Here is a 57671-nt window from a genome sequence, read left to right on the forward strand (position 1 = left end):
GCACGGACGTTGCCAAAGAGGCCTCTCACATGGTGCTTATAAACGACGATTTTTCGACAATAGTCAAGGCCATCAGAGAAGGCCGCCGCATATTCGACAACATAAGAAAGTTCATCAAATACACGATGACCAGCAACTCGGGCGAGATATGGAGCATATTCCTTGCCCCGTTTCTCGGGCTTCCAATCCCGCTTCTTCCAATCCACATACTATGGATAAACCTCGTAACAGACGGACTTCCGGGCCTGGCGCTATCGGCAGAGCCAGAAGAGCGCGAGATAATGAAGAGGCCCCCGCGCCACCCTAAAGAAAGCATATTCGCGCACGGCCTTGGCGCGCATGCAATATGGGTGGGGCTTCTGATGGGCTTTACAACGCTTTTCACTCAGGCATGGGCCATAAAGACCGGGCACGGACACTGGCAGACAATGACATTCACGGTGCTTTGCCTTAGCCAGATGGGACATGTGCTGGCAATAAGAACTGAGACCGAATCGCTTTTCACGCGCGGGCTATTCTCCAACAAGCCTCTTCTTGGCGCATTCGCGCTTACCTTCGCGCTCCAGATGGCCGTAATATACGTCCCGGCCCTCCAGCCCATATTCAAGACAGAGGCGCTGACCATGTCGGAACTGGCCTTCACGCTCGCAATGTCGTCGGTCGTCTTCATAGCAGTAGAAGCGGAAAAGCTTGTCAGGAGACGCTTTATACCAACCTTATAAAGCCGTAACCGCCGGCAACTTAACGATTATTTCGTTTAAACTTGACTCTTGGCAAATCCCCTGCTATACTTTTCCCGCATAAAGGGGAGTAGCCCAGACAGCGGCAGCCGTCAGCACGGCCTAAAGCCCGGCACCGCTGGTTAGTGAGGACTTCGAACTAACGGCGAGACCTTTATCGCACCAGACTTGCGTCTGGCGCGGTAAAGGTCTTTTTTATTTCTGGCAAATAACGGCAAACAACAAAAGGAGGCTGAAAATGAACGGACTAAAGACAATGGTGCTTCTGGTGGCCCTGACACTCATGTTAGTAGCCGCCGGAGCGGTAATAGGAGGCAAATCGGGCATGACGATAGCGCTTGTGCTCGCATTCGCCATGAACTTCATAACCTACTGGTTTAGCGACAAGATAGTGCTCCAGATGTACGGCGCGAAACAGGTGACCGAGGCCGAGGCCCCCGGGCTTTATTCCTCGGTTGCGCGACTTTCACAGGCAGTCGGCATGCCTATGCCAAAAGTATACATCATCGACGAAGCGCAGCCAAACGCCTTTGCCACCGGCAGAAACCCGGAAAACGGAGCCGTTGCCGTAACGACCGGCATAATGAACATCCTTAGCAAAGAAGAGCTCGAAGGCGTAATAGGCCACGAACTGGCGCATATACAAAACCGTGATATACTTATCGGTACCGTGGCGGCCACGATAGCCGGCGCTATAAGCTATCTCGCGCAGATGGCCCAGTGGGCGGCTATATTCGGCAATAGAAACGAGGACGAAGAAGGCTCCAGCCCGTTTGCCGCCATCGTTATGATGATAGTCGGCCCAATAGCCGCGCTGCTAATCCAAATGGCCATATCGCGGTCAAGAGAATACCTCGCCGACCGGCGCGGGGCGCGCATAGCAGGGAATCCGCTATACCTGTCGAACGCGCTCAGAAAGCTGCATGCCGCGTCGCAGCACGTGCCCATGGCGGCCAACCCCGCGACATCGCACATGTTCATAGTAAACCCTCTCGCTGGCGGCACGCTTATGAGGCTTTTCAGCACGCACCCGCCGATGGAGGAAAGAGTAAGAAGGCTCGAAACAATGACGCCTTAACGCCAGACGCCTGACTCACACATACCGACAAAAGGAGGACTCAAAAGCCATGCAGGAAAAACCGGACCGCAAAGAAGACGAGTACTTCGCACGACAGGAGTATGAAAAGAGAAAAAAATTAGAAGCGGAAAAGCAGCGCAACCTCGCAGCCGATGAAAAGAAACGCTTAAAGGAACTCCATCACATGAAATGTCCAAAGTGCGGCATGAACCTTGTCGAGATCGACTTCAAGGGCATACGTATCGACAAATGCACCGAATGCGAGGGGATCTGGCTCGATGCAGGCGAAATAGACATGGTCGCAAAGCTAGGCAAGGCCGGGTTCACCGGGCTGTTTAGCATTTTCAGGAATTAACGGAAGATTTCGTTGCCGGCGGCCCTGTGCAGTCACGCACAAGGCCGCCGGCGGCAAATAACGCCAATAAAAAAACAGACGGGAACAAAAATATGCCGGAAAACCTTACGCCCTGGATACTGTTTACACTCTTCATAATAGCGATGCTGGCCGTAGACCTTGGTCTCTTCCACCGAAAAACGCATGCCGTAAGCGTCAAAGAAGCTCTTGTCTGGAGCGCCGTGTGGATAGGGCTCGCATTGGCCTTTAACGTCATAATATACTACTGGAAGGGAGAAGAAGCCGCCTTTCAATTTTTCACAGGCTACCTCATAGAGAAATCACTTAGCGTCGACAATATATTCGTGTTCCTGCAGGTATTTGCGTACTTCGGCCTGCCGGCAATGTACCAGCACAGGGTGCTTTTTTACGGCGTGCTCGGCGCTATAGTCATGCGCCTGATATTCATAATCGCCGGGGTGGCGCTAATAGCCAAATTCCACTGGATAATATACGTTTTCGGGGCCTTTCTGGTGCTCACCGGCGCCAAGATGGCCGTTGGCGGCAACAAGCCCGTGCACCCGGAGAAAAATCTGCTGCTGAAACTTCTTTCCCGCTTCATACCGGTATCAAAGGACTTCGCGGACGGCAAATTCCTGACAAAAAGAAACGGCGTTCTTATGGCAACGCCGCTTCTGGCTATCCTGCTCGTAATAGAGACAACTGACGTAATCTTCGCGGTGGATTCCGTTCCGGCAATCCTTGCCATCACCACGGATCCGTTCATCGTCTACAGCTCCAATATATTCGCGATAATGGGGCTAAGGTCCCTCTACTTCGCCTTCTCCGGCATAGTAGGCCACTTCCGCTTCATACACTACGGTCTTGCCGCAATCCTCACATTCGTCGGCATAAAAATACTGATATCCGACATCTACAAAGTGCCGACAGTAGCGGCTCTCGCTGCCATAGCGGCATTCCTCACGCTTTCAATGCTTGCATCCGCGCGCTGGCCGAAGAAGACAGCGGACAAGGACGCGCTTTAGGGCATAAAAAAACGCGCGGCGTCAAAGAGACGCCGCGCGCATACATGAGGCAGGATAGCCGCTTACGATATCTTTAGAATTTCCCTCGCGGTAAAGATAAGCTTATGCGTGTTTATGGGCTTCGTAAGGTAGGTGGCCGCGCCGAGGTTTTTACCCTTCTCTATTTCCTCCTTTGCGCCCTCGGAGGTAAGCATCACGACCGGTATATCTTTCGTGGCAGCATCGGACTTGATGGAACTCAAAAACGCAAACCCGTCCATCATCGGCATATTAACATCGCTAAAGACCAGGCTGATGGGCGTCTCTCGAAGCTTCTTTAGTCCGGCAACGCCGTCGCTCACCTCTATGACCTCTACATCCTTGATACGCTTTAACGTGAAGCTTATGAACTGCCGCATGGTTGGAGAATCGTCTACTATCAGTATGGTATGTTTTACAGCCATCCTTCTTCCTCGCGAAACCTTATTATTCGCCTTGCCTCAGCATCGCTGCCGCAGGTTCGGGCTTTCCTATCAAATATCCTTGCGCGTAGTTTACGCCATAGTAACGCACAAAATCAAGAACTTCCTCGCTCTCAACGAACTCGGCAACCGTCTTTATGCCAAGCCCTCTTGCAACGTCGGTCATGGCTTTCACAAAGAAGTGGTCGGTGTGGTTCTTACCGAGGTTCTTTATGAACAGACCGTCTATCTTTATGTAATCGACGTTTAGCTCTTTGAGATGAATGAACGACGTAAACCCCACGCCGAAGTCGTCGAGCATGAAGCGGAAGCCGAAGACGTTTAGCGAATCTATGAATTTTACCGCCATGTCGAGATCATAGACCGCGGCCGTCTCGGTTATCTCGAACATTATCTTAGATGGGTCTACACCCATTTCTCTCGCCTTCTGCATTATAAAAACGAGAAGGTCGTTATCTCCGATGTTCTTGCCGGAAAGATTTACCGAGTACACATACGACCTGCCTGCCTTCGCCTCGCTGGTCTGCAGTTCGAATGCCTTTTCTATCATTATCATGTCGAACTGCCGTATAAGCCCGAACTTTTCGGCATCGTGGACGAACAAGTCGGGCGTAAGTATGGCTCCGTTTGCGTCCCGCATCCTTGCGAGCACCTCGTAGTGGTCAACGATATTCTTTTCCAGGTTCATTATGGGCTGCAAATAAATCTCGAAGCGGTCTTCCTTCATGGCGTCAAGCAGCGTTTCGCGCGATCTCAGGCGCGAGGCTATCTTCTCTATGCCCTTATCGGCATACGAATACACGTGGTAATTGTTCTCGCCGCGTTCCTTCGCGAGATAAAGAGCGGCGTTGGCGCATTTTAAAAGCTCCCTTACGCTAAAGCCGTTGTCGCTCTCAAGGGCGATACCAACGCTCGCGCCGTACTGCGAGGAACGGCCCTCTATGGCAAGCCTCCCGATATGCGTCCTTATCCTGCTTGCGGCCCCAACGCCTACGTCCACGCCCCCGGAAGGTATGAACACGGCGAACTCGTCTCCGCCAAGCCTGCCTATTACGGCGCCATCGTCCTTGAGCGCGGCCTCTATGGCCCTGGCAACGCGCTTTAGGAACTCATCTCCCATGGAATTGCCGTATATGTCGTTTATTTCCCTGAAGTCGTCCAGGTCGGCCAGCAAAAGCGCTCCGGAGCCGTCGCCTGAGAGACGCGATTCTATTATCGAGATAAAGCCCTTTCTGTTGAGTAACCCGGTAAGCTCGTCCTTCGAATCAAGGGCCAGGTCCAACGCCGAATCCTTCCTTGATGCCGCGTCCTCCATGACCCAGAGACACCTTGCAGCGCCGTCCTGAGCCCTATCGGCTGCGTAAACCGAGGTCATGCAGGCAAACCCCTTCTCCGCCTTCCTCTTAAGGGAAATACGCCTCGAGGCAGAACCTTCCGGCACGACCCATCCTTCTTCCCATGCAATGCCGTCAATGACAAACTCGTCTATCCTTTTGCCGCAGACCTCTCCCTCGACAAACCCGGTCACCGCCTCAAACGCCTTGTTGGCGTACCTGATATGGCCCGTTTCGTCGGTAACGACCATTATATTGCAGTTTTTCTCTATGACCTTGAAAAGATTCTCCATATTCCTATCTTCTGCCATCTTATCCATGTGAAACCAGCCTCCGCAAAATTCCAGTTGATAGACAGAATATCCCCTTTGTGTATGTAAATGCCGCCTATACTGCGGCCTCCTTATCGAGAAGTGCGGCAAACTTCAAAAGCTCATCGGTCACGTTGCCAAGCGCCACTATCTTTTCCGCGCCCCCGAGCTTTATGGCTTCCTTTGGCATTCCGAACACAACGCAGCTTTCCTCGTCCTGCGCCATGGTCCTTGCCCCCGCCTGCCTCATCTTAAGAAGCCCTGCCGCGCCGTCCGCTCCCATGCCGGTCAAAACCGCGCCCACGGCATTTCTGCCGGCGTACTTTGCGACCGAATCGAAGAGCACGTCGACCGAAGGCCTCTGATGAAACACCCTCTCTCCCTGATCGAGCTTCACGTAGTATCTTGCCCCGTCCCTTCTAAGCTGCATGTGATAGTTACCAGGGGCTATCAGGGCCGTGCCCTGTATGACCGCATCCCCGTCCTTTGCCTCTTTCACGTTTACGGCGCAGAGCCCGTCTAGCCTCTCGGCAAAGGCCTTTGTGAACTTCTCGGGCATGTGCTGCACTATGAGTATGCCCGGGGCCGTCGGCGGCATACGCTCCAGAACGAACCTTACGGCCTCGGTGCCGCCGGTCGAGGCGCCGATTGCGATTATCTTATGCGTGCTCTGCGTAAGAGCCGTTCTCTCGCGTATCCTCTCTATAACACGCGGCTTTTCGCTCTTTTCCTCTTCTACCCTCTTCCTTACCTTTGCGGCTGCGGCCCCTTTTACCTTCTCTATTATATCCCTGGATATTACCTCTATCCCTTTTGTTATGTCAAGGCTGGGTTTTGCTATAACCTCGACCGCGCCCTCCTCCATTGCCTCGAGTGTGGTAAGCGCGCCCTTTTGCGTAAGAGAGCTCAGTATTATCACGGGTATGGGATAATACCGCATGAGCTTCTTTAAAAACGTGATGCCGTCCATGCGCGGCATTTCGACGTCCAGCGTTATGACGTCCGGGTTGTACTTGATTATCTTGTCCCTGGCAACGAACGGGTCAGGGGCGCTGCCAACGACCTCTATGGAAGGGTCTTTGGCAAAAACCTCCTTAAGGAGGTTCCTTACCAGCGCGGAATCATCTATTATCAGGACCTTCGTCGGCATTTTCCATTTCCATGGCAATGGCGTTCTTTAGCATCTTGACCTTCACGCCGCCGGTTTCAGTTGACAGTATGAGCTTTCTGCCGTAATTGCCGCCGGTATCGGAAGCAACTATCGGCACTCCAAGCTCCATGACCATATCGAAGGCCACCTTGACGTTCCTTGGCCCGACGTTCACAGGCCCCGTAACGCGCGAGTGTATGGAAGCACCTCCAAACACCTTGGCCTGAATAAGCCTCTTTTCGGCGCCTATGGCAATGACCTTCTCATAAAGCTTCTGTATTGCCACGTTGCCAAACTTCGGCGTAGGAAGCCCCTCGCCGTTCCAGAGCGGCATTATAAAATGGTTTATCCCGCAAACGCGGTGCACAGGGTCTATAAACACGACTGCAACACAGGAGCCGAGTATCGTTGAAACCTGATACGGCTCGCTGTGGGCGAATATCATGCCCGGATACAGATAATGCGTCTTGTCTGCGACAAGTCCGCCATGATCAATCATCTAAATAACCCCTTTATCCCAAAAAAACTTTCTCCGGCAAATCCGGAGTACCTGTTAAAAGAAAAACTCCGTACCGTCCACCGAAACGTTATCAACGCTTTCGGAAAGCATCGCCGGAATGCTCAAGGCAAAGGTGCTTCCCTTGCCGGGCGAGCTCTTTACTATTATATCGCCGCCAAGCATATCGACGGCGGCCTTCGTAACGCTAAGGCCAAGCCCAAGGCCGCGATACTTTTTCGTAAGTCCTACATCGAGCTGCTGGAACCTGTCGAATATCTTCTTCTGGTCCTTTTCGTTTATGCCGATGCCGCTGTCGGTGACGGCAACGACAAGCTTCTCGCCCTCCACGACTGCGGAAACCGCGAGCGTGCCGCCCTCGGAATTGAACACCAGCGCGTTGCTTATGAGGTTCATCACCGCCACGCCAAGAAGTTCCGAATCCAGGTTGGTAAAAAGCGGCTTATCTTCTTCCCTTTCCACCTTTATCTTCTTGTCCTTTACCATGAAGGCAAATCTCTCGAGCTTCTCGCTTATCACGGCGTTCACGTCCACCCTCGACACGTTAAGCTCCACCTCTCCGGCCTCGAGTTCCGCGGCCATGAGGATGTTGTTCATATGAAAATCGAGTATCACGGCCTCCTTGAAAAGTATCCTCGCCATGTTCTTATACATTTCGAGATCCGCGGCATCATTATGGAGCATGCTCTCGGTAAGGGCGATGATGGCGGCCATGGGGTTGTTTATCTCGTTTCTTAATTCGGAGAGGAAGTTGGACCTTGTCTTCTCGCTCTCGATAAGCTTTTTATTGGTCTCCTCCAAATTCCTGAAGGCCCGCTCAAGGTCGTGGTGCGCCTTGTTCTTTTCGTCGAACCTGGCCTTGATGGCGTCCATCAATTCCTGGTTTGACTTGTCCGCGGCGCCGATTTTGGCCCTCACCGCGTCGAGCAGTTCGTTATCGCTTATCTTGTTCATGACCATCTCCTTTTTGTAAAAGTCTGCTATGCCTTCGAATACACGGCCGGGGCAACGTACTTGAAGCCTTTATGCCCTCCGGCAAGCCCCTCTGAATGCCCGAGGAAAAGAAGCCCGTCGGGAGCAAGACACTTATGATACTTATCTAGCACGGCCTGCTGCGTTGCCTTGTCGAAATATATGAGCACGTTCCTGCAAAATATGAAATCAAAGGAATTTCTCGGCGGCATCTCGCCTTCCATCAGGTTCAAGTACTGCACATCCACCATATCCCTTAGATGCTTCTTCACCAGAGCGAACCCCTCCCACCTGCCGGTACCCCTCTTGAATGCCGCCTTGACTATCGATGCGTCGAGCTTTTCGACATGTTCAAGCTTATATATGCCGCGCTCGGCGATTTCCAGAACGCGCCTCGAGACGTCGGTTGCGAGTATCTTTATGTCCCAGCCATGATTGGCGCCTAAGAACTCGCTTATCGTTATCGCTATGGTGTAAGGCTCCTGCCCTGTCGAGCACCCTGCTGACCAGCACCTGATTTTCTTATTCCCGGCCTTTGCCCTTACAGCGGTAAGCGCCGGCAGAAACTGCGTCTTTAAGAACTTGAAGTGGTCTGCCTCGCGGAAAAACGACGTTACGTTCGTCGTTATCGCGCTCGACATGTTCGCTATCTCGCTGCCGTCCAAGTCCTGTTCCTGGAGGTACTTGTAATACTCTCCAAACGATTTCAGCCCGAGCGCGCTGACCCTTTTCCTGAGGCGGTTTTTCAAAAGCTCCCGCTTATGCGAGCCGAGGTTCACGCCGACCGTGTCCTTTATCATGCGGCTTAGACGGTCGAACTGTTCTTCTGTGATTTCTATCTGTTCCATCATTTTTTATAATTTACGCAGGGCCGCCACTGAGGCGGCCCTGCCAAATACGATTAAAGACCTATTGATATGTTAATGCCGCCGTAAACTACCTGCCTGTCGCCGTCGAAGCTAAGCGCCCTTATGGCCCTTCCTGCGTCCTCGCCAAGCGGGAAGCTGTAAGCAACCTTCGGGGTTATGGTTACCTTGTCGTTAACCTTATATGGAAGATTTGCAGAGACCTCGCCATTATAGAGGCCGCTAAAGTCATCGACCTCTCCGTCACCGTCGTAATCGGTCTCCATCAAAGCATTGCCGAAGTTAAAGCCCGCAAGAGCGCCGAGCCCGAAGGAAAGCTTGGAAGTAAGCTCGAATGACTGGCTAATCGCAAGAGAGGCGTACCCGCCCTCGCCAAGGTCTATGTCGTGGTAATATGACAACGTCGGTGCAAGCGGAAGCTTAGAGGCCGAAAGCGTTACGTAAACCTCCTGGGAATCGTAATCAACATCGCCGTCGTCTATGCCGTAGTGTATGAAGCCAAGCGTAAGGCCGATGGGGCCGAGCTCTCTTACATAGCTCGCGGTATAATCGGTCTCTGTCATCTCGCCTCTTTCATTGTCATAATTCGACCAGAGATTGAACGAGTAATGACCGTCATATACTATAGTCGCAGAAGGCTGAATTACGCCTTCGTTGCCTCCGAGGTTCATCCCTCTCCATACGTACGTAGTGAGCCAATCAACAGAGCCAGAGGCCGTTGCCTCTGCCGCAGTCGCAACGCTACTACTTCCAAACATCATCACCACAGCTGCCGTAATCGTTACCAGTGTTCTCTTTAGCATGTTACCAGTATCCTTTCGTATGTGTTTTTAACTGCATTACAAGGCCCGTAAACTTAACGGGCCAAGCCTGTATTCTACGCCTGCTTCTCGCTTACAGATTCCCCTGCAGAGCCCACCATTACAACAAGCTTCTCGACCATGTCCTTAAGGGCATTGGCCTGAGAGGCAAGCTCCTCTGAGCTCGATGCCGTTTCCTCGGAATTGGCGGATATGGCCTGGGTAATCTTATCCAATTCGCCGATTGCCTTTGTCACCTGCCCAAGGCCCTCGCTCTGTTCCTTACTGGCCGTGGATATCTCGCTTACAAGGGCCTGCACCTTCCTGTTGCTCTCTACTATCAGGCGCAGCACATCGCCTGCTCCCTGCGCAAGCCTTGCGCCGTCCTTTGCCTTGTTAACCGAGTTTTCTATAAGAACGCCTGTTTCCTTGGCAGCCTCGCCGGACCTTCTTGCGAGGTTCCTTACCTCTTCTGCAACAACGGCAAAGCCCTTACCGTGCTCGCCTGCCCTGGCGGCCTCTACCGCGGCGTTTAGCGCCAGGAGGTTCGTCTGGAAGGCGATTTCGTTAATGACCTTTATTATATTGGAGACCTCAAAGCTGCTCTGGTTTATTACCTCCATTGCGTTCATCATGTGAGAAACGCTTTCCTCGCCTTTTCTCGCGGTATCAAAGGCAGCGGTCGCGAGCTTACTCGCCTCCTCGGCATTCCCTGCGTTCTGTCTGACCATCGACGATATTTCCTCGACCGATGCGCTTGTCTCCTCAAGAGAACTTGCCTGCTCGCTTGCGCCATTTGAGAGTTCCTGGCTCGCGGAGGTAAGGTGAGTAGCAACATCCGAAACACTCGATGCGCCGCTTCCGAGCTCTCCTACCATTGTTACGAGAAGCTTAATGACCGGATTGACGAAAAACACCCAGCCGAGCACGATTACGGCGACAACGGCCAACAACGAAGCAATAGTTATATAAAAAAATATATTCATGTGCGCCGCTGACTGCGTTTCATATATCACAACGGCCTTGTTCATCTCGTTGGTTATGGCCTGGCTCTGCTCAAGTATCTTCTTATACATCGTGAGATATTCCTGCGAATTGACCTTCTTGGTCACTATCTCGGATAAAAGGTCTTTATATCCGTTCCACATGCTCTCGACCTTTTTTAGCTGCGCCGTGAACTCGGGAACGTCGGATGGCGGCATCGCGTCGAACTTCGTCATGGACAGGTCTGTCGGCGCCTTGCCTCCCTCGATAAGGGCCTTGAGCGTTGCCTCGAAGACCTCGGCCGTCCTATTAAACGAAGCCGCATCGTTTCCGCCCGTCCTTGCAAAAAGCTCCTTGCCGAGCACAACGTCGTCGCTTATCGGGATGCTCACGACAAGTATACCCATCATATCGCCTATCTTGAAATCGCGCTTCGAGCTTTCCCTGTGGCCGTTATGGCAGCTCACGCACCCTTGAACGCTTGCGATATCCGCGGTCGCGTACCTCAAAACAAACTTGCCGTTATATTCCATAAACTCATAATATGGGGTTCCCGGGCTTTTCAGCAACGCCTCGAATGCCGTATTCTCGAACCTGTCTCTAAGGCCCTTATCCTTATTCAAATTCCATTTACTAAGAAGGTCTACCCAATATTCGCCTTTGGCATTAACAACGTCAGAGACCTCTTTTACGAATGTCGCCGGAAGCGGCACCGCGCCCTTTACATGCGCGTACTCCGACCTTGCGGAGAAACCTCCAAGCTCCTTCTCGAGCTTTCCAACGACCGCCTGCGCGTACTTTTTCCTGTCCTCGGCTATCTGAAGCGTTACTATGGAAGCCGCCTTAGTGGCCCCGAACTCCATCTGCCCTGCTATAAGCTCGCTTAAATACTCTTTTGTGAACTTCTGCACGAGCATTCGTTGCCTGCCAGCATAATTCACCAGCTTTGTATCCACCCTCTGATCTGCCGTGGATTTTATGATAATCAACGCGCTGACCACGCTGACTACCATCAAAAGCGCGAACAACACCAGAAACTTCTTCTTAAGCGTCCACTTCATTGTTGTCTTTCTTACCCTCCTAGTTGTTTTTCACTCTTGATGCACAACGCTTTCAATATGCTATGCCGGCCTGCGCCGGCACATAGCGCGGCGTCAATCGGCGAAAAACACGGATTCAGGAGTGTTATATCCCATTTCGCCCCGCGCTCTCTCTGTCTTTTTTACGGACAAAGAGAGCATTCGGGCGCGAAACGTCATTTTACATTACCCTCAAGGAGCCCTTAGAACTCCTTGAACTCGTCCTCGTCGTTCATGGGTATCTTCTTATCCATCATGGCCTTTGTCTTCTCAAGGCCATGCGTCTCTAAAGCGCCCTTGCCATTGCCTTTCTTCTGGGCTGCAACAGTCTTGTCTTCCTTTGCTCCGCCCTTCTTTATCACGTTATGGAGTGCCGATACGGCCGTCTTCCTGGCCCTTGTGGTAAAGCCCGTGCTTGAGGAAGCGTCGCCGCCCCTGTTACCCGAGCCGCCGGAACCGCCGACTATCTCGATAAGCGTTACAACCATGTTCTTTAATCCGTCGGACTGCGCCGAGAGCTCCTCTGCTGCGGATGCGCTTTCCTCGCTTGTCGCGGATATGGACTGCGTTACCTCGTCCATCTGGCTTATGGCCTTTGTCACCTGGTCAAGGCCGTCGCTCTGCTCTTTGCTTGCAGCGCTTATCTCGCTTACAAGGTCCTCGACCTTCTTCGAGTTCGTGACGATATCCTTTAGAACAGTGCCTGCCTCGCTTGCCCTTTCCGAGCCGTCCTTTGCCTTTGTGACCGACTGCTCGATAAGCCCTGCGGTCTCCTTTGCCGCCTCGGCAGACCTTCTTGCAAGGTTCCTCACCTCTTCTGCAACGACTGCGAAGCCCTTGCCGTGCTCGCCTGCTCTTGCCGCTTCTACTGCGGCGTTAAGCGCCAGGAGGTTCGTCTGGAAGGCGATCTCGTTTATGACCTTTATTATCTTCGAGACCTCTTCGCTTCCCCTGTTTATGTCCACCATGCTCTGGATCATGCTCTCAACCGTCTTTGCGCCCTTTTCCGCCGTCTCTCTTGCGGATATGGCGAGTTGGTTTGCCTGGTTCGAGTTATCGGCGTTCTGCTTGACCATGGAGAATATCTCTTCGAGCGATGCGCTCGTTTCTTCGATAGAGGAGGCCTGCTCGCTAGAGCCCTGAGAGAGCTGCTGGCTCGATGCTGAAAGCTGCTGCGATGCCTCTGCGACCTGCGAAGAGCCCTCGCCGAGCTGGTCTATTATCTTGTTTAGCGGCTTTGCAATCGAGCGCGCAACAAAGAACCCAAGTGCCGCGACTATAGCCGTTATCACGAGTATTACGATTATGGTTATGTATTGAAGCGTCTTAAGGGAGGCAAATGCCTCTGCCTCATCGACCTCGGCTATTATGCCCCACTTGAGCTCTTTTATGGTAATCGGCGCATAGGCGCTAAGCACAAGAGCGCCCCTATAATCCGGGATAATATGCACGCCGTCCCTGCCGTTTAAGGCCTCCTCCGCGCTCTTTGTATCTATCTTTAAGTTTAAGATACCGGTATCTTCCATATCTATCTGGGTTATCACGTCCTGGCTAATGTTACTGTCCTTTAGTGCCGCAAGGAACCCGGACTTATTTTCGAGAAAGAACCTCGATTCGCTCCTTAGAGTCTTATCAGTGCCTACGAGGTAGACCTCGCCCGAATCCCCGAGCCCGACTCCCTTCCAATTCTTCCCAAAGGCCATCTTCTCGCTTATGGTGCCAATTGGGAGCTGGAATATGAGCACCGCTATCATCTTATCGCCCTCGAACACAGGCGAGCCGGTAAAGGCCGCGGCAACCGTGTAGCTTGGAATATAGGCACCAAACGGAGATATCTCGAAATCCCCTTTCGCGTTCGCGGCTATGGCTTCCTTAAAGACCTCGGCAATGCCGGAGTCCGTGTACGGGCCGTTCTTCAGGTTCGTGCCGAAGTCGATTTCCTTTGCCGTCGAATAGAACACATTGCCTGTCTCCGGGTCTGCCATGAACACGTCGTAGTACCCATAAGACTCCATGAATGTCCTGATTGCCGGATGATATATGGCATGCGCGCGGCTGTAGTAGCTGCCATCCTCGGCCTTCATGAGGTTGCCTTTCTTTCCAAGGCCGTTATTGTTATTGGATATGTAATTATACTGCGCCACTACGGCGTTCTTATCCGCAGGGATAAGGCCGTCTATGTTTATCTTATCGGTGGTTCTTTTCTTTAGCTCGGAGGCAAAGTCGCTCGTATAATACCCCTTGACCGCATCGCGGTATCTCCTTAGCGTTTCCTCCGTTGCCCGAACGTCCGTGGCATACTGGTTAAAACCCTTCTTAAGCTCCCTTGCCGCCTCGACAAAGGTCGGGTTCTGGGCAGTTGCCGTTATATCGCCCTCACGCTCGGCAAAGTACCCGATGACCTCGCTCTTCTTGGCTTCCCTAAGAGAGATGAGCTGGTTCTGGGCAAGGTCGGTAAGAGACTTACTCGAATTAAAGTAGCTTATCAGCACCGCTATTACCATGGGCACGAGTCCCACGAGCAAAAACAGCGTAATCAGTTTTACGTTCAATGACATTTTCTGCAACATGTATTATATCCTCCGTATTCGCGTTATTAAGAGCGCATTATCAAGATGAACTTCCGTCCGTATATTATAAAGAAAGCCCTTTTGCTTTCGCCTTGTTGGGGACTTGCCCCGTTTAGTTGCCAGCGCTTCCGGAAAGCTCCTCGACCATATGGAGTTCCTCGGCAGAGAGCACCCTCTCTATATCGAGAAGGATTTTCGCCTTTTTGCCGGTCTTGCACATGCCGTAGATATAATCGGTCCTGACCTTCACGCCAAAGCTCGGCGCCGGGTCTATGTCGTCGCTCTTGATGTCGAGCACTTCGAGCACGGTGTCGATGATAACGCCCATCAGCACGTTCTTCACATCCACGACTATGATGCACGTTTCTTCTGTGTAGCTCGTCTCCTTAAGGCCAAACCGTAGCCTTAAGTCTATTACCGGTATTACCTTGCCCCTTAGATTGATGACCCCCTTTACGAAATCCGGGGTCTGAGGCACGGGCGTGATGTCGATGATGCCGATTATCTCGCGCACCCTCAAGACCTCGACCGCGTACTCTTCGCCGAAAAGCTGGAAGCTTAGGAACTTGCCTCCGCTTATCTGCTCCGAGCGTCCTCCCTCCGTCTGTTTCATCTCCGCGTTCATGTTTTACCCTCCTTCGTTTGTAGTACGGTTAATCCCTTAGCCTATGGTAATGTCCATAAGCCCGCTTATATCCAGAATAAGCCCTACCCTGCCGTCCCCGAGGATAGTGCACCCGGAAACGCCCTTTACTCCCTTTAGCATGTCGCCAAGGCTCTTTATGACGACGTGCTGGTTGCCGATGATATCGTCAACCATGATGCAGCACCTTCTGCCCTCGCTCTCGACCAGTATGAGGATCGCCTCGTCAGGCCTTTTCCTCGCGCCCGGTATCGCGTAGAGCTCATGGAGCTTAACAAGCGTGTGGAAGGCGTCTCGCACCTTAACAACCTCGCCCCTCGAGTCCACGTTCGTTATCTCGTTTAGCGCGGGCCTGAAAGACGTTTCTATGGAAAGTGTCGGGATTATGTACCTCTCCTCGCCGACTCTGACGAGCATGCCCTCGATGATTGCGAGCGTTAAAGGAAGCTTTATCGTAAAAGTAGAACCCTTGCCAAACTCTGTCGAGACCTCGACCTTGCCCCTTAGGTTCTCGACCCCGCGCTTTACGGCATCTAACCCAACGCCCCTGCCGGATATGGAGGTTATCTCCTCTGCGGTAGAGAACCCCGGCTCGAATATAAGCGAGATGACCTGCTGGTCGCTAAGCCCGGCATCGGTCGTTATGAGCCCCTTTTCGATTGCCTTCTTGGCAACGCGCTCTCTCGATATGCCCTTGCCGTCGTCCTTTACCTCTATGACGACGTTACCGCCCCTGTGAAAGGCATTCAGTTCGACCTTGCCCTTGGCATCTTTCCACGCAGCCGCCCTGTCAGCGGGCTTTTCTATGCCGTGGTCAACGCAGTTCCTTATAAGGTGCATTAGCGGGTCGCCTATTTCGTCTATTATGGTCTTATCGACCTCTGTCTCTTCTCCGAATATCGTAAAGTCGATTTCCTTGCCAAGCTCCTTCGATACATCCCTTGCAACGCGCGAGAGCTTCTTGAAGGTCTGCTCGAGCGGAAGCATCCTCATGCCCATGACCATGTCCTGGATGCCGCTTGTTATGCGAGTAAGCTGGGCGATGTTTCTGTCGAGCCTCGTATCGGAAACACCCATTATGGCAAGGTCCTGTGTTACCTGCGACTGCGCAATGACGAGCTCTCCGACCATATCGACGAGGTTATCGAGCCTTACCGGGTCTATTCTAAGCGCCGCGGCCCCGCCCCTGGCGTCCTGACGCCTTTCCATGACGCGCACGCCGCCGCTTGACGCGGTAGACGCCGTGGCGCTAACGGTCTGCTCGAGAATTTCCCTTGTGACGACTCCTACGTCAAGAAGCGCCTCTGCAAGGGCGAAGCTCCTTACGTCTGCGCCCTTACGCCTTGAATCTATAAAATCGGTTATGGCCTTGTCTACGTGGGAGGTGAGCACACTCTTTATTTCGTCGAGCGCGGCATCGAGCCTGCCGACATCTTCCACCTTAAGAGCCGCGCCCTCGACATACACGTTCTCCATTATCATGCAAAGCGGCGAAGATATGGACTCCAAATCCCGAAGCCCGAGCACCGAGGAGGTGTCGCAGATGTTGTGGAAGAAGCGGTAAACCTTTTCAAGAGATTCTCTATCCGACGGCTCGTTTGCAAAGAATATAAGATTATCCCTGACCGCCTGTATGCCTTTCTCTATTTCCGTGCGGAAGGCATTGATGGTCTTTTTCTTTACCTCGTCCTCAACGCTTGCCGCTCCGCTCTCCTCTGTCCAGAACGGGTCCGCCTCTATTCCAAAATGCTCTGTCAGCTCCGCAGGAGTAAGCTGATGGAACGAGACCTCGCCCATGCCCGCGGCAACGTCGAAGAGGGCGCTTACCTCCCTGACCCCGAGTTTCGAGGCATACAGCGCGCATACCTTGCCAAAATACAAGTGCGCGGGGTCGAGGTCGGCAAGCTTTGGCACCTCGTCCCAGATAACATTCGCGGCAAGAAGCTCTCCGTCGGAGCCAAGCCCCTTAAAGAACCTTAGCGGGTCAACGCCGCTCTTCATGCACTCTTTATCGAAATCTATGCAAATCTGGTAGAGCCGTAGTCCTATCTCGACAGATGCCTTGACCTTGTCCTTTGCAATTGCGGCCTTGTTGGCCATGAAGTCCGCGTCTACGCCGCAGTCCTTGATGGCAACGCCGCCGGACTCTGCCTCTGCCCCTGCCTCCGCAGCCGGCAAAAACCCCTTTATCTTGGATTCGAGAACCGCGAAGTCGTAGGAATCCACCTGCTCCCCGGCCTCTACCCGCTCATAGGATAATTTGGTGTAATCGAGGCACTCGAGAAGAAGGTCTATAATCTCTGTTGTTACCGTAAGCTCGCCGCTTCTTAAATAATCGAGGAGGTCTTCCTGCGCGTGCGTGAAATGCTCGAGCGCCTTGTGCCCGTAAAGCCCCCACGAGCCCTTAAGCGTGTGGACGCGCCTGAAGATGGTATTGAGTATCTCCAGATCCGACGGGCTCTTCTCAAGGTCCAAAAGAAGAGAGTCCAAGGCCTCGAATATCTCGTTAGCCTCTTTAGCTATAGCGTCTTTAAGCCTGTCAATCTCTGTAGCCATATACCCTGGTTTTAAAAATAGTATTTTTCGAAATTGCGCGGCCCGCAGCACTTATATCAAATCAAGATACCCCGGGGGCGCAAACCGGCTGCACAACCTTACGGACAAACCTTTTTTACGGTAGCTATGAGCTGATCGGGCTTAAACGGCTTCACGACCCACCCGGTTGCCCCGGCCTTCTTGCCTTCTTCCTTTTTCTCCGCCTGAACTTCGGTCGTAAGGACGATTATCGGCGTATAGGTGTATTTCGCGTTCTTTCTCACCTCGCCTATGAACGTAAGACCGTCCATGTTGGGCATGTGCACGTCGGTAATGATGAGATGCACTTTTTCGAGCCCCTTCAACTTTTCGAGCGCATCCATGCCGTCTACCGCGGTGACGACCGTGTACCCGAACCTCTCGAGTGTGGTGGATATTGTCCACCGCATGACCTCGGAGTCGTCGATTGCCAGAATAGTCCTTGCCATTTTTCCTCCTCCTACTGTTTGATACGAAACGCCGCTTATCTCTCCACCCGATGTCAACATGAGCACACCTCCACTGGTCACAGTAACGAGAACGAGAACAACCCACCGTCGCCACAACAACAAAAAATCAAAACGGCGCGAAAGGAAAACCGCGCCGTCAAAAAACTAGATACTAAGGCACATTAACTTGAATTCTTCCTGGACAGTAGGCCGTAAGCCGCTTCCGGAAAAAACCAACGTGTCGAATGTGGCCTTTGCGCTGATAACTACCTGTATAGCGGGGGTTGAAAGGGACTCGACCGATGACAGGTCGAGGTTGACACTTGTGACACCTTTACCTTGAAGCTCGAGAAGTGCGTTTCTCAAGTCAAGCGCGTCGTAAATGTCTATCTCCGAGCCTTCGAAGATAACAGTATTTTCTTCTACCTTAATGCCCATAACATCCCACAGTCGCCGCAGTAAATTTGCCAAAGCAAAATAGAACAGTCGCGTTGTATTATAATAATTGCACGATTTACGCTTTGTCGTAAACGCGCAATGCAGTCATGGTCACGAAAGTAAAACAGCAAAATAAAAAACTACTCAAAAAGGCAAGGGATAATTATACAACCTTATCTACATTTGTCAAGTCTCAAAAAAGGCTGTACTTGAATTGATTCTAAAACCACGATAAAATGCTTTACAGGCATTGCACATACGAAGATTTTGAAAAAAACTTTTTTATTTTTGCCGCATATAACGACCCGGGATCTGCCGCATAGCATGCGAAATACGGCCATAAAAAAACAAAAAACCGGTTTTACGCCGCATCCGGAACTAAAACGCCGCTTGGACGGGCTCTACAAGACCTACGGCAGCGAGTATCTCGCCTCCGACCCGCTCTATTTTCCGCGGCTCTTTAAGGCCGACAAAGACCGCGAAATAGCAGGACTTATCGCAGCCTCGCTCGCATACGGACGGGTTGCGCAAATCAAGAAAAGCATCTCGAGCGTGCTTGACATAATGGACAACGAGCCTTATGCTTTTACCATGGCTTTTGACCCGAAACGAGGTCAAAAGCTCTTCTCCGGCTTTAAGCACCGCTTCAACGATTCGCGCGACATCTCGTGCCTCATATATTATGCCAAACAGATGATAAAAAACTCTGGCTCCATAGGCGGCTTTTTCAAGGAGGGAGTTCTATCGAAAAACGAGGACATGAAGGCGTCTCTATCCTCCTTTGTAAAATATACGCTTACACTCGACTCCGAGCCCATATACGGCAGAAAAAAACTTCCTGAAAAGGCCGGTGTGCGTTTCTTTTTTCCGTCCCCGGAGGACGGCAGCCCGTGCAAGAGGCTAAACCTCTATCTTAGGTGGATGATACGAAAGGACGACGGCCTGGACTTCGGTATATGGAAGTTCATCGAGCCCTCGAAGCTCATTATGCCGCTCGATACCCACGTTGCGCGCATCTCGCGGCTCCTCGGGCTAAGCAAAGCCCCGGCAGCCTCCTGGCGCATGGCAGAGGAGGTAACTGCCGCGCTAAGAACGCTCGACCCCAGGGACCCTGTGAAATACGACTTCTCGATTTGCAGGCTCGGGATACTTAGCGAGTGCCCGAGCAAAAGAGACGTTAAAAAATGCGGCCTCTGCGGCATCAAAGACGTCTGCATCGTAAAGTAGGCGCCAACTTACGCATTGACAGCTGCGCTTATTGTAAGGTAACATCCTGATAAGACAATAAAACCATGCGCATACAAGAAGCATACGACCTTATAAAGGGCGACTTTGCCATTGCCGAAGAGGGCCTTGCAAAGAACCTCACCAGCGGCATGCACCTGGCCGACAAGGTGGCGACCTACGTCTTGAAGAACGGCGGCAAGCGCATAAGGCCGCTAATACTGCTTCTCTCGAGCCGCATGGCAGGCTACGACGGAAGTAAGCACACGGACATGGCCGTGGTCGTCGAGTACATACACACCGCCACCCTTCTCCACGACGACGTGGTCGATAGCGCCGAGAAACGGCGCGGCAAGCCGTCTGCGAACGTCGTTTGGGACAACTCAACGAGCGTGCTTGTCGGCGACTACCTTCTCTCTCGCGCATTTTCAGTTGCAGTAACGGCCGAGAGCCTCGAGATACTCAAAGTCCTTGCCGAGACAACGGCCCTGATGGCCGAGGGCGAGGTGCTGCAGCTCGTAAAGATGGCCGACCCCGGCATAACCGAGGACGACTACTTAAGAATAATCACATCGAAGACTGCTGCGTTATTCTCGGCCTCGTGCCGAATACCTGCCATACTTGCGGCAGCGGACAGGGAAAGGAAAAACGCCCTTGCCTCCTACGGCATGAACCTCGGGGTAGCGTACCAGCTCGTTGACGACTCCCTTGATTACGTCTCTACAGACGAGAACATGGGCAAACCCACGGGCAACGACCTTAAAGAGGGCAAGCTCACGCTCCCTCTAATAAAGGCCTACAGGGACGCATCGGAGAGGGAAAAAGCAGTCATAAGAAACGTGCTCGAGACAAACGGGGTTCCTGTTAAGCGCGACGTGGAAACGGTCTTCGAGATAATAAAGGAATACCGCGGCACAGAGAGAACGCTCGAACTTGCAGAGGCCAGGATAAAAGCGGCAAAGGCCGCATTGGACATCTTTGCCCCGACCCCGGAGAAGGCAGCGCTCGAGGCTGTTGCCGACTTCGTACTTCAAAGAAACCACTAAGACGCGGGCAATGGAATGCCGGCGAAAACTTCCTCCAAAGACACATCCGAAAAAGCGCAAAAAATACTTGCCGCGCTGAAAAAAGAAATCGCTGGCGCAAAAATCGCCCTTGCCTTCAAGACCCCTCTCGAACTGCTTATCGCGACAATCCTCTCGGCCCAGTGCACGGACGAGCGCGTAAACAAAACAACTCCGGAGCTCTTTAAAAAATATAAAACCGCCAAGGACTACGCGGCAGCGGACATAAAGGAACTGGAAAAGCTGATTTCGTCAATCAACTTCTTCAGGAACAAGGCAAAGTCCATAAAGGCCTGCGCGCTAAAACTTGTCAGCGATTTTGGCGGCAGCGTGCCAAAATCAGTCGAGGAACTGACAACACTCCCGGGGGTAGGAAGAAAGACCGCGAACGTGGTGCTCGGCTCTGCCTACGGCATACCGGCGCTTGCAGTGGACACGCATGTAAAGAAGGTAACGCAGCGGCTCGGGCTTACAGCAAACGACGACCCGGACAAGATAGAGGAAGACCTCTGCGCCCTGATACCGGAAAAGCTATGGACAGACGCAACCACCCTCTTCATACTGCACGGCAGAAAAACATGCAAGGCAAAGAACCCTCTTTGCGAAGAATGCGCCGTAACCGCGCTTTGCGATTATTATAAAAAGGCCTGAGCAACCAGACAAAAGAGACGCGGCCTAAAAACCGTATTCCTTTTCAACGCGGCAGACGCGCACTTTGAAAGATTTGTACCACTTCGGCGCCATCTCCTGCACGGCCTTATGCTCGGCATTGGCCTTCCACGCGGCTATGGATTCCAATGACTCCCAGTACGATACCGATATGCCGACATCCTGCCTTGCCGTCTCGAAGCCCAGAAAGCCGGGCTGAGTTTTCGCAAGCTCAAGCATTAGCGAAGCTGCACTGGCGTAACCGTTGTCGCCGTCTTTTCTTACGGAGGTGAAGATAACGGCGTAGTAAGGAACGCGCTTAGGAGGACTCACTGAAACCTTCCTTAATTCTTGGCAAACGCCAAAGAACTAGTAACGCCCATACATTGAATAATAAGCATAACCCTATCCATGCATACTGACTACGTCTTCTTTTCTTTGCCATAAAAAAACCGATTACCGCCGAAGGCACCGCAAAAAGCAACAGCCCCACCATATTCACAACCTTAAACTTCCACTCATCCATTAACCTGATTTTTTCGATAAGTTCCGCAACATATCGTGCCCCACCGAAATAAAACCCCCATAAACCCATCCCCAAAAACAGCGCTACAAAAAGACCTGCAATCCAAATTCCTCTATTTTTGGGCATGAATTTTACGTTATTCATCACACACCACTATCGTTTACCATCTCGAACCGTCAAGTTTTGTGCCAAGCAAGCCACCTAACATTATTCAAAGCGGCAAGTTGGCCGTCAGGCGAGGCGCGCAAAATTTTTGACCGCAGGCGTATTTTGTAATACGTCGAGGATCAAAAATTTTTGCGCAACGAAGCATCACGGCCAAATCGCCGCTTTGCTACAAGAGAAACTTTCCGGCATCTATAATGACAATCTCGCGGCCGTCCTTTGTAACGACCAGCGTCGGAGAAAAATAGACAAAATCCTGATGAAACGGCACCCGTACCGTGCCGCCGAAGGTGGAGTTGTCGCCAAATGCTATATGTATGGTGCCAAGTATCTTCTCGCTCTCGAGCACGTTTGCCGGGTTCACGGCCTTTTCATTCGTGCCAACACCCAGCTCCGCTATATTGCCGAATAACGGGTTCTTTGCAAACGCAGAGCGAAGCTCCTCTACATACGGCTCGTCACCCTCGACCTTAACGGCCCTGCCTTCTTTCACAGTCACCTTTATCGGAGACGCGAGCTTCCTTGTCGGCGCCCATTCGATAACGAGCGTACCCTCTGCCGTGCCCTCTACCGGCGCTGCAAAGGCCTCACCGGCAGGAAGGTTACTGAAAGACCCTGGAGCGGTGATAATCCCGGTATCAGGCTTTACAGGGCGGCCTTTTATGGAAAACGTAATGTCAGTTCCGTTTTTGCTCTTTACGTTTACCTTATCCGCGCCTATCATAGTATCCGCAAGCTTTACTGTACGTTCGTTTATCTTTGCCCAGTCCGCTGTCATCACGCCCGAGAGCATGGACTCTTCAAATAGCGGCATGCTCGCGTACCTGATGCCTGCGAAGCGGTTACATAGGTCGCGAAACTTCGTATGGCTTGTGGAATAATTGGGGAGCGCGACGATGCAATTCACTGCCTCTGCCTTATGCTCTGCTATCACGTCCTCGGCCTGTTTAATTGCCTCGGGGGTTGCGGTCTTTTTTAGAAGCGGCCCGAGTATACCGGCCATCTCGAGCTTCTTTGCGGCGTTTACGCCAAATGCCGCCTTCCAGATGCGGGCCGGGGGCTCTGTGCCGTGGCTCCCTGTTGAAGGGAACTCAATATACTCGACTGCCGCGAACTTTTTCCCTGCCTCTGCTATAAGAGCGGCAACGCGGCGCGAGCCCTCGCGCCTCTCCCGTTCATCGGTGCCGATATTTTCTTCGTCCCGGACAATATCCGAGAACACGAGCACGCGCTCGGTTTTCTTGACGCCGAGGTTCACGGTAAATATGTTGTCTATTGCTATAGCCGCGTTCTTATCCATACCAAAAACTATATCCGCGCCGCTTGTTTTTGTCAACACAATCGCGCCGTAAAGAAAAATCGATAAAAAACCTTTTGACATCCGTGCTGCATCTGGTAAGATTTTTTCTCTACAAAAAGAAAGGCAGCAGCATCGGCAAACATGGAACTCCTGAAAACCCCCTTATACGAAGAACACAAAAGGCTAAAGGCCCGCATGGTGCCCTTTGCCGGGTTCGAGATGCCGGTACAGTACACGGGCGTAATAGAGGAGCACACGGCAGTAAGGGAAAAGGCCGGGCTCTTCGACGTAAGCCACATGGGCGAGATAGAGATATCCGGGGAAAGGGCACTCGAGGCGGTGGAGCTACTTACCACCAACAACGCCACCTCCATAAAAAATAACCAGTGCCAGTACAGCATCCTCTGCAACCCCGAGGGCGGCGCTGTGGACGACATAATAATATACCGCTTTAACGAGCATAAGTTCATGTTCTGCGTAAACGGCTCGAACGCGGCAAAGGCCCTTCTATGGATACAGAAGATGGCAGCGAAGTTCACGACCGTTAAGGACCTAAGCTCCTCGTACGGACAGATAGCAATACAGGGCCCGCTTTCGGAAAAGATACTTTCAAAGGCGCTTGGCATGGACCTCTCGGGCCTTAAATACTTCCGCTTCATGACAACTGCGGCAAAGCCCTTTACCTCTGAGGCCATAATATCGAGAACCGGCTACACCGGCGAGGACGGCTTCGAGATATATCTCTCAACTGCCGACACTCCTATGCTCTGGAGGCTTCTCCTTGAAACAGGCTCACCCATGGGGCTTATGCCATGCGGCCTTGGGGCAAGGGATACACTAAGGCTCGAGGCAGCGCTCCCTCTCTACGGCAACGAACTCGACGAAGTGACCACTCCCGTGGAGGCCGGGCTTACGCGCTTTATAGATATCAATAAGCACGGCTTTGTCGGCAGGGACAAGCTCTCAAAGCAAATAGCAGAAGGCCCGGGTAAAAAACTCGTTGCCATCGAGATGATAGAGGACGGCATCCCGAGGACAGGCTACAGGGTGCTTACAAAGGACGGTTCTCCTTGCGGTAAAATTACAAGCGGGACATTTTCGCCGACACTTAAGAAGGCCATAGCCCTTGCGTACGTAAGCGCCGACGAAGCGGCAATAGGCACAAAGCTTGCCATAGAAATCCGCGGCAAGGCAAAAGCGGCTACAGTATGCAAACTGCCCTTCTACAAAAGGGCAAAGGCCGTGTAAAGGGATTTTTTCGGACGAGTGATTTTTTATTTGATTTCCGTTTTGGTTTGGACTAAGCTAAAAAGCACACGAAGAAGCGAGTAAACTGCAGCAAAAAGCAAGGAGGAGTTGCACAATGGATTTTCCGAAAGATTTGAAGTACACCAAGGAACACGAATGGGTCCGCGAGGAGGGCGATGTCGTGGTAATCGGCATAACCGATTACGCGCAGGACTCGCTCGGTGACGTCGTATTCGTCGAGCTTCCGGAAGAGGGCGCAAGCCTCACGGCCAGCGAGCCGTTTGGAGTGGTAGAATCGGTCAAGGCGGTTTCCGACCTCTACAGCCCGATAAACGGCACGGTCCTCGAGGTAAACGACGCGATAGTCGACAGCCCCGAGACCATAAACGACGACCCGTACGGCGAGGCATGGATGCTCAAGGTTGAGCCGGCCGACAAGAGCGAACTAAAGGATCTTCTCTCGGCAGACGAGTACAAGGCCTACGTCGAAGAAGAAAAATAACTTGGCAAGCAAGACAGTAACCCCCTACATCCCGCACACCGAGGGCGACATCCGCCGCATGTGCGAGGCCGCAAATGTCGGCTCGATAGACGAGCTCGTAAAGAGCGTTCTTCCCGAGAAGCTTCGCTTAAAAAGCGGCCTTAAGCTCCCCAAGGGACTAAGCGAGCAGGAACTAAAGGCGCATGTCGAAGGCGTTTCGTCGAAGAACAAGGGCGCAAACGCAATCAAATCATTTCTTGGCGCAGGCGCGTACAACCACTATTCTCCGGCAGCGGTAAACCACATATTACTCAGGTCCGAGTTTTTTACCTCGTACACGCCCTACCAGCCCGAGGCAAGCCAGGGCACGCTGCAGGCGATATTCGAGTACCAAACACTTATCTGTCAATTGACGGGGATGGACATCTCAAACGCCTCCTTATATGATGGCGCCAGCGCTACTGCCGAGGCAGCCCTCATGGCACGCCGCGTCACAGGCAGAAACAAGGTCGTTATAGCAGGCTCGGTGCATCCGGAGTACCGCGAGACCACACGCACATACCTCTACGGCAGCGATGAAACGCCTCTCGAAGCCCCCTTTGACACAAAAACAGGATTACTTGACATAAAGGCTGCAGAGGCGGCACTTGACGACGCCGCATGCCTCATCATACAGAGCCCGAACTTTTTCGGGACAATAGAAAATGTAAAAGAGCTTGCCGAACTCGCGCACTCGAAAGGCGCGCTGCTCGTAGTGGTCATATCAGAGGCCCTTTCCATGGCGTTTCTAACGCCAGCAGGAGAGCTTGGCGCTGACATAGTGGTCGGCGACGGCCAGTCGTTTGGCAACGCCCTTTCCTACGGCGGGCCTTACCTCGGGTTCATGGGCCTAAGCGGCAAGTTTACGCGCCAGATGCCAGGGCGCGTTGTCGGCGAAACGGTAGACAAGACCGGCAAGCGAAGCTTCTGCCTGACTTTCGCAACAAGAGAGCAGCACATCAGAAGGGAAAAGGCCACGTCCAACATCTGCACAAACCAGGGGCTTGCGGCCCTTGCGTGCTCGGTGTACCTGGCGCTTCTCGGGAAAACAGGGCTCATGGAGCTTGCCTCGCTAAACATCGACAAGGCCGAGTTCCTGAAGAAAAAACTTAGCGCCATCAAAGGCGTTGAAATAGCATTTTCCTCCGACACCTTTAACGAATTCGTCATAAGAACAAAAAAGAACCCGGAAGTAATACTTGCCGCGCTAAAAAAGAAAAACATCGTCGGCGGCCTGGCGCTAAAGAGGTTTTACCCTGAAATGAAGAGCCACATCCTCGTTACCGCTACGGAGATGAACACCGCAGCAGATATCGAGGAATTCGCGCGCGAACTGAAAAGGGTTTCGTAAGCATATGGGCAAACTGCTTTTTGAAAAAACATCCAAAGACCGCAGGGGCGTCGAGCCTGTAGCACCGGACGTGCCGCGCTCAAAAGCGTCGTCGCGCCTTAAGGGGCTCATGCGCGAAGACATCGCCGGGTTCCCGGAGCTTGGCGAGGTGGATGTTGTACGCCACTATACGCTTCTCTCGAGAAGGAACTTCGGCGTTGACTCGAACTTCTACCCGCTTGGCAGCTGCACCATGAAGCACAACCCGAAGATAAACGAGGACCTCTGCCGCCTTCCGGGCTTTGCCGCGCTGCATCCGTATTCTCCGGAAGATTTGTCGCAGGGCGCGCTCGAACTGATGAGCAGGCTCGAAGGTTACCTTTGTGAGGTAACGGGCATGGACGCCGTAACGCTGCAGCCTGCCGCAGGCGCGCACGGCGAGTTCGCCGGAATGCTGCTTATAAAGAAGTACTTCGAGGATAAAAAGGAAAAAAGGACAAAGGTCCTTATCCCGGACACTGCGCACGGCACAAACCCGGCAAGCGCAAACCTTGCGGGGTTCAAGGTCGTAAAGATATCGTCGGAGGGAAGCCCTGTCATAACCACAGAGAGCATCAAAAAGGCCATGGACAAAGAGACCGCGGCCCTGATGCTTACGAACCCCAACACGCTTGGGCTTTTTGAAGAACATATAATGGAGATCGCCGAGGTCGTGCACTCCATGGGAGGGTTTGTTTACTGCGACGGCGCTAATCTTAACGCCCTCATGGGGCTTGCGAAGCTCGGGGCAATGGGCGTGGACCTCGTGCAGCTCAATTTGCATAAGACCTTCTCGACCCCGCACGGAGGAGGAGGCCCGGGCTCAGGCCCCCTTGCCGTAAAGAAAAAGCTCGAGCCGTACCTGCCGGTGCCGAGGATAATTGAAACAAAGGGCAAATACTCGCTGAAATTCGATTCGAAGAAAACAATTGGCCGCATGAAGGCCTTCTACGGCAACTTCGCCATGATGGTGCGCGCGTATTCATACATAAGGCGCATGGGCCCGGAAGGGCTAAAACGCGCAAGCGAAACGGCCATACTCTCGGCCAATTACATAAAGGAAAAGCTCAAGGGAGACTTCCACCTCCCCTTCGACAGGCCATGCATGCACGAATGCGTGTTCACGCATAAGAGACAGGCTGAAAAGGGTGTGGTGACGCTCGACGTCGCAAAGGCCCTCATAGATAAGGGCATACACCCGCCGACAGTCTACTTCCCGCTCGTAGTCGATGGCGCGATAATGATAGAGCCAACAGAGACCGAGAATATAGAGACCATAGACTGCTTCATACGTGCCATGCAGGATATCGCAAAAAGAGCGGAAACAGACCCTGAGTCCCTTAAAAACGCCCCGAAGACAACCGGCACGGAGAGAGTCGACGAGACAAAGGCCGCAAGAGAGCCTGTGCTTCGCTGGAGTAAGAAGGCCTAACGCCCGGGCACTGGCGCTACGAGCCTGTACTCGAAGTTCCCGTTTATCTGTATATCCTCGACATCGAAATCCTTTGGAAAGGGATTAAAAGGCGCCGCGAGCTTTATCGCCGTAACCGCAGCGTCATCGAGCCCCGGATAATTGGACGACCTTACGACCTTAACATCCTTTACCGCGCCGTCCTTGCCTATCACGAATACTACGGAAAGAGCCCCCTGCTCCCCTCTCTGTATCGATGCCCCGGGATACTCCCAGTAAAGCTCTATCCTGCGTTTTAGGTTCAGCATATAACGCTGGTACTTGCTTTCCCCGGTATTTAGACTAAGCGTCTTACCGGTCTCTCCCTTATGCTCCGAGGCCTCGTACTTTCTCGATAGCTCGGCAAGGCGCGTATCGGTCGGGAACAGCACGGGCGCGTTCTTTTTCTTTTCCCTGGAAGCGGTCTCTTTGGATGGCATGTCGCCGGGCTTTACGGGCTTTGCCTCAGCAGAGCCTTCGGCAGGCCTTGCCTCTGAAAGAGCGCGGGATGGGGGAGGTGTTGGCGAGGCCTTGGACTTGTGCGGCACGGTCTCCTTTGTAACGGTATTGTCCCTGTCGGCAACATACTTAACCTTATCGGGCCTGATGTTTTTACCTGCGGCCTGCGGCGGTATATCCACGACCTCTACGACTACAGGAGGTTCAGGCGGCCTGGGCGCTGCAGGAAAAAGCCAGGCCGCAGGCAACAGCCCTTTTGGGGTAAAAAAGGCAAGGTAGGCGATGAGCGCGTGCGCCACAAGGGAGGCGGCAAAGTACGCGCCGAATCTATCGAACGTTTTGGTTGACATCCGGCGCCCTTCCGTCTATATTGACACTATACGCACGCCTGTTTTTAAAAAGCACGGCTGCTCAAAAAATACGGAGCCAATATAATGCCCAATATCGGCATTTGGGAACTGATCCTCATAGTAGTAATAATACTTCTTCTCTTCGGGGCAAACAAGCTTCCTGCCATAGGCACGGCACTTGGCAAGGCCATCAAGGACTTTAAAAAGGCCGCCTCCGGCGAAGAAGAGCGCGGCAACGCAAAGCCCGCCGACAAATCCGAAGAAAAGAAAAATTAGGCGCCGCCCTTATCGGGGGAATTTAGCAGCGCCTTCAAAAGATCTACGGCCGACATCCTTACCTGCGGGTGCAGCGTCTTATCCCCGGATATCATCCTCAAATCCTGTTCCATCATGAAATCAAGAAGCGAAATCGAAATGCGCGGCGGCGTGTACGGGTTCTGCACAAGGGACTTCTGCACGTTATAGCGCTTGGACCATTTCCTGTGCACGGCCAGGAGCTTTAGTATCCTGGGCGAGTTCGGACGCTTCGATGAAATTTTTAGCACCTCTTTTTCCGTTATCCTCGGGTTGTCGAGAAGATACCCTATGACCATCGGGTCCGGGTCGGATAAAAGCCTGTCAAGATTGTCCTTTATGTTGGTCTTGGCAAGCGATCTTCTCTCTCCAAGCGAGATGAACTCCATCTTGGCCTCTTCCTCTTCGGCATACCCTCCAAACCCCTTTTTATGCGCGGGCAAATCGGTGAACAGGCGCCCCGCCCTATAGAAGCCGAGTTCGAGAGAGGCCATATAGGCGCGGCGAAACTTCTCTATTCCGAGCATGTCTGCAAGGGCCGCCGGATCCACGAGCACGTTCTTTACGGCGCGCACCGCGGCGTTATCCCTGTCTTTTCGATACAAAGACTCAAGCACGTGCGCAACGCCCTCAGGCTCGAGCTCCTTCAAGCGCACGCACAGCATCTCTCTGCGCATCTTGTCCTCGGGCAAGGACTCGACGTCGCGAAGTATCAGGGCAAGTATTTCCTCGGGGCTTTCCATAAGACAAAAAGAACGTACGTTACGCAATGCCGTGGCGGGAGGGGCAAAAGCGCAGGTGCCGCGTCAATACACTATTTCGACGGTTGCGCTTGCGGCATCCTCGCCTATGCCGGCAAACACTACCGTAAAATGCATGGTCCCTTTGGCCGGAACCTTGCTCGTAAGCCTCCTACCGGAGAGCTCCTTGTTTATCTCGGCCAGAGGCAGCGTCCTTAGCGTCTCTTCCGTTATAAGGCCGGTTGGGCTCGCGGACTGCTTTTTAATGACATTCTTATCGATGCCTTTAATAACGACCCTTATGGCGCCGACCTCGACATCTTCCTCTACCATGCTCTGCACCTCGCCGTCGAGCACAAGCAACCTGCCGACATCCGGGTTGACATTATCCACGTACGAATATTTAAGGCTCTTGAAAGCTATCGGCGGCCCTTCGTCCTTGACGCCGCCGGTGAGGGCTGTTATGCGCTTCACTACGGGGTCGAGGAAACCCTGCGTATATAAGAACGCTGCGCCGCCTATCACGGCAAGGATAAGAACTATGGGAATAATCTTCTTCAATTTATCTCCTCCTATCGGAAATGAAAACTTCTTTGCTGGTTTGGGGGAGACCGTTTCTTCGGCAGCCGCGCCTGCCGCTTCTTCGCCAAAAAGATCTTTCTCTCCCGTAGCGGTTTCCGTATCGAGGTGCGTATCGGCCTTCTCATCGGCCCCGAAGCCGCCGGCAAAAAGCGTTTTCTCGGACTCGCCTGGCGCAGCCGTTGCCTTTGCCGCGCCGGATTCGCCAACGGTAAACATAACCGTAGATTCGGAAGAAGGCCCGGCGCTATCGGCAGCCTCGAACCCAAACGATGGGCCCTTCGATGCAGCGGAAGGCGTCTCGCCAAACGACGGGGGTTCTCCAAAAGACGGGGTTTCGCCAAAAGACGGCGTATCGCCAAACGAAGGAGTTTCTCCAAAAGATGGGGTTTCGCCAAAAGACGGCGTCTCGCCAAACGAAGAGCCCTGGCCCGAATCCGTAGCGCCGCCTGCGCCCATGTCAAACGACGGGGCCTCTGCCTGGCCGGAGCCAAAACTCACCTCGCCAAACGAAGAGCCCTGGCCCGAATCCGCAGCGCCGCCTGCGCCCATATCAAAGGACGGGGCCTCTGCCTGGCCGGAGCCAAAACTTAGGTCCCCATAAGATGACCCCTGATCAGACTCAGTGGCAGCGCCGCCTGCGCCCATATCAAACGACGGGGCCTCTGCCTGCCCGGAGCCAAAACTTATGTCCCCATAAGATGACCCCTGATCAGACTCAGTGGCAGCGCCGCCTGCACCCATATCAAACGATGGGGCCTCTGCCTGCCCAGAGCCGAAACTTATGTCTCCGTAAGACGAACCTGCTCCCGCTTCTTCGCCGCCTGCACCTGCGCCCGCATCAAAAGAAGGCGCAGAAGGCTGCTCCTGCTGAGATTGCTCCTGCGGCGGCTGCTCCTGTTCTTCCTCAAACTCTATGCCACCGAATGCCGGGGCCTCGGGTGTAGCATCTTTTCTGACAATAAAGTAGTTCTGACATTTAGAGCATTTTACCTTAACGCCCTTATCGCCGACCTTGTCGTCGCTTATTCTAAACTTGGCTTGACATTTATCGCACTGTATAATCAAAAACGCACCCCTTAAAGGCCTTGGCCACTCGCTCTAACTTATCAATTTATTTTAACATATTTTATAAATTTAACATATCTCAAAACCGGACTCAAGTAAAGGAATTTTTCCTGCTTTGTACCCGTTTTTTTACGGCTTGACAGCATCGCGCCTTATAGCTATGCTTAAAGCTGACAAATCGGCATCATCATCCTATGACAAACCATGACAAAACGGCACTTAACACACAAACCTCAAAAGCCGCACGGCCTTAAGCCGTTCATAAATGCTAGCGGCATAAAAAAAATAGTCCGCTCGCTTGGCCGGCGCATAAAGAAGGATTACTCCGGCAGGCGCCCGGTATTCGTAGGCGTTCTAAGGGGCTCCTTCATGTTCACTGCGGACATGGCCAGAGAGGTCGGCGGGTTCGCGGAAATCGCGTTCATAAGCATCTCATGCTACGGCAAGAACAATAAGCCGCTAAAAAAGGCCCGCGTAAAGAGCGCCGTGGGGCTCGACATCCGCGGACGCGACGTCATTGTAGTCGAGGACATACTGGATAGAGGCGTTACTATAAAAGCGCTTCTCGCCTTCATAAAGAGCAAGAACCCGGCCTCGATATCCGTCTGCGCGCTCTTTGTGCGAAGCGGCAGACCCGCCTACAAACCGCGCTACATCGGAAAAACCATCGGGAAAGGCTTTGTCGTGGGTTACGGCATGGACTATAAAGACGACTTTCGCTGCCTACCGGAGATATACGTTCTAAAAGGCGCTTCCCCGTACGAATAAATATCGGACACTGCCATGCCGCTTCCAAAAATGATAGAGAAACTGCTGCCCCCAAACACCGTGAGCAATGAGTTTGAGAACGCCAAACTCAAGCAGACGCACATCTCCTACGTCATTATCACAACCGACCACGCATACAAGATAAAAAAGCCCGTTGACTTCGGCTTTCTCGACTTTACCACCATCGAAAAGCGCCTTTTCTACTGCAAGGAAGAAGTACGGCTAAACAGCCGCCTTGCCGAAGGCGTGTACCTGGGTATAGTGCCCGTTACCTGCGACGGCTCAAACTACGAGATTGGCGGCAGCGGCGAAATAGTAGACTACGCAGTAAAAATGCGGCGCCTGGACGAAAACCACATACTAAGGAACATGCTCTCTGCCGAAACAGCCACAAGTGTCGACATGGAGCGCCTCGGCGTAAAGATAGCCTCCTTCCACAAGCGCGCTGCAACAAGCGGCACCATAGAGGCCTTCGGAAGCCCCGACACCGTAGGAAGGAACTGCACCGAGAACTTCCAACAAACGCTTCCATACATAGGCCGCACTATCAGCGCAGAGACGCACAAGGCGGTTAAGACGTACTCCGATAACCTCATAGCCAGAAACGCCGAACTCATGGCCCTAAGGGCCGACAAGGGACTTGTTGCCGATTGTCACGGCGACCTGCACACAGACCACATCTCGTTTGACGACGGCATACACGCCTTCGACTGCATCGAGTTCAACGAAAGGTTCAGGTTCTCGGACGTAATTTCCGACATCGCCTTTCTGCTGATGGATCTCGAATTCTACTCGCGAGGCGACCTTGCAAGAACGCTCGAAGCGTCCTATTTCAATGCTACCGGAGACGAAGAAGGAAAAAAGCTCCTCGACTTCTACAAATGCTACCGCGCCTTCGTAAGAGGCAAGGTCGAAGGCCTAAAGCTCTACGAAGCCGAAGAACCCGAAGATGAAAAACTAAAGGCCGAGGCGGACGCGAGAAGGTACTTTCATCTTTCAAGGATGTACGCAGAGGGAGGCTACAGACCAACCCTTATACTTGTGCGCGGGCTCTCGTGCTCCGGAAAATCATCGCTTGCAAGAGAACTATCGGCAATGACCGGCATGAAGGTACTATCCTCGGACGCGATACGCAAGGAACTGCACGGCATTACGCCAGATAAACGCGTAATAGAGCCTTACGGCAAGGGCATATACTCGGATGAGGCAACGGTAAAGACCTACTCTACCATGGCAGAGAGAGCAAAGAAGCACCTCTCCTCAGGACGATCTGTCATAATGGATGCGACATTTTCGCTCTCCGACCAGATTGACGCTGCAAAGACCGCGGCGCACATGGCAGGCTCTGCCTTTTACGCCCTTGAATGCACGGTGGACGACGAGACCGCGGCCAAAAGGTTTGCCTTAAGGGATTCAAATAGCGAGCGCATAAGCGATGCGACAATGGAAATATACTTAAAGCAAAAAGAAGCGTTCGAGCAAATAGACCCTCCCGCGGCAATACTTTCTCCGGCGGCCTCGCCCGGAGAGCAGGCAAGGGCAGCCATAAAAAAGCTCTTCATGAAATAACGCCCACAAAACCGTTGTGAATAGGCGCCTTCGGTATTATAATCGATAGGATGAAAAAAGAACTTTCAATTGTTCTGGTAAGCGGCGGCATGGACAGCTGCGTTAGCGCCGCCATGGCAGAAAAACGCGGCCCACTAGCCTTCATGCACTCGAACTACGGCCAGAGGACAGAGGCGCGCGAACTTAAAAGCTTCAAGGCCCTTGCCAGGCACTACAGAGTAAAAAAAACGCTTGTCGCCGACATGCGCTATTTAAAGGACATCGGTGCCTCCGCGCTTACCAACAAGGCGATAAAAATGCCCAAAGGCAGGCTTAAGCGCAGCGATGTCCCGTCTACCTATGTGCCATTTCGTAATGCGCAGCTTCTCTCCGCTGCCATTTCATGGGCAGAGGCCATCGGCGCGAAGAACGTCTACATCGGCGCGGTGGAAGAGGATTTTTCAGGATATCCAGACTGCAGGCAGGCGTTTTTCAAGGCATTCGAAAAGGCAGCGCGCACCGGAACAAGGCCCGGAACGAAGATAAGAATAATCACGCCGCTAATAGGCATAACAAAAGAAGAAATAGTAAAGACCGGCATAAAGCTAAAGGCCCCGCTCCATCTTACGTGGTCATGTTATAAAGACTCGAGACTTGCCTGCGGCGAATGCGATTCGTGCCTGCTTCGCCTTAAAGGGTTCGAGGGCTCGGGCATGAAAGACCCCGTCCCTTATAAAAGGAGAAAAGGGAAATGACGTTCATAGAATTCCTTAAAAAGAAAAAAGACATAGACCCTGACACGCGCGACTTAGACGAACTCATGGACGAGTACTATGAGGAGTACAAGGCCTTTATGACGGGGCTCAAGGACGGCTGCGGCGACAACTAAGCCCCGGTTTTTTGCCTTGCCTTGAGGGCCACCCTCTTTTATACTACTACTACGTCCGGAGCACGCACATCCGGGCAGATACCACCATGAAAACCCTTTTGGACATAGAGAAACGCGAGGCAACGAGCCTTGCCCCGTACGCGCAAAAAAGCTCGGAATCAAAGGGCCGAAGGCACGCAGAGACCGAACACGCCTTCCGCTCGGTATTCCAACGCGACAGAGACCGCATCATCCACTGTAACGCCTTCAGGAGATTAGAATACAAGACGCAGGTGTTTGTTTACCACGAAGGCGACCACTACAGAACGCGCCTTACGCATACAATCGAGGTCGCGCAGATAGCAAGGACGATTGCCAGGGCGCTTGGGCTAAACGAAGACTTATCCGAGGCCATAGCTCTGGCGCACGATCTCGGGCACCCGCCATTTGGGCATACCGGCGAAAAGGTGCTCGATGAGCTCATGAAAAAGCACGGCGGCTTCGAGCACAACGCGCACAGCCTTAGAATAGTCGAAGAGCTCGAGCGCAGGTACCCAGCCTACCCGGGGCTTAACCTCTCATGGGAAGTGCGCGAAGGCATCGCGAAGCACAGGTCCGAGCACGACCACCCTGGGTCGTTTAAGGAATACGAAATGGAGAAGCCTCCCTCGCTCGAGGCCCAGATAGTGGACATCGCAGACGAAATCGCCTACAACAACCACGACATAGACGACGGCCTGTCTTCGGAAATGCTCGACGAGGACTCGCTTATGGAAGTTACCCTGTGGAGAGAGTGCAGGAACGAGGCCGTAAACGCCGCACCCGGGGCTGACTCTAAGATAATAAAGTACCAGACAATAGTGCGCATAATAAACACTCTCGTAAGCGACCTGGTCGAGAACACGGCAAAGAACATCGCGGCAAATAATATAAAGACCGTAGCCGCCGTAAGAGGACACAAAGGCAACATCGCGACCTTCAGCCCCGAGATAGCGGAGAAGAACAGAGAGCTAAAAAGATTTCTAAGAAAAAACCTCTACAACCACTACCGGCTGCTTAGAATGGCCGACAAGGCAAAGCGCATGCTCACCGCGCTCTTCGAAGCCTATATAAGGGAGACAAGCCTCATAGCCCCGCGCTTTTTGGAGAACATACAGTCGCTTGGCAAGGAGCGCGCCGTATGCGACCACATAGCCGGCATGACCGACCGCTACGCGCTCGATGAATATAAAAAGCTCTTCGACCCGTACGAAAAGGTTTAAAAAAGAACCGCGGACAAAAAGGAGGATTTTATATGGGACTGCTTGACGGAAGAAAGGCCCTGATAATGGGTGTAGCAAACGAGAGAAGCATCGCCTGGGCAATAGCCGAGGCCTTTAAAAAAGAAGGCGCCGAGCTCGCCTTCACCTACGGCGCAGAGGTACTAAAAGACCGCGTAACCCCGCTTGCCGAAAGTGTAGGATCGAAGCTCATACTCCCGTGCGACGTTACAAAGGACGAGGACATAGACAAGCTCTTTGACAAGATAAAGGAAGAATGGGGCAGCTTGAACATACTCGTCCACTCCATAGCCTTTGCAAAGAAAGAAGAACTTAAGGGCCGCTTCGTGGACACATCAAGAGACGGCTTCTCTCTCGCAATGGATATAAGCGCGTACTCGCTTGTTGCAACGGCAAGACGGGCGCTGCCGCTCATGGTAAAGGGCGAGAGCAGCATCGTGACACTTAGCTACCTTGGCGCGGAACGCGTCGTGCAAAACTATAACGTCATGGGGGTTGCGAAGGCGGCGCTCGAATCGAGTGTCAAGTACCTTGCAGCCGACATCGGCCAGGACGGCGTACGGGTGAACGCGATAAGTGCTGGGCCAATCAAGACCCTTGCGGCAATGGGCATATCAGGGTTCTCGAACATACTTAACGCTGTAAAGGAAAAAGCGCCGCTAAAGCAAAACGTGACATCGTATGATGTGGCAGGCACGGCCACCTACCTTGCAAGCGATCTCGCAAGCGGAGTAACAGGTGAAATTATCTACGTTGACTCGGGCTTCAACATCATAGGGTTCTAAGCGTAACGCCCTGTTATGCGCACCATAGCCGATCTGCACGTGCACACGAAGTACTCGAGGGCCACGAGCCGGGACATGACGCTTCCGGTAATGGCAAAGTGGGCGCAAAAAAAAGGCATCGACATCCTCGGCACCGGGGACTTCACGCACCCAGCGCACTTTAAGGCAATAGAAAAAGAGCTCGCCTCCATCGGAGGCGGGCTCTTTACATTAAAAACAGAAGCAAAAGAAAAAACCGCAACGCGCTTTGTCCTGTCCGCAGAAATAAGCAGCATCTACAAGCAAGGCGATAAAACGCGCAAAATCCACTCCCTCGTGTTCATGCCCGATATCGAGGCCGTAAGAAAGTTCAACTCTGAACTTGCAAGACGCGGCAACATCGCCTCGGACGGCCGCCCTATACTCGGGGTATCGGCAAAAGAACTTTTAAAACTCGCCCTCGACGCGTCCAAAGACGCCGTGCTCATTCCTGCGCACGCATGGACACCGTGGTTCTCGGTATTTGGCAGCAAGTCCGGGTTCGACTCAATCGAAGAATGTTTCGAGGAACTTACGCCACATGTCTTTGCCATCGAAACAGGACTCTCATCGAACCCTGCAATGAACCGCCGCATAAGCAGGCTCGATACAATCGCGCTTATCTCGAACTCTGACGCGCACTCGCCTTCCAAGCTCGGGCGGGAGGCAAACGTATTGGCCGGAGAGCCCGATTACTTCGAGATGATGCGGGCGATAAAGGCGCGCGACCCGAAAAAATTCCTCTTTACCATAGAGTTCTTTCCCGAAGAAGGCAAGTACCACCACGACGGCCACAGAAGCTGCGGCGTGTCGCTAACACCTGCTGAAACGAAAAAGCGCGGCAGCATGTGCCCGGTATGCGGCAAAGAGCTCACAATCGGCGTCTCGAGCCGTGTCGAAGAACTCTCCGACAGGCCCGAAGATGCTTCTGAAAAAGGGTTCATACCCTCAAAGGCCGTCATACCGCTCGAAGAAATCATAGCCGAGGCATTCGACAAGGGCGTAAACACAAAGGGCGTGAAGGCCGAATACGAAAGAATAATCGAAAAAGCAACCGAATTCGAGGTACTCCTCGACATGCCTGATGAAGAAATCAGAAAGATTGCTAACGAACGCGTTGCCGAAGGCGTCATAAAGGTCAGACAGGGCGAGGTCTCGATAGTACCTGGCTTCGACGGCGAATTCGGCAAGATAAAGATATTTTCCAAGGCAGAACCACCCTCCCCCAAAGGCCCGTCGCAGATGGGGCTTGTTTAACAGCCTATTGCAAAAACAGCATGGGCCGTGATACCATCTCTCGGTCCGGCGCAATACAACTTCAGCCTTCGAAAGGAATTCCACCATGCGAAACATACTATCACTGCTCGTCATATTTATACTGTCATTAAGTTGCGCACTTGCCACCAAGCAGAGTGTTTCAGCAACCGAACCGCCAAAAATGATTAGCATAAGATTCTATGATACCAACTTCGTGTATGACGGAAAAAACGCTTATCTTAAAATCACGGAATCTCTACCGCCTATTTACGAATGGAAAGTGATAACCGACAAACCGGACGTATTCAAAATATACTCCAAAGACCAACAAGAAACCACGCTTGAAACTTATCTTGAACTCAACCTGAACACCAAAACTTTTAGCAGAGTAAGAATGTCTAACGGGGTTCCCCAAGTAACTCCCATAGAAGAAGGAATCGTTCCTGCCTCTTTTATCGAAAAAGACCCCTTTGGCCCAGGCTCGTTTAAAATCAAAATCAACTACATCCAGCTAGGCAGCGCCACTACAGAACAAGAGATAGATGCTGGATGGCCACTAATGTTTGCATTGCCAAAGGACGCCCTGATGCTGCAAAAAGTCACAAATGATATCTATCAGCTAAAACAGAAAAATTCGAAAAACTCATTTTTGCAAATAGATATAGACAAGCAATGGATTACCGAAATAAAAGATTCGCCCTTCGGCATTGTAGGCGGCAAGGGAATTCCAATAAACGCTTCGGTATCTGTCAACACGAAAAAAGAACCTAAAAAAAACACCTTGGACACAACGCTATTATTCAAATTTCCCAACAGCGAATTCACTTTTGACAACAGAACCAAGAAGTGGTCTCTGCGCACAAATAATGACATCATATCGACAAGCGGCGATGGTGCGCTTATAATGGAAAGCGCGCCCGGGATATACCGCCTGACCGGACACCTTAACACATGGAGCTTTTACCTTATCGACACAATCAGCCAGAAAGCATACTTTGTCAGAAGCCACGTCGGAACCAGCGATTATTCCAGCAAAGTACTTCTCAATGACGTTACTACGGAAAACATTACGGATAAAAACGGTAACATTACGGGCTTTAAGATAGTATTCCCGATTACGAATTTACGATTTATAGGGAACTCCGGATACACCGTGGACGCAGGAACGCCGCCATACAGCATAGCCTTCAGCATTGCCAATGGCCCCAATTTTACACCATGGAACATTGCGCAACCTACCACCGGCACATATCACTTGAAGCACGAATCCTGGTCCACCGGACATTTCTGGGAAGCAGACCCGTACACCATGAGCGTAAATTCAATAAGCAACGGTATATTCGGCAAGACAAACCAAAAGGGCACTCCGGTGCATGCTTCGGTAGCGACATCGGATATCATCCAGACTGGCAAAAACAGCCCCTTACCCTCAACGATCTCTGCCAAATCCGACCAACTCCTCGTATTTTTCGACAATGCACGCCTAAACATCAACCGCAAAACCGGCAAGATAGAGTTCGTCGCCGGAAACAGGGTAATCTACACGGAAAAGGACTTCGACATAATAAGCCCATCGCCCGACAAAACATACTTTTTCCTATCCACAAAAAATAACAACAAACAGACATTCCTTGAACTGGATTTCGAAGAACGGGCGCTATACTCCATAAGCGCGCCGGTAGACGCCTCCACTCCGCGCAACATTCCCAAACGCCAGCCTTCTCGACATGCCATAACAACCTCAAGCGGCCCGAATTTTAGCGGCCTGCCAGAGAACTTCGCCATAACAGCCGATGCAACGCTCATGCTTTCAGGCAATCGCATCAGCATCCTTAGCTTCGCTTCTTATGTGTTTTCCTATGGCAACGACTTTATAGTATCGCCTGCATCTGCCAACACCTTCAACATACGGCATAAGTCATGGCCCGAAAAAAACTACTGGATTGCCGACACGCTGCACGAAACTGTCACAGACCAGTCATCCAACGATATCGGCGCATTTGCGGCAAAAAGATTCTATGACAACAAAAACGAGAAAATAGACGCCGAAACCATGCGCTCAACCGATTTTGCCTTCACCGGCGAACACCGCCAAAGGATGGAAAAACCGGCATGGATAACTTCCGAAAAAAACCTCTATACCAAACTTCTTAAAAACAGCGGCCCTTACGACATCCTGATAGTACCGGTGCAAGTAAGAAGCCACGCATTCGACATAACCGAGCGCTCCCTCATGACCAGATACCTTGCCGACCGGATAAGCAAGACCACGAACCTCAAACTACCGAACCCAACGTACGTGGCGCGCGCACTCGGTGAGCGCTTTCGCACTTTTAAAGACGCTGACATCATAAAACTGGCCGACGCCATGGGCGTAAAGACCGTCGTAAAGACATACGCCGGACACAACCGCGAAGAAAAAATGAACATAGACGTCCTTGTCATGACCCGTGACAAGACCGGAAAATTAGTGCCGAATTCCTGGAAAAGCGCATACACGAAGGATGGCGTCGACTTTTCCCACTACATCCTTCCGTCCGAGGTGTTTCTTGGCATGACGGATACAGTGATAAAAACGCTGCCCGTAAAAGCGACCAAGACCGTGGAGCGCAAAAGATACCCGGCAGCAACACCCGTTTTACCCAAAGAACCCAAAGAGCTCTTCGCAACGAAGAACAGTACTCCGGTTCTAGAGGCATACAAACTTGAATTCCTTGGCTCGCTTTATCCGCTTGAGTATAGCCTGACATACCTTAACGATCCATTTCCCAGGGCCCACTTTTTCGAACGCGCGCTCGTGGCGCTAGAGAACGTCACCGCCGATTCTCCGGACTACCGCCACCTGAAAGCGCGCGCGCTGTTTTTTCTCAACCGCCGCCCGGCAGCCGTCAAGGCCCTCGGCAAACCTGTAACCACCGAGGAAAAAGCCCTTGCCGCATTGATGGACGGCAATCTGCCGGAACTCGAAAAACAGCAACAACTCATAAAATCGCCATTGCCAAAATTGATGGCATACTTCGACCTGGTCGAATTAAAAGGCATCTTTGAAACCAAATATCCTGGAAGAGAAGACATTACTAGTGCGGCAGAAAACGCGCCGGGCTGGGAAACGCTGGTAGCACGGCGGCTCCTTGCCGGCAACAAGTGGGGCCTGCTGCCAAGCATCGCGCTTAAGGATTCTCTCGATAAAACGCTCCCTGTTGACGGATACACAGCAAAAACCTTCGTCAAATCATTGGAACGCCTCAACAAAAACGAAGAAGAGATCCATGGGGAACTCGGTTTTTCCATACATAAACACCGCAACCTGCTTTTCAAACAAAACCCGGGCAAGTTATGCTGCGAAGACGGCTCCTCAAACGCCGCCATCTTTGACTATCTTGACCTGATGGCCGCCATAGAGGACGTGAATAACTCAAAGGAAATTTTCTTTTTGGTTGCCGTGCAGGGCCAACCTGCAAATGATGTTCTCCGCCTGTACGAGGCATACGACAGTACGTATAAAGAGAGCTACCCGATGCTGTCTGCAAAAACAGTAATCCTTGTCAACATTAACGATGCCACCTCGTCACACGAAGTCGAGAAACAACGTCTAAGGAATCTCAGATGTTCGCACATGGATTTCAGCAAAGATATCTGCAACTACTCCGACTCAAGAAGCCCTTACAGATTCGACTACCCTCTTGGTCAAGATTCGCTTGCCACGAAAGTCGCAAAAGACAAATATTTACCAAACTATGACCTTGACAAAGCCAGCGATCAGACAAAAGAAAACATATCTGCATTCATGCTAAAATTTATGTACGACAACACAGACATAGCCGGCCTATCCGGTATTCGCGCCAATCTAAAAGACATTGACATCGCCACCGCCAACAAATTCACCAAAGACAACCTGCATAGGTTCGCCGGTTCGCCCGCATGGCGCCCGATACTCAACGACCTCGCCAAAAACGACCCCTCTAACACGGATCCGCACGCAAGCGCCGAAAAATGGGCCGACGAACATCCGGAAGATTGGACCGGCATCTATGCCCTTGCAACCGAGTACCTCGACGAAGGAAACACGAAAAAAGCCGAGACCGCCCTTGACAAGTATGCCGGCTTTCAGAGTAATAACAAGCTTAACCCGGTACACATATCAACCTACGCCTTTTTTGCAGGCAACCAATTTCTGCAATTTGGCCTATTCGAGCAAGCCAAAAAGTACTTTACCATTTCAACAAACCAGCACACTGGTTCGCAAGCGAGCATGATAGCCGACGTATACCTGGCGCTGCTCGACGAAGACTACCAGGAGGCCTTTAGCCGTGCCAAGACATTGTCCAAAAGATATGATGACTACTCTTTCGAGATAGCCCTTTCAAGCGCAATAAAAAATCCTGACGACACAAAAGAATTATTCGCTTTTTTACAGAAACGAGCCTGGAAAAACATCTTCCAAGAACACGCCGCACATTCCGTCATCGTTGCAATGGAAAGAGAAGGCGACTCCACCGCAGAAATTCTAAAATGGGCAAAAAAACACACCGACAACACAGGCTCTACCGGAAATTCCTTTTTTCTAAGAATCGTTTTTTTGGATAAGACCATAGTCAAAGAAGACCTTTCTGTCTTATCGCCCAACATGCGCGCCCACTTCAACTTTGGCAATGCATACTACCTTTTAAAAAACAAAGAATACAACCAAGCGTATGAATTCGCGCAGAAAATCCCGGCAGACAATCTGCTATCCATCATTAATGAAAGCCTGCCCTACACCGTTTATGCGCACCTAAAAACCGGCAAGCGCGATGAAGCGGAAAAATATACGACCAAATATGATGGAAGTCACAACACTTCCTACGGTGACAAAAAGGAATACACTCTACTAGCACGAACTCTCATCGCCGCCGACAAGGGTAAGCACGACGAAGCATTGACGCACCTACAAGCCATAGTGAAAACCGACAAAGAATTAAACGAAGACGCTCTTGGTTTTTTCTACGTCTTTGCCGAGGTCGCGGAACTGCTATACAACGATTACAAAAAAGAAGAATACCGCGAGTTCATACTTTACGCCGCGAAAACATTCCGGCGCACGCACCCCTACTACGCATGGACATACGCATTCGAGGCGAAATATACGAAAAACGCAGACGACAGGCTAAGGGCCCTTGCCATAGCGCTCTATCTCGACAGGAATTCGTCCCGCATAGCGCACTTTTCGGCAAAGGAAAAGAAAGAGGCCGAAGAATGGATGAAGAAAAATAACCCGTTCCTGAACAAGGCAAAGCCGCGCCGCAATTCCTCTACAAAAAGCGCGACATGACCGCATGCTCATAGAAGTAAAAAAAGAAAACCTCAAAAACGGCTCATTTCGCCTGTTCATGGACGAATTCTTCGACCTTACGGTGTTCTTCGGCGCAAGCAACGAGATAACGGCCTTTCAACTTTCCTACAAAAAGCCCTCGGACGAGCACTCGCTCGAATGGCAAAAGGACTCGGGCTTTCTGCACTCGCGCGTGGACGACGGCGAGTCGAGCCCCCTTCATAACGATTCGCCGATACTGCTAAAAGACGGCCCGTTCCCGCATAAAGACATAAGCAGACGTTTTATCGAGAGCTCGAAAGATATCGACAGCAAGGTCGCGGCCTTTATCGGCAAGAAAATCCTCGAAGCAGGGAAAAAGCTCCCCACAAAGCGCCGCAAAAAAAGCCGCCGCACTTGACCTCTACCAAAGATTTATTATATTCTTAATAAAGCAGATAATGCTTCGCGGGCCGCGCTCAATGCGGCCCGTATCCCAAAAGCTACCACTCAAGACCATGACGCGCGAACAATTCGACATCCTGGTAAAAAGACTCGAACCATACGCCAAAGAAAACCCAAAGGCATACAGACGCCGCGTGCTTCTTCTCGGGCTTCTCGGGTATGCGTACATATTTTTCATACTCGCCATTGACATCATTATCATAGCGCTCATGGTTTCATGGGTCATGAACGCCAAATCGCATGCCTCGCACCTCATACTGGTCAAAAAACTCGCCATACCGCTCGTGCTTCTTGTCTACATAACAGTGCGCGCCCTATGGATAAAGATAGCGCCGCCGGAAGGCAAAGCAATAACGCGCGCCGATGCTCCGGAACTCTTTGCCTCACTCGACAAACTTCAAAAACTGCTAAACGGCCCGGCTATCCACAAGGTGCTCTTAAACAACGAGCTAAACGCATTCATCACGCAGATACCGATGCTCGGCCCCATCGGCATGCACAGAAATTACCTTGTGCTCGGCCTCCCGTGCATGACACTTCTCTCGCCAAGGCAATTCGCATCGGTGCTTGCGCACGAGTACGGCCACCTTTCCTCCTCTCACGGCAAGCTCGGCACATGGGTATATAGGATAAATATGATGTGGCACAGGATGGTGACAAAACTCGTCGAGTCCGAGCACTTCGGGGCCTTCATCTTCACGAAGTTCTTTAACTGGTACGCGCCGTATTTCGACGCCTATACATTCGTTCTAAGACGCGAGCACGAACACGAGGCCGACAAGGCAGCCGTCAGGGCAGCGGGCAAGGAAGCCGCGGCAGAGAGCCTTATACTGCTAACCCTTGCATCGCGCTATCTTGACGAAAAGTTCTGGCCAAACGTATACGAAAACGCCTACACGACGGCATCGCCGTCGATTGCGCCGTTTAGCGCGATGCCATCGGCCTTTACCGGAGGCCTTGGCGCTGAAAAGGATTCAGGGAAATGGCTCGATAATGCGCTAAAGGTTGAAACAGGAACTGCCGACACCCATCCGTCTCTCGCAGACAGAATCGCGGCCATGGGACATAAACCGACACACCCCGCACCTGCCAAAGAGAACGCGGCAAAGTATTTCCTGAAAGACAAGGCCACGGAATACGCCTCTTTCTTTGACACGGAATGGCAAAACAACGTGCGTGAGGGCTGGGGAAACAGGTTCAAGCAAACCGAGGAAGCGCGTAAAAAACTGAAAACTCTCGAAGAAAAAGACGCTACCGAAGGACTAAGCGAGGAAGAGACCTACGAGCGCGGATGGATAACCGAGGATATAGGAGAGCCGGATGCAGCGCTGCCCTTCTATAATAAAGTTCTCGAAAAAAACCCGGCGCATGCCGGAGCGCTCTTTCTGGCCGGAAGGATACTCGTAAAGAACGACGACCCCTCGGGCGCGGCACTAATAGACAAGGCAATGGAACTGGATCCGGAGTGCATTATGGAAGGCACTAAGGTCCTTTACTATTACTTCATGGACAAGGACAAAAAGGACGTTGCGGCAAAGTACCTGGACATGGCCGACAAACGGGCGGCCATAGACGCAGCCATACACGAAGAGCGAAATAGCATTTTCCCTGGCGACACCTTCTTTGCCCCTGCGCTCACACCAGAAGCGGTGGAAGGGATAAAATCCGAACTCAGGAAACACCCGGAGGTAAAGTCCGTATACGTCGCGCAAAAAACGCTCAGGCACAGCGCCAAAACGCCGTTATATGTGATATGTATCGTAAAAACATGGAACGCCTTCAGGAGCGAGAAGTCCCACACCAAAACCCGCGCCAAACTGGCAGACAATCCGCTGCTCGATGCAGAGACTATCTACATATCCGTCACCGACGACACAAAACAAATATTTAAGAAACTAAAAAAATCCAGCGCCCTGAGGATAGACAACGCCTGAGAATGCGACCAAAATCTTCCTTAAATAAAAGAGGGGTTATGCAAAAAACAATACTTGTTTGTATCATATTTTTTCTTGTTGTCCCTGCATGTTACGCAGAGAAAGCGAAAAGTAACAAAATAACAAATCCAACCGATCAAAGCACCTCCGACGTATTGGATTTGTTTTTTCTTGTGCGTTCAAATGACTTCCTGAAGGAAAAAGGTACTGCCGAGCCGTGCAAGGAAACGGCGATACCCAACGCCGCCACTTTGACAATAAGGCCTGGCGTCGGAATGGAGAAATTACCGATTGGCACTGAGTTCTTCATAATTGACAAAGATAATAAAATCATCAAAGGCACATTAAACAAAATAGCAACCTCGTGCGAGAATATTTTCGGCGAAGACAATCTGCACTATGGACTTCTGTTGCTTGATGGTAAAATAGACTGGAAAGATGATTTTGTCGCCGCCGCCCCTGCTGTGATGGGCATAAAACCTTCGGCAAAAAATTTGGGCACAGTACAAAACCTATCACCAAATGCAAGCAAGGCATACCAAAAAAGAATAAAAAAAGAAATAAAGACAAAGTATCCCGATGTCGGTTATTTCGACTTCGACCACGCTCAACGCATAACCATCCCGGGGATGCAAAATAGGCATGAAATTATTCATGTTGGGTTCGAAAAAAACTACGAGAAATATACTAACCTTGGCGACAAGGCCGGAAGTGCCAGCTTTATTTTCTCCACAAAAAACAATAGGTTCGAACTCATACATTGGGATTACGGCAATCTTGAAATACTCGGCATAACAGACATGGACAACGATGGCATCGCAGAACTTACGGTCTCTGACTACGCCTCTGCCGGCGGCGATTACAGCGTTCTGCTCTTTGATGGTAAAAAAATCTTGAATAAACAAAAAGTCCTCTACAACTGGGGGCACTAACAGAACCATAAATTTTGGTTCGCCTTTTAAACTTGAACCAACATAAGCTCCTCATGCTCAGCCTTCTCACAAATAATACCTTCTTTGCTTTGCTAAAATTGCGGCGCACCTTTTGCCATCATCATCCTTGACTGCGTCCGCACGTTAGTATATCCTTAATTCTTATGGGAAATATCAAGGCCATAGTCCTTGCCGCAGGCAAGGGCACGCGAATGAAGTCCGAGATGCCAAAGGTCCTACACCGGGTGTGCGGCCGCCCCATGCTCGCCTACCCGCTCGACGTTCTAAGGCGGCTACGCTTCGACGCCATCACAGTGGTCGTTGGGCACAAGGCCGAAGAGGTCAAAAAAGCGTTCTTCGATTTTCCTAAAATATCATTTGCCGTGCAGGAGCCGCAGCTTGGAACAGGGCACGCAGTAATGTGCGCCATGAAGACTATGAAAGCGGCCTCTGGCGATATTCTCATACTTTCGGGCGACGTGCCGCTAATAAAAGAAGAAACCATAAAGGCCCTTCAAAAAATACATTCAAAGGGCGCTGACGTGACATTCATCTCCATGGTGCTTACAGACCCAACAGGCTACGGACGCGTTGTAAGGGACGAATCGCGCAAAATAAGCGCCATAATCGAGCACAAGGACTTACTACCCGAGCAAAAGAACATCAACGAAGTGAACTCCGGCATATACCTCATGCGGGCGAAGTTTTTAAAAGACAACTTAAAACACCTCGGCACAAAGAACAGGCAAAAGGAATACTATCTTCCAGACCTCGTGAGGATAGCGGCTGAAAAAGGCAAGGTCTCGTGCCTTACGCTCCTTGATGCATCCGAGGTCATGGGCATCAACAACAGAGAAGAGCTCGCAAAGGCCTCTGCAGTGAAAAAAGCGGAGATGCTCTCCGCCCTCATGCAAAGCGGCGTTACCTTCATAGCCCCGGAGGCCTCGTACATAGACTTCGGCGTAAAAATAGGCATGGATACAATCGTGCATCCGGGGGCGCATGTGCTGGGCAGTAGCGTTGTCGGCAAAGGCTGCGTCATAGAAGAAGGCGCGGTAATAAGAAACTCTATCGTCGGCGACCTTACCGTTGTAAAATGTTATTCGGTACTTGAGGACGCAATCGTTGGCAAGGACGCGCGTATCGGGCCGTTTGCAAGGCTGCGTCCCGGCACAAAGGCAGCCGACTCCTCTCACATCGGAAACTTTGTTGAGATAAAGAACAGCTCCATTGGCAAAGGCTCAAAGGCAAACCACCTGACCTACATCGGGGATTCGACGGTAGGGAGCGGCGTAAACATCGGCGCCGGGGTAATCACATGCAACTACGACGGGGTAAGTAAACACAGGACAGTGATACAGGATAACGCCTTCGTCGGCAGCGACTCGCAGCTCGTTGCCCCGGTAACGATCGGCAAAGGCGCGTACATAGGGAGCGGCTCAACAATCACCAAGAACGTTCCCCCCGGCTCGCTTGCCCTCACCAGATCGAAACAGAGCGTCATCGAAGGCTGGGCTAAAAAACGCGCCGCAAAAAATCCGAAGAAGAAAGGCAAGAAATAACACCCCAATGTGCGGCATAGTCGGATACATCGGCGATAGAAACGCCCAGGACGTAATCATCGACGGACTAAAGCGCCTCGAGTACCGCGGCTACGACTCCGCCGGCATAGCAATCATTCATGACAAGAAAATCGATTTAAAACGCAGCGAAGGAAAGCTCGAAAACCTTGCCAAAAAAGCCGCGAAAAAACCCGCCGCAGGACATGTCGGCATCGGGCACACCAGATGGGCAACGCACGGCCGCCCGAGCGAGGAAAACGCGCACCCGCACGTAGAGGGCGGCGTTGCGGTCGTGCATAACGGAATCATAGAAAACTACCTAAGCCTCAGAGAAGAACTAAAAAAGGCCGGCTCCACCTTCAAGAGCGAGACAGACACGGAAATAATAGCGCACCTCGTAAACGCCGAAGTAGAGCGCGGCAAGGACCTGGAAACCGCCGTACGGGACGCGATAAAACGCCTGAAGGGCGCGTACGCCATAGCCGTAATATCGAAGAACGACCCGTCGAAAATAGTCGGCGCCAAACAGGACTGCCCTCTTGTCGTGGGCCTTGGAGAAGGCGAGGCAATACTTTCTTCCGACATAACGGCAATCCTCTCGACAACGAGAAAGGCCATATTCCTCGAGGACGGCGAGGTCGTTGTAATCACGAAGGACAGTATCGATGTGACGACAGTCGACGGTAAAGAAGTCGCGAAAAAGCCCCGCACAATCGACTGGAGCCCGGTGATGGCCGAAAAAGAAGGCTACCGCCACTTCATGCTAAAGGAAATACACGAGCAGCCGAGAGCCGTTACCGACACATTCCGCGGCCTTCTCATGGAGGAAAAGGGCGACGTATTCTTAAACGAATTCTCCATAGACCTTAAAAAAGTAAGCCGCGTGTGCATGATAGCCTGCGGCACGTCGTGGCACGCCGCAATGGCAGGGAAATACATGCTCGAAGAAATGGCGCGTATTCCCTGCGAAGTGGACCTTGCAAGCGAATTCCGCTACAGGTCCCCTATAATAGGCAAAGACACTCTCGTCATAGCGGTATCGCAGTCGGGCGAGACCGCGGACACGCTCGCTGCCGTAAAAGAAGTAAAGAGAAAAGGCGCGCAGGTGCTTGCGGTCGTAAACGTCATCGAGAGCGCGATTGCGAGAGAAGCAACCTGGACCTTCTACACGCACGCCGGCCCTGAAATCGGGGTGGCATCGACCAAGTCGTTTACAACACAGCTTACCGCGCTATTTACCATAGCTCTTTTTATCGCCAGGAGAAACGAAACGATAAAGCAGCAGGCGGCAACGGAGCTCATTAAGGAACTTCTAAAAATCCCGCACAAGATAGAGACGGCCCTTGCCTCTGAAAAACACATCGAGGACATAGCCAAAAAGTACTTCCACGCGCGCGATTTTCTCTACCTCGGCAGAGGAGTTAACTTCCCGATGGCGCTCGAGGGCGCGCTAAAGCTAAAGGAAATCTCCTACATCCACGCCGAAGGCTACGCCGCCGGAGAGATGAAACACGGCCCAATCGCGCTCATAGACGAAGAGATGCCGGTAGTGGTGATTGCCCCGCACGACGCGCACTACCCGAAGATGCTTGGCAATATAGAAGAAGTAAAGGCCCGGGGCGGACGCGTAATCGCCCTCATAAACGACGGCGACAAGGAAGTATCGACAAAGGCCGACGACGTAATAATAGTTCCTTCGGCCCCGCACCACTTAACGCCAATACTTATGAGCGTACCGCTGCAGCTCCTTGCCTACCATATAGCAGTACAAAAAGGCACGGACGTTGACCAGCCGCGTAACCTCGCAAAAAGCGTGACCGTAGAGTAACCGATGGAACCAACCCCAGTTATAATAGCGGCATTCGCTATATTTGCCTACCTGCTCGGCTCAATCCCCTTTGGCCTTGTTGTGGTAAAAATGCTTGGCGGAGTTGACCCGAGAACCTCCGGAAGCGGCAACATCGGCGCAACAAACGTCGGCAGGACGTCAGGCAAAAAAGCCGGAATCCTTACCCTTCTCTTCGATGCGATGAAAGGCGCGCTGCCGCCGCTTATAGCCAAGCTCACTGTAAACGACCCTACGACAATAGCCATAGCTGCCTTGGCGGCCTTTCTTGGCCATCTGTACCCCGTATACCTGCGCTTTAAGGGCGGCAAAGGGGTTGCAACCGCCTGCGGAGCAATGGCAGCGGTAGCGCCAATACCGCTTGGCATAGGAGCCGTTACATTCGCCGTGCTCCTCGCTACGACAAGGTACGTGTCCGCAGGCTCCATGGGAGCGGCAATGGCAAATGCAGCGGCGCTCTACGTGCTTGGCTACGACACCCCATACGCAGTACTTGGCGCGGTAATGGCAGTGCTCATAATAGTCAAACACAGGGAAAACATAAAGCGCCTGATGAACAACTCGGAGAACAAATTCGGCGCAGGCAAAAAAGCCTGATTTTACGGGAAGTTTCAAAATACCCGCTTGCCAAACACCACGAAAACATGGTAAAAGTATAGCTTCTGGTTTTTACGGAGAGGTGGCCGAGTGGTCGAAGGCAGCTGCCTGCTAAGCAGTTGTAGGGGTAACACTCTACCGAGGGTTCGAATCCCTCCCTCTCCGCCACGTGTTAAGGGCATTATATTGGGGGAACTTTCTGTAGAAAGTTCCCCCAAACCCCTTCAAAGACTTTTACATGCTTGGGTTGGCGGCACCCCCGAATGGGGGTGCCGCCAACCCAGGTAAAAAGTTTTTGGAAAGAGTTTGAGAGAACCTTTTTACAAAAAGGTTCTCTCAATAAAATATGCGCCCGTAGCTCAGCTGGATAGAGCGTCTGACTACGAATCAGAAGGCCGGGGGTTCGACTCCCTCCGGGCGCGCCACAAAAAACAGGACCGCGGCAAAAAGTTTTTTGCCGCGGTTTTTCAATTTCGACGTTGCCGTTTTAAAGCTGTTTCATTGCTTTATCTATGAGACGTATGCCTTCAAGCGCGCCAGTTGGAATGGAAATAGTGCCTGCCGGACCAAAAGACTCTCGCGTATTTATGCGGACAAGGGTTGCGCCACTGCTCCTTTGTATTGCCTCGGAGTTCATTCGTACGGTCGGCACTGCCGTGCCTGCGCCGCATTCGATGATTACGAGCTTTTTACCGTCTACTTCGCCAAGCCAGTTATCGAGCCTTACTCTTTGCCCGTCTGTCCTGTCCGCGACCCATGAGCAGTCGCCAAACATCAAAACATTTGGCCTTGCTATCTCCTCGCACCTTTTGCAGCGCGGCATAGCGCCTTCGATTGTCATATCGGACAAATCAACATCAAAGTCAAGGTCCGCTGCCTTCCAGATATCGTCGCTGCACGGAGAAAGGCACTGAAGGTGGTTTATCGAGCCGTGGCACTCATAAATTAAATTACCGCCAAACCCTGCCTTTTCAAACTGTCCGTCCACGTTCGATGTAAACACGAACGCGCCGTGCTCTTTACTCTCGCTCCATCTTTTAAGTATCGAGAACCCTTCATGCGGCACGGTCGAGCAATAGAGAAAGAACCGGTGGCCGTAGAAGGCCCACGCCATTCTGGGCTTTGTGCGAAACCATGCCGGGTTTGCCATGTCGACAAACGATATGCCAAGGTGCTTTAGCGGCGGGTACGCCTTCCAGAACCCTTCATCTCCTCGAAAATCAGGCAATCCGGAATCCACACCCATGCCTGCGCCTGCTGCTATGAGAAGCGCATTAGCGTCCTTGATTGCTTTTGCCGCCTTTAGAATGGATTCTTCCGCTGTCATACAACCTCTACTCCCGTGCTGACAATAAGGCTATTATACATTATAATGTAAATGAACGGAACCTATGGCTAACTTTTCGAACAAAGGCAAGGTATTCGAAGCAAGAGGGCTCACCAAGGTCTACAAGATGGGCGAGGTCGAGGTGCGCGCGCTCCGAGGCGTTGACGTGGACATCTTTAGCGGCCAGCTCGTAGTGCTGCTTGGCCCGTCCGGGAGCGGCAAGTCAACGCTCCTCAATATACTTGGCGGCCTCGACGTGCCGACATCCGGCACGGTCAACTACATGGGTAAAGACATCACGCACGCAACGGATAAGGAACTCACCGAATACCGCCGTTTTCACGTCGGGTTCGTTTTTCAGTTCTACAACCTGATACCGAGCCTTACGGCACTCGAGAATGTCGCTGCTGTTACCGAGATCGCCGCCCGCCCAATGAAGCCCGATGATGCGTTAAAGATAGTCGGCCTTGGCGAAAGGCTAAACCATTTCCCTTCACAGCTCTCGGGCGGAGAGCAGCAGCGCGTTGCAATAGCAAGGGCCATTGCCAAGAACCCTGCAGTGCTTCTTTGCGACGAGCCAACCGGGGCGCTCGATTCCCAGACCGGCACGGTCGTGCTCGATGCCCTCGAGAGAGTAAACCGTGAGCTTGGCACTGCAACGGTCATCATAACTCACAACGCGCCGATTGCGGCCATGGGCGATACCATCATACGCCTTGGCGACGGCCTCATAACAGAGGTATCGGAGAATAAGCACAAGCTTGCCCCCCACGACATACGGTGGTAAAGATGCGCATAACGCCGCTCGATAGAAAACTTCTAAGGAACCTCTACTCCATGAAGTCGCAGATAGTGGCCATAGCATTTGTCATGGCCGCAGGGGTGGCGACCTTCGTGATGTCGCTTAGCACGCTCGACTCCCTTGAAAAGACCCAGGCCGTTTACTACGAAGAACACCGCTTTGGCGACGTGTTCGCGTCATTAAAGCGCGCCCCAAACGGCCTCAAGGCGCGTATTGCCGCAATCCCCGGCGTCGACGCCATAGACGCGAGAATAGTGGCTGCGGCAAGGCTTACTCTCGAAGGATTCAAAGAGCCCATAACAGGCCGCTTCGTATCCCTTCCCGAGACCGGAGAACCCGCCCTTAACATGCCCTATATCAGAAGCGGCAGATATATAGACACGTCCAAAGACAACGAAGTGCTCGTAAGCGAGGCCTTTGCCGACGCGCATAAAATAGGCGCCGGAGCAAAAATAAGCGCCGTGATAAACGGCCGCATGAAAGAGTTCATCGTAACGGGCGTTGCCATCTCCCCTGAGTACACGCTTCAACTCGCGCCCGGGGCCGTTATGCCGGATTTCAAACGCTACGCCATACTCTGGACGGCAGAGACGCCGCTCTCGACCGCATACGACATGCGTGGCTCCTTTAACGATCTTACCGTAAAGCTCAAAAAGGGCGCTTCTTCGGAGGACGTGATAGCGGCCTTGGATAAGGAACTCGACCGCTACGGCGCATTCGGCGCGTACGCGAGAAAAGACCAGATCTCGCACCGCTACCTTAGCGAGGAATTTCGCCAGCTAAAAAACATAGCTACAGTATTCCCCGTGGTATTTCTTTCTGTCGCGGCATTTCTTTTAAACATTGTCACAAGAAGGCTCATTGCAACGCAAAGAGAGGAAATAGCCATACTAAAGGCATTCGGGTACTCGAATATCGCCATCGCAGCGCACTATGCCAAGTTCGTCGGCGTGATAATGCTCATCGGCGCGGTCTTCGGCATAGCCCTTGGCGCGTGGCTTGGGCGCGGACTTAGCAACCTGTACATGACGTTCTACCATTTTCCGTTCCTCAAGTACGCAATAACGCCGCCAATCGGCGCAGGCGCCGTCGTAATAAGCGCGATAGCGGCCTTTACCGGAACGCTCTTTGCCGTGCGCGCAGCAGTAGCGCTTCCACCTGCTGAGGCCATGAGACCCGAGCCGCCGCCGACATACAGACCAACGATGATAGAGCGCGTGGGGCTGCAAAAATATTTCTACCAGACAACGCGCATGGTGCTTCGCCACATCGAGAGAAGGCCCCTTAAGGCCGCGCTCTCGGTGCTTGGCATCTCTCTTGCCTGCGGCATAGTCATAATGGGCCGCTTCTTTAACAACTCGGTAGACACGATGATGGATTTTCACTTCAACCTCTCGGACAGAAGCGACATGACGATTACGTACTTCGAGCCCGCCTCGGTCAATTCCGTCTACGAGATAGCCGCGCTCGACGGCGTAAAGCACATCGAGCCGTTTAGGATAATACCGGTTGAGATACGCGCCGGACACGTAAGCTACAAAACGGCGATAAACGGCTACGCGCCGGACTCAACACTTTCTAAACTCCTAAACGCCGAGAACCGCCCGATACCGATGCCTCCGGACGGGGTAATGCTTACGAACTACCTGGCCGAAAAACTCGGCGTAAAGGACGGCGACGCGGTGGAGGTAGAGATACTCGAAGGAAACCGCCCGAAAAGGACGGTCATTGTAAGCGGCCTCGTAAACCAGTACATCGGGGTAGCAGGGTACATGAACATCGACGCGCTAAACCGCCTTGCAGAGGAAGGCCACGTCATATCGGGCGTGAACATGCTGATAGACGAAGGCAAGCAGGAAGCGCTTTACGCAAAACTAAACGCCATGCCGCGCATAGCAGCCATAGGGCTTAAAAAAGAGGCGCTAAAGAACTTCAACGACAACATGGCCGACCAGGCGATGACCTTCACCCTCATCAACACGGCATTCGCAATGGTCATAGCCTTCGGCGTTGTGTACAACACGGCAAGGATATCCCTATCGGAAAACGAGCGTGAGATGGCGAGCCTAAGAGTGCTCGGCTTTACAAAGCTCGAGATTTCCTATATCCTACTTGGAGAGCTTACGCTCATAACGCTTATGGCCATACCGGTGGGGTTTGGCGTGGGCTACTGGTTCTCGTACAACATGGCCGAGCTCATGCAAAACGACCTGTACAGGATCCCCATCGTGCTCTACAAGAAGAGTTACGCATTCGCTGCAATGGTGGTGCTCGTATCGGCGTGCTTCTCGGCGCTGATAGTGCAGAGAAGACTCAGTTCGCTCGACCTCGTTGCCGTATTGAAGGCAAAGGAATAAGGCATGCAGAAGAAACGGCTCTACACATACATCGGCGCGGCGGTTGCGCTGATATTAATCCTCGTCTACGGCTTCATGCCGCGCTCCGTGCCCGTCGAGGTAGCCGAGGTCTCGCGCGGCCCGCTAAAGGTTACTATCGTAGAAGAGGGCATAACGCGCGTAAGGGAGCGCTACACCATGTCCGCGCCAAGCGCCGGGTACCTGCAGCGCGTCCTGCTCAAGGCCGGAGACGCCGTTAAAAAAGGCGACACCCTCGCAACCCTCGAGCCTCTAAAGCCCAGGGCCCTTGACGCAAGGAGCAGGGCCGAAGCAGAGGCGCGGCTAAAAAGCGCCGAGGCCGCGCTAAAAAGCGCAACCGAAAAGGCCTCTGCCATAGAAACTTCCTTTAACAAGGCGGCAAGCGACTTTGAAAGGATGAAAAAGCTCCACAAGGAAGACCTCGCCTCGGAGAGCGACTTCGAGAACGCCGAGAGCCTTTATAAGCGGCTTATGGCAGAAAAGAAATCGGCTACATACGAAGTCGACGCGGTAAAGGGCGAACTCGAGGCTGCCAAGGCCGTGCTCTATACAAAAGCGAACAACGGCAAAGCGGCAACAGAGCTTAAGCTTCGCGCGCCGTCGGACGGCCGCGTTCTAAAAATATTTCTTGAAAGCGAGGGCCCTGTCACCGAGGCGCAGCCAATCATCGAGATAGGCGACACATCCTCGCTCGAGGTCTCGACCGACGTATTATCGGAAGAGTCGGTCAAGATAAAGCCGGGCATGCCTGTCATCTTCGACCACTGGGGCGGCGTGCCGCTTGTAGGCAAGGTGCGAGTCGTGGAGCCCGGAGGATTTACGAAGATATCGGCGCTCGGTGTCGAGGAACAGCGCGTTAACATCATATCCGACATCACATCGCCGGCCGAGACATGGCAGAGCCTTGGCGACGGCTACCGCGTGGAGACGTCTTTTGTCACGTGGGAGGGTAAAAACATACTGCAACTGCCCTCCAGCGCGATATTCAGACACGAAAACGAAGAAGCGGTATTTGTCTACGAAAAAGGAAAGGCCAGGCTGAGGGCCGTCAAGACCGGGCACACTAACGGGCTCTTTGCCGAAGCGCTTTCCGGAATAAACGAAGGAGAAAGAGTAATACGGCATCCATCGGATAAAGTATTCGACGGAGCGCCTGTCAAACAAAGATGATAAAAATATCCGCAAAAAAAATAACAGCCTCGTTTTTCAAAGCGGCACTGCTTACGGCTACGTTCCTTACGTGTTCAGTCCCAGTGCTTGCCGCTGACCCGATGCCCGGAGCCAACCTCGACATTATAACGATAAAAGACAGGCTGGCAAAAAAATACCTCGGCGCTTCCAGCGTAGAGGGCCGCGTTGCCGCCGACGGACGCCTCTACGAAATAGACATACGCGGCAGCCTGATGCGCGTGCCGGAAGTTTCAGAATACAAACCGGTAGAATCTCTAGACGCTGCCGCAAGAAAACTTCTACTCGCGGAGAACTGGGCCTTTGGCCTGAAAAACCCTGACTACGACATCAAACTTAATCCGGCAAAGACATCACGTTCCGGCAATAAAACAGTTCTGACATACTCCTTCTATATCGCAGCCATCGAAATAGAGGATCGCATGATAGAGCTGACATTTATCGGTTCCGAGCTTATACGCCTTTACGCGCGCATAGCCAATTATTCAGACGAACTCAGGGCGGCAGCGGAGAAAACAGACAGGCTCGCGCTAAAAGAACGCGCCGATGCCCTCAGGGTTTACTTCGAGGACATAAAAGACCCTAACTACCCAAACGTCAGCATATACGTGCTAAGAGGCGTAGAGACAATAAAACTCGCGAGCGACAGCCCGCCGTACTTTCTCTGGATAGTCAAGGGGCTCGGATTCAACTACAGAATAAACGCATTTACAGGCGAGATACTTTCGAGAAGATAGCATTAAGGCCGCGCGCGCCCTATGCGACCGTGAAGCGCTTTAGTCGTAACGCGTTTGTAACGACACTTACCGAAGAAAGCGCCATGGCCGCGGCAGCGAGCATGGGGTTCAAGAGAATCCCGAAAAACGGATAGAGCACGCCGGCAGCGACCGGGATAAGCGCGACATTGTAAAAAAACGCCCAGAAAAAGTTCTGCCATATGTTGGCCACGGTCTTTTTGCTTAGCCCAAAGGCCGCGACTATGCCGTTTAAATCCCCTCCGACAAGCGTAATCGACGAAGCCTCCATGGCAACGTCCGTGCCCGTTCCTATGGCGATGCCCACGTCGGCCTCGGCAAGAGCAACGGCGTCGTTTATGCCGTCGCCGACCATGGCAACGGTAGCGCCGGATTTTTTAAGTTTCCTTATCTCCAAGGCCTTATCCTTTGGAAGCACCTCGGCAAGAACGTTATCTATGCCAAGCTCGGAGGCAACGGCCCTTGCCGTGCGCCCGTTATCTCCGGTTATCATCACGACCGTTTTGCCCATTGCCTTGAGCCTTCTAACCGCATCTTTCGCTTTGTCCTTTACAGTGTCGGCAACGGCAAGCACGGCAGCAGCACGCGCATCCACGCCAAGGCACATGACCGTCTCCCCGCGCTTAGCAAACCTATCGATTATATCCTCAAAAGAACTTACATCGAGCCCCTCCTCCTTCATAAAGCGCAGGTTCCCGAATATAACTGCCTTTGAACCAACCGT

The 57671-nt window shown here is 52.3% G+C and carries 51 protein-coding genes and 2 tRNA genes (2 of these 53 running past the window's edge); 32 read left to right on the top strand and 21 right to left on the bottom strand.

The window, feature by feature from the left end:
* From OEV59_03330 to OEV59_03345, 4 genes are all read left to right on the top strand, one after another.
* A protein-coding gene (locus OEV59_03330) for a cation-translocating P-type ATPase (protein ID MDH4226773.1) crosses the window boundary here: on the top strand, positions 1-722 show its 3' end. 1948 nt of this gene lie to the left of the window's left edge; only the last 722 of its 2670 coding nucleotides appear in the window; its start codon lies off the left edge, out of view; it ends in the stop codon at positions 720-722.
* 256 nt (positions 723-978) lie between these two features.
* Positions 979-1818, top strand: a complete 840-nt coding sequence (htpX, locus tag OEV59_03335; protein ID MDH4226774.1) for a zinc metalloprotease HtpX — start codon at positions 979-981, stop codon at positions 1816-1818.
* A gap of 49 nt (positions 1819-1867) precedes the next feature.
* A complete protein-coding gene (locus OEV59_03340) occupies positions 1868-2173 on the top strand; it encodes a zf-TFIIB domain-containing protein (GenBank protein ID MDH4226775.1) in 306 nt (101 codons plus the stop codon).
* Positions 2174-2265: 92 nt separating this feature from the next.
* Complete coding sequence (locus OEV59_03345; protein MDH4226776.1) at positions 2266-3198, top strand: TerC family protein; 933 nt, start codon at positions 2266-2268, stop codon at positions 3196-3198.
* A 62-nt stretch (positions 3199-3260) separates the two neighbouring features.
* On the opposite strand, the gene OEV59_03350 is transcribed toward OEV59_03345, so the two are convergent.
* The 13 genes from OEV59_03350 to OEV59_03410 form a co-directional block, all read right to left on the bottom strand.
* Positions 3261-3641: a response regulator gene (locus OEV59_03350; protein ID MDH4226777.1), complete on the bottom strand. Its 381-nt coding sequence runs from the start codon at positions 3639-3641 to the stop codon at positions 3261-3263.
* A gap of 22 nt (positions 3642-3663) precedes the next feature.
* Entirely contained in the window at positions 3664-5313 is a 1650-nt protein-coding gene (locus tag OEV59_03355; protein MDH4226778.1) for an EAL domain-containing protein, read from the bottom strand.
* A 67-nt stretch (positions 5314-5380) separates the two neighbouring features.
* Positions 5381-6454 (bottom strand): chemotaxis response regulator protein-glutamate methylesterase, encoded by a 1074-nt coding sequence (locus OEV59_03360; protein MDH4226779.1) that lies wholly within the window; start codon positions 6452-6454, stop codon positions 5381-5383.
* A complete protein-coding gene (locus tag OEV59_03365; GenBank protein ID MDH4226780.1) occupies positions 6426-6953 on the bottom strand; it encodes a chemotaxis protein CheD in 528 nt (175 codons plus the stop codon). Before OEV59_03365 ends, OEV59_03360 begins: the two co-directional genes overlap by 29 nt.
* Before the next feature lie 54 nt (positions 6954-7007).
* Positions 7008-7925 (bottom strand): HAMP domain-containing histidine kinase, encoded by a 918-nt coding sequence (locus OEV59_03370; protein ID MDH4226781.1) that lies wholly within the window; start codon positions 7923-7925, stop codon positions 7008-7010.
* A 26-nt stretch (positions 7926-7951) separates the two neighbouring features.
* On the bottom strand, positions 7952-8794 hold the full coding sequence (locus OEV59_03375; protein ID MDH4226782.1) for a protein-glutamate O-methyltransferase CheR: 843 nt from the start codon (positions 8792-8794) through the stop codon (positions 7952-7954).
* Between the two features lie 50 nt (positions 8795-8844).
* Positions 8845-9612, bottom strand: a complete 768-nt coding sequence (locus tag OEV59_03380) for a hypothetical protein (protein MDH4226783.1) — start codon at positions 9610-9612, stop codon at positions 8845-8847.
* 74 nt (positions 9613-9686) lie between these two features.
* The gene (locus OEV59_03385) at positions 9687-11654 is read right to left on the bottom strand and encodes a methyl-accepting chemotaxis protein (GenBank protein MDH4226784.1); all 1968 of its coding nucleotides are present in this window, start codon (positions 11652-11654) and stop codon (positions 9687-9689) included.
* Between the two features lie 221 nt (positions 11655-11875).
* Positions 11876-14242 (bottom strand): methyl-accepting chemotaxis protein, encoded by a 2367-nt coding sequence (locus OEV59_03390; GenBank protein MDH4226785.1) that lies wholly within the window; start codon positions 14240-14242, stop codon positions 11876-11878.
* Between the two features lie 112 nt (positions 14243-14354).
* On the bottom strand, positions 14355-14867 hold the full coding sequence (locus OEV59_03395; protein ID MDH4226786.1) for a chemotaxis protein CheW: 513 nt from the start codon (positions 14865-14867) through the stop codon (positions 14355-14357).
* A gap of 36 nt (positions 14868-14903) precedes the next feature.
* Positions 14904-17441 carry a chemotaxis protein CheA gene (locus OEV59_03400; GenBank protein ID MDH4226787.1) on the bottom strand — a complete coding sequence of 846 codons (2538 nt, stop codon included), beginning with the start codon at positions 17439-17441 and terminating at the stop codon, positions 14904-14906.
* A gap of 98 nt (positions 17442-17539) precedes the next feature.
* A complete protein-coding gene (locus tag OEV59_03405; protein ID MDH4226788.1) occupies positions 17540-17908 on the bottom strand; it encodes a response regulator in 369 nt (122 codons plus the stop codon).
* A 165-nt stretch (positions 17909-18073) separates the two neighbouring features.
* Complete coding sequence (locus OEV59_03410) at positions 18074-18346, bottom strand: hypothetical protein (protein ID MDH4226789.1); 273 nt, start codon at positions 18344-18346, stop codon at positions 18074-18076.
* Between the two features lie 324 nt (positions 18347-18670).
* Between OEV59_03410 and OEV59_03415 the strand changes: the two genes are divergently transcribed.
* The 3 genes from OEV59_03415 (at position 18671) to nth (ending at position 21285) form a co-directional block, all read left to right on the top strand.
* Positions 18671-19573: a TIGR02757 family protein gene (locus OEV59_03415; protein ID MDH4226790.1), complete on the top strand. Its 903-nt coding sequence runs from the start codon at positions 18671-18673 to the stop codon at positions 19571-19573.
* Positions 19574-19638: 65 nt separating this feature from the next.
* Complete coding sequence (locus tag OEV59_03420) at positions 19639-20616, top strand: polyprenyl synthetase family protein (protein ID MDH4226791.1); 978 nt, start codon at positions 19639-19641, stop codon at positions 20614-20616.
* A 15-nt stretch (positions 20617-20631) separates the two neighbouring features.
* Positions 20632-21285 (top strand): endonuclease III, encoded by a 654-nt coding sequence (gene nth / locus OEV59_03425; GenBank protein MDH4226792.1) that lies wholly within the window; start codon positions 20632-20634, stop codon positions 21283-21285.
* Positions 21286-21309: 24 nt separating this feature from the next.
* Here the strand turns inward: nth and OEV59_03430 are convergent, their stop codons facing one another.
* The 3 genes from OEV59_03430 to OEV59_03440 all read right to left on the bottom strand — a co-directional run bounded on the left by OEV59_03430 (position 21310) and on the right by OEV59_03440 (position 23273).
* Positions 21310-21615 carry an antibiotic biosynthesis monooxygenase gene (locus OEV59_03430; protein MDH4226793.1) on the bottom strand — a complete coding sequence of 102 codons (306 nt, stop codon included), beginning with the start codon at positions 21613-21615 and terminating at the stop codon, positions 21310-21312.
* On the bottom strand, positions 21602-21952 hold the full coding sequence (locus OEV59_03435) for a hypothetical protein (protein MDH4226794.1): 351 nt from the start codon (positions 21950-21952) through the stop codon (positions 21602-21604). The genes OEV59_03430 and OEV59_03435 overlap by 14 nt, the downstream gene beginning before the upstream one ends.
* A 190-nt stretch (positions 21953-22142) precedes the next feature.
* Positions 22143-23273 (bottom strand): aminopeptidase, encoded by a 1131-nt coding sequence (locus tag OEV59_03440; GenBank protein MDH4226795.1) that lies wholly within the window; start codon positions 23271-23273, stop codon positions 22143-22145.
* Positions 23274-23414: 141 nt separating this feature from the next.
* Between OEV59_03440 and gcvT the strand changes: the two genes are divergently transcribed.
* The 4 genes from gcvT to gcvPB all read left to right on the top strand — a co-directional run bounded on the left by gcvT (position 23415) and on the right by gcvPB (position 27842).
* On the top strand, positions 23415-24521 hold the full coding sequence (gene gcvT, locus OEV59_03445; GenBank protein ID MDH4226796.1) for a glycine cleavage system aminomethyltransferase GcvT: 1107 nt from the start codon (positions 23415-23417) through the stop codon (positions 24519-24521).
* A 115-nt stretch (positions 24522-24636) separates the two neighbouring features.
* Complete coding sequence (gene gcvH, locus OEV59_03450) at positions 24637-25023, top strand: glycine cleavage system protein GcvH (protein ID MDH4226797.1); 387 nt, start codon at positions 24637-24639, stop codon at positions 25021-25023.
* A 1-nt stretch (position 25024) separates the two neighbouring features.
* On the top strand, positions 25025-26392 hold the full coding sequence (gene gcvPA / locus OEV59_03455) for an aminomethyl-transferring glycine dehydrogenase subunit GcvPA (protein ID MDH4226798.1): 1368 nt from the start codon (positions 25025-25027) through the stop codon (positions 26390-26392).
* 4 nt (positions 26393-26396) lie between these two features.
* Positions 26397-27842 carry an aminomethyl-transferring glycine dehydrogenase subunit GcvPB gene (gcvPB, locus tag OEV59_03460; protein ID MDH4226799.1) on the top strand — a complete coding sequence of 482 codons (1446 nt, stop codon included), beginning with the start codon at positions 26397-26399 and terminating at the stop codon, positions 27840-27842.
* On the opposite strand, the gene OEV59_03465 is transcribed toward gcvPB, so the two are convergent.
* On the bottom strand, positions 27839-28669 hold the full coding sequence (locus tag OEV59_03465) for an energy transducer TonB (GenBank protein MDH4226800.1): 831 nt from the start codon (positions 28667-28669) through the stop codon (positions 27839-27841). The genes gcvPB and OEV59_03465 overlap by 4 nt on opposite strands.
* A gap of 84 nt (positions 28670-28753) precedes the next feature.
* Between OEV59_03465 and tatA the strand changes: the two genes are divergently transcribed.
* On the top strand, positions 28754-28945 hold the full coding sequence (gene tatA, locus OEV59_03470; protein ID MDH4226801.1) for a twin-arginine translocase TatA/TatE family subunit: 192 nt from the start codon (positions 28754-28756) through the stop codon (positions 28943-28945).
* Here tatA and OEV59_03475 read toward each other — a convergent pair.
* Together OEV59_03475 and OEV59_03480 are read right to left on the bottom strand one after the other, a co-directional pair.
* Positions 28942-29706: a hypothetical protein gene (locus tag OEV59_03475; protein MDH4226802.1), complete on the bottom strand. Its 765-nt coding sequence runs from the start codon at positions 29704-29706 to the stop codon at positions 28942-28944. The genes tatA and OEV59_03475 overlap by 4 nt on opposite strands.
* 63 nt (positions 29707-29769) lie before the next feature.
* Positions 29770-31350: a zinc-ribbon domain-containing protein gene (locus tag OEV59_03480; protein MDH4226803.1), complete on the bottom strand. Its 1581-nt coding sequence runs from the start codon at positions 31348-31350 to the stop codon at positions 29770-29772.
* A gap of 204 nt (positions 31351-31554) precedes the next feature.
* Here OEV59_03480 and OEV59_03485 point away from each other — a divergent pair, with 204 nt between their 5' ends.
* The 16 genes from OEV59_03485 (at position 31555) to OEV59_03560 (ending at position 50925) form a co-directional block, all read left to right on the top strand.
* Positions 31555-32118 (top strand): phosphoribosyltransferase family protein, encoded by a 564-nt coding sequence (locus OEV59_03485; protein MDH4226804.1) that lies wholly within the window; start codon positions 31555-31557, stop codon positions 32116-32118.
* A 15-nt stretch (positions 32119-32133) separates the two neighbouring features.
* The gene (locus OEV59_03490; protein MDH4226805.1) at positions 32134-33687 is read left to right on the top strand and encodes an AAA family ATPase; all 1554 of its coding nucleotides are present in this window, start codon (positions 32134-32136) and stop codon (positions 33685-33687) included.
* A 50-nt stretch (positions 33688-33737) separates the two neighbouring features.
* Entirely contained in the window at positions 33738-34421 is a 684-nt protein-coding gene (gene queC / locus OEV59_03495; protein MDH4226806.1) for a 7-cyano-7-deazaguanine synthase QueC, read from the top strand.
* Positions 34418-34555 (top strand): hypothetical protein, encoded by a 138-nt coding sequence (locus OEV59_03500; protein ID MDH4226807.1) that lies wholly within the window; start codon positions 34418-34420, stop codon positions 34553-34555. Before queC ends, OEV59_03500 begins: the two co-directional genes overlap by 4 nt.
* A gap of 86 nt (positions 34556-34641) precedes the next feature.
* On the top strand, positions 34642-35796 hold the full coding sequence (locus tag OEV59_03505; GenBank protein ID MDH4226808.1) for a deoxyguanosinetriphosphate triphosphohydrolase: 1155 nt from the start codon (positions 34642-34644) through the stop codon (positions 35794-35796).
* 32 nt (positions 35797-35828) lie between these two features.
* Complete coding sequence (locus OEV59_03510) at positions 35829-36599, top strand: enoyl-ACP reductase (protein ID MDH4226809.1); 771 nt, start codon at positions 35829-35831, stop codon at positions 36597-36599.
* Positions 36600-36614: 15 nt separating this feature from the next.
* Positions 36615-37874: an endonuclease Q family protein gene (locus OEV59_03515; GenBank protein ID MDH4226810.1), complete on the top strand. Its 1260-nt coding sequence runs from the start codon at positions 36615-36617 to the stop codon at positions 37872-37874.
* A gap of 394 nt (positions 37875-38268) precedes the next feature.
* Positions 38269-43185, top strand: coding sequence for a hypothetical protein (locus OEV59_03520; protein MDH4226811.1), 4917 nt, complete (start codon positions 38269-38271; stop codon positions 43183-43185).
* Between the two features lie 4 nt (positions 43186-43189).
* The gene (locus tag OEV59_03525) at positions 43190-43585 is read left to right on the top strand and encodes a hypothetical protein (GenBank protein MDH4226812.1); all 396 of its coding nucleotides are present in this window, start codon (positions 43190-43192) and stop codon (positions 43583-43585) included.
* A gap of 97 nt (positions 43586-43682) precedes the next feature.
* Positions 43683-45563: a M48 family metalloprotease gene (locus tag OEV59_03530; protein ID MDH4226813.1), complete on the top strand. Its 1881-nt coding sequence runs from the start codon at positions 43683-43685 to the stop codon at positions 45561-45563.
* A gap of 38 nt (positions 45564-45601) precedes the next feature.
* Positions 45602-46495, top strand: coding sequence for a hypothetical protein (locus tag OEV59_03535; protein ID MDH4226814.1), 894 nt, complete (start codon positions 45602-45604; stop codon positions 46493-46495).
* Positions 46496-46659: 164 nt separating this feature from the next.
* Positions 46660-48057 (top strand): bifunctional UDP-N-acetylglucosamine diphosphorylase/glucosamine-1-phosphate N-acetyltransferase GlmU, encoded by a 1398-nt coding sequence (gene glmU, locus OEV59_03540; protein MDH4226815.1) that lies wholly within the window; start codon positions 46660-46662, stop codon positions 48055-48057.
* 7 nt (positions 48058-48064) lie between these two features.
* Positions 48065-49885, top strand: a complete 1821-nt coding sequence (gene glmS, locus OEV59_03545; GenBank protein MDH4226816.1) for a glutamine--fructose-6-phosphate transaminase (isomerizing) — start codon at positions 48065-48067, stop codon at positions 49883-49885.
* A 3-nt stretch (positions 49886-49888) separates the two neighbouring features.
* Positions 49889-50500, top strand: coding sequence for a glycerol-3-phosphate 1-O-acyltransferase PlsY (gene plsY / locus OEV59_03550; GenBank protein MDH4226817.1), 612 nt, complete (start codon positions 49889-49891; stop codon positions 50498-50500).
* A 76-nt stretch (positions 50501-50576) separates the two neighbouring features.
* Positions 50577-50668, top strand: a tRNA-Ser gene (locus OEV59_03555).
* 180 nt (positions 50669-50848) lie between these two features.
* Positions 50849-50925: transfer RNA gene (locus OEV59_03560), tRNA-Arg, on the top strand.
* Between the two features lie 62 nt (positions 50926-50987).
* Here OEV59_03560 and OEV59_03565 read toward each other — a convergent pair.
* Positions 50988-51827 (bottom strand): NAD-dependent deacetylase, encoded by an 840-nt coding sequence (locus OEV59_03565; protein MDH4226818.1) that lies wholly within the window; start codon positions 51825-51827, stop codon positions 50988-50990.
* Between the two features lie 64 nt (positions 51828-51891).
* Between OEV59_03565 and OEV59_03570 the strand changes: the two genes are divergently transcribed.
* From OEV59_03570 to OEV59_03585, 4 genes are read left to right on the top strand one after another with little or no spacing between them, the layout of a single operon-like run.
* Positions 51892-52614, top strand: coding sequence for an ABC transporter ATP-binding protein (locus tag OEV59_03570; GenBank protein MDH4226819.1), 723 nt, complete (start codon positions 51892-51894; stop codon positions 52612-52614).
* Positions 52615-52616: 2 nt separating this feature from the next.
* The gene (locus OEV59_03575; protein ID MDH4226820.1) at positions 52617-54986 is read left to right on the top strand and encodes an ABC transporter permease; all 2370 of its coding nucleotides are present in this window, start codon (positions 52617-52619) and stop codon (positions 54984-54986) included.
* Between the two features lie 3 nt (positions 54987-54989).
* Positions 54990-56174 (top strand): efflux RND transporter periplasmic adaptor subunit, encoded by a 1185-nt coding sequence (locus OEV59_03580; GenBank protein MDH4226821.1) that lies wholly within the window; start codon positions 54990-54992, stop codon positions 56172-56174.
* The gene (locus OEV59_03585) at positions 56171-56929 is read left to right on the top strand and encodes a hypothetical protein (protein MDH4226822.1); all 759 of its coding nucleotides are present in this window, start codon (positions 56171-56173) and stop codon (positions 56927-56929) included. Before OEV59_03580 ends, OEV59_03585 begins: the two co-directional genes overlap by 4 nt.
* A gap of 19 nt (positions 56930-56948) precedes the next feature.
* Here the strand turns inward: OEV59_03585 and OEV59_03590 are convergent, their stop codons facing one another.
* A protein-coding gene (locus OEV59_03590) for a heavy metal translocating P-type ATPase (protein MDH4226823.1) crosses the window boundary here: on the bottom strand, positions 56949-57671 show its 3' portion. Its footprint extends 1908 nt past the window's final position; 723 of the gene's 2631 nt are visible here — the last part of the coding sequence; the start codon falls outside the window, past its right edge; the stop codon is at positions 56949-56951.

This window comes from Deltaproteobacteria bacterium, assembly GCA_029858205.1.
Taxonomy (GTDB): domain Bacteria; phylum Desulfobacterota; class GWC2-55-46; order GWC2-55-46; family DRQE01; genus JAOUFM01.

What these genes read in the sequence shown, in the direction of transcription:
- OEV59_03580 (MDH4226821.1), top strand. Translation starts at nt 54,990, where the DNA reads ATGCAGAAGAAACGGCTCTACACATACATCGGCGCGGCGGTTGCGCTG.
- OEV59_03475 (MDH4226802.1), bottom strand. Translation starts at nt 29,706, where the DNA reads ATGGAAAGCCCCGAGGAAATACTTGCCCTGATACTTCGCGACGTCGAG.
- OEV59_03365 (MDH4226780.1), bottom strand. Translation starts at nt 6,953, where the DNA reads ATGATTGATCATGGCGGACTTGTCGCAGACAAGACGCATTATCTGTAT.
- OEV59_03570 (MDH4226819.1), top strand. Translation starts at nt 51,892, where the DNA reads ATGGCTAACTTTTCGAACAAAGGCAAGGTATTCGAAGCAAGAGGGCTC.
- nth (MDH4226792.1), top strand. Translation starts at nt 20,632, where the DNA reads ATGCCGGCGAAAACTTCCTCCAAAGACACATCCGAAAAAGCGCAAAAA.
- queC (MDH4226806.1), top strand. Translation starts at nt 33,738, where the DNA reads ATGAAAAAAGAACTTTCAATTGTTCTGGTAAGCGGCGGCATGGACAGC.
- OEV59_03375 (MDH4226782.1), bottom strand. Translation starts at nt 8,794, where the DNA reads ATGATGGAACAGATAGAAATCACAGAAGAACAGTTCGACCGTCTAAGC.
- OEV59_03485 (MDH4226804.1), top strand. Translation starts at nt 31,555, where the DNA reads ATGACAAAACGGCACTTAACACACAAACCTCAAAAGCCGCACGGCCTT.
- OEV59_03530 (MDH4226813.1), top strand. Translation starts at nt 43,683, where the DNA reads ATGACGCGCGAACAATTCGACATCCTGGTAAAAAGACTCGAACCATAC.
- tatA (MDH4226801.1), top strand. Translation starts at nt 28,754, where the DNA reads ATGCCCAATATCGGCATTTGGGAACTGATCCTCATAGTAGTAATAATA.
- gcvPB (MDH4226799.1), top strand. Translation starts at nt 26,397, where the DNA reads ATGGGCAAACTGCTTTTTGAAAAAACATCCAAAGACCGCAGGGGCGTC.
- OEV59_03585 (MDH4226822.1), top strand. Translation starts at nt 56,171, where the DNA reads ATGATAAAAATATCCGCAAAAAAAATAACAGCCTCGTTTTTCAAAGCG.
- OEV59_03385 (MDH4226784.1), bottom strand. Translation starts at nt 11,654, where the DNA reads ATGAAGTGGACGCTTAAGAAGAAGTTTCTGGTGTTGTTCGCGCTTTTG.
- OEV59_03575 (MDH4226820.1), top strand. Translation starts at nt 52,617, where the DNA reads ATGCGCATAACGCCGCTCGATAGAAAACTTCTAAGGAACCTCTACTCC.
- OEV59_03525 (MDH4226812.1), top strand. Translation starts at nt 43,190, where the DNA reads ATGCTCATAGAAGTAAAAAAAGAAAACCTCAAAAACGGCTCATTTCGC.
- gcvT (MDH4226796.1), top strand. Translation starts at nt 23,415, where the DNA reads ATGGAACTCCTGAAAACCCCCTTATACGAAGAACACAAAAGGCTAAAG.
- OEV59_03465 (MDH4226800.1), bottom strand. Translation starts at nt 28,669, where the DNA reads ATGTCAACCAAAACGTTCGATAGATTCGGCGCGTACTTTGCCGCCTCC.
- glmS (MDH4226816.1), top strand. Translation starts at nt 48,065, where the DNA reads ATGTGCGGCATAGTCGGATACATCGGCGATAGAAACGCCCAGGACGTA.
- OEV59_03505 (MDH4226808.1), top strand. Translation starts at nt 34,642, where the DNA reads ATGAAAACCCTTTTGGACATAGAGAAACGCGAGGCAACGAGCCTTGCC.
- OEV59_03390 (MDH4226785.1), bottom strand. Translation starts at nt 14,242, where the DNA reads ATGTTGCAGAAAATGTCATTGAACGTAAAACTGATTACGCTGTTTTTG.
- OEV59_03435 (MDH4226794.1), bottom strand. Translation starts at nt 21,952, where the DNA reads ATGAATAACGTAAAATTCATGCCCAAAAATAGAGGAATTTGGATTGCA.
- OEV59_03500 (MDH4226807.1), top strand. Translation starts at nt 34,418, where the DNA reads ATGACGTTCATAGAATTCCTTAAAAAGAAAAAAGACATAGACCCTGAC.
- OEV59_03395 (MDH4226786.1), bottom strand. Translation starts at nt 14,867, where the DNA reads ATGAACGCGGAGATGAAACAGACGGAGGGAGGACGCTCGGAGCAGATA.
- gcvH (MDH4226797.1), top strand. Translation starts at nt 24,637, where the DNA reads ATGGATTTTCCGAAAGATTTGAAGTACACCAAGGAACACGAATGGGTC.
- OEV59_03515 (MDH4226810.1), top strand. Translation starts at nt 36,615, where the DNA reads ATGCGCACCATAGCCGATCTGCACGTGCACACGAAGTACTCGAGGGCC.
- OEV59_03490 (MDH4226805.1), top strand. Translation starts at nt 32,134, where the DNA reads ATGCCGCTTCCAAAAATGATAGAGAAACTGCTGCCCCCAAACACCGTG.
- OEV59_03400 (MDH4226787.1), bottom strand. Translation starts at nt 17,441, where the DNA reads ATGGCTACAGAGATTGACAGGCTTAAAGACGCTATAGCTAAAGAGGCT.
- plsY (MDH4226817.1), top strand. Translation starts at nt 49,889, where the DNA reads ATGGAACCAACCCCAGTTATAATAGCGGCATTCGCTATATTTGCCTAC.
- OEV59_03565 (MDH4226818.1), bottom strand. Translation starts at nt 51,827, where the DNA reads ATGACAGCGGAAGAATCCATTCTAAAGGCGGCAAAAGCAATCAAGGAC.
- OEV59_03510 (MDH4226809.1), top strand. Translation starts at nt 35,829, where the DNA reads ATGGGACTGCTTGACGGAAGAAAGGCCCTGATAATGGGTGTAGCAAAC.
- OEV59_03440 (MDH4226795.1), bottom strand. Translation starts at nt 23,273, where the DNA reads ATGGATAAGAACGCGGCTATAGCAATAGACAACATATTTACCGTGAAC.
- OEV59_03405 (MDH4226788.1), bottom strand. Translation starts at nt 17,908, where the DNA reads ATGGCAAGGACTATTCTGGCAATCGACGACTCCGAGGTCATGCGGTGG.
- OEV59_03535 (MDH4226814.1), top strand. Translation starts at nt 45,602, where the DNA reads ATGCAAAAAACAATACTTGTTTGTATCATATTTTTTCTTGTTGTCCCT.
- OEV59_03380 (MDH4226783.1), bottom strand. Translation starts at nt 9,612, where the DNA reads ATGCTAAAGAGAACACTGGTAACGATTACGGCAGCTGTGGTGATGATG.
- OEV59_03355 (MDH4226778.1), bottom strand. Translation starts at nt 5,313, where the DNA reads ATGGATAAGATGGCAGAAGATAGGAATATGGAGAATCTTTTCAAGGTC.
- htpX (MDH4226774.1), top strand. Translation starts at nt 979, where the DNA reads ATGAACGGACTAAAGACAATGGTGCTTCTGGTGGCCCTGACACTCATG.
- OEV59_03420 (MDH4226791.1), top strand. Translation starts at nt 19,639, where the DNA reads ATGCGCATACAAGAAGCATACGACCTTATAAAGGGCGACTTTGCCATT.
- OEV59_03520 (MDH4226811.1), top strand. Translation starts at nt 38,269, where the DNA reads ATGTCTAACGGGGTTCCCCAAGTAACTCCCATAGAAGAAGGAATCGTT.
- OEV59_03360 (MDH4226779.1), bottom strand. Translation starts at nt 6,454, where the DNA reads ATGCCGACGAAGGTCCTGATAATAGATGATTCCGCGCTGGTAAGGAAC.
- OEV59_03415 (MDH4226790.1), top strand. Translation starts at nt 18,671, where the DNA reads ATGCGAAATACGGCCATAAAAAAACAAAAAACCGGTTTTACGCCGCAT.
- OEV59_03410 (MDH4226789.1), bottom strand. Translation starts at nt 18,346, where the DNA reads ATGGGCATTAAGGTAGAAGAAAATACTGTTATCTTCGAAGGCTCGGAG.
- OEV59_03340 (MDH4226775.1), top strand. Translation starts at nt 1,868, where the DNA reads ATGCAGGAAAAACCGGACCGCAAAGAAGACGAGTACTTCGCACGACAG.
- OEV59_03350 (MDH4226777.1), bottom strand. Translation starts at nt 3,641, where the DNA reads ATGGCTGTAAAACATACCATACTGATAGTAGACGATTCTCCAACCATG.
- OEV59_03345 (MDH4226776.1), top strand. Translation starts at nt 2,266, where the DNA reads ATGCCGGAAAACCTTACGCCCTGGATACTGTTTACACTCTTCATAATA.
- glmU (MDH4226815.1), top strand. Translation starts at nt 46,660, where the DNA reads ATGGGAAATATCAAGGCCATAGTCCTTGCCGCAGGCAAGGGCACGCGA.
- OEV59_03370 (MDH4226781.1), bottom strand. Translation starts at nt 7,925, where the DNA reads ATGAACAAGATAAGCGATAACGAACTGCTCGACGCGGTGAGGGCCAAA.